We start from the raw sequence: 54,414 nt of genomic DNA, 5'->3' as shown, positions 1-54,414 counted from the left end.
TAAAAGCGATGCGCCCGGCCTGCAGGCCGTTTTGTTTCAGCTGCCGTGCGGGTGGCGTTCTCAAGGAGATGGCGAGTTGGCTTTCGTCATACTGTCCGCCCGAACCCTGGCAAAATCAAAAACCAGAACTCTCAGTGTCCGTTTTTTCCTCGGGCTGGCGACGTCCGCGCTGTTGCTGGCGCTTGGTCTGGGTATGTTGATCGGCTGGTTGTGGCGTCCGACGTTGCTGGAGCCTATCGAATCTGTTGCCGAACAGGCTGTATCGGATCAGGATGCGCCGGAAGTCGTTGCAGCACAGGATGGCCGTTTGCTGGTCGAGCGGGTGGGCGAATTGTCGGGCCGGCTGGTTCAACTGGAGCTTGAGGCGCAAAGCCTGGCAGCCCGGCTGGGTGCCGCCCGAGAGTTTCAGGAGCGTATGCAGGGGAGCGAGCAGGTCGAGGGTGGCCGTGTTGCCAAGACTCAGCCAGGATCTCCTTCTGGCGGCCCTATGCTGGAGCCGTTGCCTGAAGCCGGCCAGTCGGACGCTGAGGTCATACCATCCGATCCCATGCAGGACGAGTCCACCCAGGGCGGCGTCGCGGTGCCAATAGACCCAGGTGCGGGTGCCGTGCCCGATGTCGCTGCTACGCTGCTGCGTATTCAGGATGATGCAGATCGGCTGTCCACATTGCTGGCGGGCCTCGATGCTGCTACGACTTCGCTGAGCCTGGCGCATATGTCGTTTCCGGGGCGTACACCGGTATCCGGCTTTCGGATGACATCGACGTTCGGCAATCGTACCGATCCGTTCCGGGGCAGGCTGGCTTTCCACAGTGGCGTCGATTTTCCTGCGCCCAGTGGTACGCCTATTCATGCCAGCGCCGGCGGGCGGGTGATCTACGCGGGCTATCGCCGAGAGTATGGACATACCGTCGAGATCGATCATGGTGCCGGTCTGGTGACACGCTATGCGCACGCATCGCGGCTGCTGGTCAGTCGCGGCATGGCCGTGATGCCGGGCCAGGAAATTGCACGTGTCGGCAATTCAGGGCGCTCTACCGGGCCACATTTGCATTTTGAAATCCTCAGGGATGGGCGATTTGTGGATCCGGCGGTTTATCTGGCACGTTTCTAGGCAGGTGTAGATGATGTTTGGTTCAGGTCAACCTGATAGTCGTGCTCTGAGTACGGGACATATTGATCTTGCGGTCAGGCGTTCCGGCAGGGGGCGGGCCATCTTGGGCTGGCTTGTGCTCTGCCTGGCACTGGCTGCGGGCGGCTTTGCGTGGTGGGCTCAGGGGCGCACGGATTTGCCCTGGCTTACAACCGATGACGCATTGCAAGCTGCAGAAACGCCCGAGCAATCGCTGTCGCGGTTGCAGCAGGCGCTGGAGCAGGCAAGCCTGAATCACGATATCGAAGTCGCAACGCGACAGGAACTGGAGCGCCAGATTGCGACCTTGAGCGAGCAACTCAAGGAAGCGCAGGCCGAACTGGCTTTTCTCAAATCGGTCGGCAGCAGCCCGCCGAAGACAAATTGAATGACAACCCGCGCGGTGGGACCGCGCACGACGGACGGTCGAGAATGGCCGGGAGGCAGCATGTTCAACAAAAAACGCAAGCGGATGCTGGAAACGACCAAGCTGTCCAGCCTGATTGCCGACAATCTTGTGGTCAATGGTGATATTTCATTCAGTGGCGGACTGCGCGTGGATGGGCGCATCGATGGCAACGTCAGCGGCATCGATGGTGAGAAGAACTTGATCGTGATCAGTGACAAGGGCAGCATTACCGGGCGCGTCAGTGTCCATGACGCAGTGGTCAATGGCACGATTACGGGTGATCTGGTGGTCGAGCATTTCCTCGAGTTGCAGGCCAACGCCAGGATTACCGGCAATATCGTCTATCGGCAACTGCAGATGGAGTGCGGTGCCGTGGTCGAAGGGCGTCTGGAAAGGGCCGAGGCTGCGCAGGACGCCAAGGTGATCGATCTGATGGCGGCTGGTTCGGCTGCCGGGTGATGCGTGAGTTGTCATGGCGGCATTGAAGCACAGGAGTGTATTTTGCCAGACAGCCCGATTCAGTCCAGTGGCGTCAGCAGGTGCGGGATGAAGCGCTCATTGCGCAGGTCGAGCACCGGCTGGTCGAACTCCCGAAAGCACAGTGTCGAGACGTCGCCCAGCAGGCTGTTGGGGCGGGATGTCATCCAGGCACCCAGGATGAAATTGTTGCGCCCGGCGACCTGCCCTGGCGGGCAGTAGGCCTGATAGATCATGGGGGTGTCCTGATAACTGCCGCCGCTGGCAGCGGTCAGTGTGCCCTGTTCGATGATCCTGATATTGGATGATAGCCGGCCCAGGGCCGGCTTGGCGACATGGGTCGGGCCGATGGTTTCGGCCTCGAAAGCTGCGCGCAGGTGCGGCAACCCGGCGTGCCGGGTGGCAAAGGCCTGGTCGCTGTCGTACAGGTCGCTGATGAAAACCAGTATCCCCTTGTGGCTGAGGAACCAGCGCCAGGCCGGTTCCATGAACGAGACCTGGCCGAACCACTTGCGGTGGCTGCGAAAGGCCTCGGGAAAAGTCATGACCATTTCTTCCCAGGGCGTCAGCATGAAGATCAGATCGGGGCGCAGGCCGGCCTGGTTCATGATGAAGGGCTGTTCCGGCATCAGGTAGTCGTAATCCAGTTCACGGATATCTACTAGGTAAGGGTCGCAGCCGGCCGCTTCGAAAAGCTGTACCAGTGTTTCGCAGGTGGTGATGTCTTCGATGAACGAGGTGTCGCAGACCACGGCGACCCGCTTGCCGCCTGTCATTCGTGTCTGCAACATGGCAATGGTGGTATGCCACCATTCGTTGAATTGGCGTTGCGGATGGCCCAGTCCCGTTGCCAGGATGTTCTCGAGGTTGACCGATTCGAACAGCATGACGGGGGTGTTGCCGTTGAACTCGTAGATCCCCGTGATGCGACCGGATGCCGGATCCACGGCGGCATCGAAGCGGCCATAGAGTGTCTGTGCTGCCAGGCCCGGACTATGCAGGGTGGCCCTGGCGTAGTCGATGAACATGTCGCCGTGAGCCTGCATCATGTCGCAATCGAAATAGCGCCGAATGCGCGCATTCGGGCTGCTCAGCAGGATGCGCACGGCATCGACCATCATGGCGTAATAAAGCGTGAGGGTGGATGCCATCTCGTCGGCAGTGGGTTCGGGCAGCAGATAGAAGGGCATGGCTGCCTGGTGGGCGATGGGAAATGAAAACAGATCGGCCAGCTCGCTGTTGAGCTGGCCGTGATCGGTATAAAACAGATGCGTGAGCGGCAGTTCCTGCGAGAGCAGGGCGGCCGCGTCGAAGTCGATACTGTATGTCCGTGCCGTGATGGCAGCGGTCATGCGCCGCCTCCGTAGCTGTTGCTGCGCGAGGAGGATGAATTGAACGCACCGCTGGCGCGGGTTTGCTGGGAGGCGCGTGACGCAGCCGAGCCGAATGAGGACATGCGCTTCTTTTCGGTGACGGCTGACTGGTAGGTGCGGGTGCCCTGCTGCTTGGCCTGGTCATATTGGGCAGGTGAACCGTAGCTCTGGGTCCGGCCCATGCGGTTCATGAACATGCTGCCCAGCATATAGCCCATCAGGGCACCGGTCATGCCCGAGACAAAGCTGCTGCCGCCGCTGCCTGCATTGTCGGCATATTCGGGCACCTTCTCGGCCAGCGCGTCGGATTGCCAGGTCGTGATGCTGCCGTCGGGGTTCTGGCGAGCCACGTTGATGACCTTGTTGCCATTGGCATCTACGCCGAAATAGACATCCTGGATCGTCGGATCGTTCTTGCGCAACTCGGTCAGCAACTCGCGAGCCTGGGCCTGGTCGGCGTTGAGTTCACTCAGGATGCTGGCCTGCAGCTGTTCGGGGCTGATACCGGCTTCGGGGGGCGTATTCTGTTCGCAGCCGGCCAACAGGATCACGCTGGCGCCGGTCAGGGTGGCGGCAATCGTGTGGCGTTTCATGCGTTTCTCCGCAGAGTCGTACTTGAAGCCGCTAACTGTAACGCATCCATTGCGCCCCTGTCCAAGCGGAAAGGGTGATTGAAACGGGTCTGCATGAGGCATGCACAAACAAGTCCGTCCGGAATTGAGAAATGTGAAGATTGCGTGAAGATTCTGCTTGCGAATCGTTCGTATTAGGATTACTATAATTCATTGTCCAGGAGCTGCGATAGGCTCCGTCTTGCCCGCTTTGCTGGTTGTCTTTTCACGGCTGATTCATGCCCCTGTTTACCCCGCCCCATAGAGAGCAGAGCTCATCCCTTCCCCTGAAGGTGGGCGCCGGTTTCGCCGTACTTGCACTGCATGCAGCGGTCATCGGCGCATTGCTGTATCAGTCGAGCACACATCTGATTCTGGAAGAACCAGAAGCCGTGACGGTTCGTTTCGTCGAGCTCGGTCCCGACCCACAGGATGTGCTGGGCCCGCAGAACGAAAACCCGCCCGCACTGGCTGCCCCCGTCCAGGAAGAGCAGCCCGAGGTCACTCCCGAGCCGGAGCCCGAGCCCGAAGAGGTCGAGCCGGAACCCGAACCTGAGCCCGAGCCCGAGCCCGAAATTATTCCCGAGCCGGAGCCTGAACCCGAGCCGGCACCGGTCATCCCCAAGCCAAAACCCAGGCCCAGACCGCAGCCTCGGCCCCAGCCGGTGGTGCAGCCACAGCCGGATCCGGTACCGCCGGAGTTGGTGACCCAGGATGCCCCGGCTTCGGCCACGCCACCCAGCGGTACGCCCGATGGTACCAGTGCACCGCAGGGACCGCAGGGCGAACCCAACGACGAACCCCGTCTCATCGGCCGGGTGGATTACATGGGCCGCCGGCCCGAGCCCGTCTACCCGCGCGCCTCACTGCAGCGGCGAGAACAGGGTGAAGTCATTGTCCGTGTGCTGATCAATGTCGAGGGCTATGTCGACAGGGCGACTGTGCAGCGCTCGTCAGGTCATGACCGGCTTGATCGTTCGGCCCTTGATGCTTCCTACAAGGCGCGTTTCCGGCCCTATACCGAAAACGGCATCCCCTACCCGGCGCTGGCCGATATCCCATTCAATTTCGTTTTAAGGAACTGAGAGCATGTCTCTATTTTTGCAACTGACCACCGTGCTGTCGCAAGTGGCGCCTGCCGTGAGCGGTGCCGCAACCGACACCGCCGCCGCAGCGCCCGGGGCGGCAGCCGCAAGCCAGACGGCTCCGCAGACTTCGGCAGAGGGAACCACGCAACTGGCCCAGAGTGCGATCGATGCAGCCGCTGCGCCGGCCGCTGATGCGGCCAACGCCGCGGCGGCGTCGATGACGGGCGTGACGGACCTGGCCGTGGCTGCTGCTACCCAGGCGGGCGATCAGGCCGCTGTCTCGTCGATGGGTTTCATGCACTTCGTCGGCCAGAGCGACATGGTGGGCAAGTTCCTGTTCATCGTGCTGATCCTGATGTCGCTGGTGACCTGGTATCTTATTGTCGTCAAGGCGATCACCAATTGGCGCACGTCGCGTCGCGCCAAGGAATTCCTGAACACCTTCTGGAATGCCAGTTCGCTGGAGCAGGTCGAAAACGAAATCGTTACCCATGGTGCCAACGATCCGTTCTCGCATCTGGCCAGCCATGCCATCCACGCTGGCGAGCATCACGTCAAATACGGTGCCAAGAAGCTGGAAGAGGCCGGATCCAAGCGTGAGTTCGTGACCCGCACCATGCGCAAGGTCATCGATGAAGAGACAGCCAAGCTCGAAAACGGTCTGACGGTACTGGCGTCAGTCGGTTCGACTGCGCCGTTCGTCGGGCTGTTCGGTACGGTCTGGGGCGTGTACCACGCACTGGTTGGCATCGGCCTGTCCGATGGCGTTACCATCAACCGTATTGCCGGCCCCGTGGGCGAGGCGCTGATCATGACCGGCCTGGGCCTGGCGGTCGCCATTCCGGCGGTGCTGGCCTACAACACGTTCGTGCGTGGCAACCGGGTGCTGCTGGCCAACCTCGATACGTTCGCCTACGACCTGTTTACTTTCATCACGACCGGCCATCAGCAGCAGACGGCCGGCAACGGTAACGGCAAGGTATCCAAGCAGGCACGCCGTGATGCTGAAACCAAGGGCGCAGCCGCCCTGGCAGCGGCACCCTCGGTGTCGCAAGGGGAGCAATAATGGCTTTCGGCGGCTTCGACAACAAGGGCCAGGGAGGCGGTGGCCACACCATGTCGGAAATCAACATGGTGCCGCTGATCGACGTCATGCTGGTGCTGCTGGTCATCTTCATCATCACGGCACCGCTGCTGGCGCACTCCATCAAGATCAACCTGCCGCAGGCCAGTGCCGAGCAGATCGAGGAGGATCCGGTCACGCTCGACCTGGCCATCGATGCCTCCGGCCAGATATTCTGGAACGAGGAGCCCATCGAGATGCCGGCGCTGTTCAACCGGTTCGCCGCGATTACCGGCGAAAAGCCACAGCCCGAGATCCGAATCCGTGCCGACCTCAATACCCGTTACGAAATCCTGGCCGACGTGATGTCTTCGGCCAAGCGGGCCGGCATGAAGCGGATCGGTTTCATTACCCAGCCGCGCCCTTCGGAGCCTGCTCCCGAGGCGGCGGCACCCTGATCCCGCAATCATCCTGCGACGCTTGAAGTATCTGCGGCCCCCTGCCATCGACATGATGGAGGGGGCCGTTTCAATGAGGTTGTATCGTGTCGTCATGCCTGCCGTGGACGTCTTTCTATTGTCTTGCCGCAATCGCTGAACAGTGGCGACTCCTGCGCTAGAATGCGCTTTATGAGAGTGCTCCTGATTGAAGACGATGCTGTGCTGGGCCGGGCCCTGGACGAGTTCCTGAAAGGGCAGGGCTATGCCGTGGACTGGCTGACCGAAGGGCGGCAGGTGATCGAAACCCTGACGCTGCAAGCTTACGACCTGGTATTGCTGGATCTCAACCTGCCGGATACCGATGGTCTGGTGCTGCTGTCCCAGATGCGCAGCCAGGCCATCATGGTGCCGGTATTGATCCTGACGGCACGCGACGGTGTAAACGAGCGGGTGGCAGGGCTGGATTGTGGTGCCGATGATTACCTGGTCAAGCCGTTCGAGCTGCCCGAACTGGCGGCCCGTGTCCGGGTTTTTGCGCGACGGCAGAGTCAGCAGGCCCTGTCACGCGTCCAGGCGGGCCCACTCTGGCTTGACAGCGTCAATCGTGAGATCACTGCCGAAGGCGAACGGCTTGCCCTGTCGGCACGCGAATTCTCGGTGCTGGAGATGCTGATGATGCGCAGCGGGCGTGTGGTGACCAAGCAGCAGATCGTCAATTCCCTGTCTGCCTGGGATACCGATTTCAGCGAAAATGCGGTGGAGGTCTACATCTACCGCCTGCGCAAGCGTCTGGATACGCTGCCTGTATCGATCCAGACCATACGTGGCTTCGGCTACATGCTCAATGTGGCGGATGATGGGGCCGCAGCAGGCTGAACCGGCATGGCGTGCCCGCATGGGACGGCGCACGCTGGTGCGACACCTCAGCGTACGCCTGCTGCCGGCGGTGTTGCTGCTGACGGCACTCGATCTGGGTGCCACCTGGTTGATTACGCATCAGGTCGACCTCGAAACCTGGCAACTAGACGAGATATTCTGGGTCATGGTGGCAGGCCAGGTCGCGCTGATGCTGCTGTTCTTCTTGCTGGTGATCTCTGGCATCCGCTCCGGGTTGCGTGGCGTCTATCGACTGTCCGATGAGTTGCGCAGTCGCTCCATCGAAGATCTTCAGGCGCTTGATGTGGATCAGGTGCCCCGTGAGATCGGTCCGCTGGTCGTGCATACCAACGACCTGCTGGGACGCCTGGAAGCCTCCGTGCAAGCGCAGCGCCGCTTCGTCGGCCATGCTGCCCATCAGTTGCGCACGCCCCTGACAGGTTTGAAGCTGGAGTCCGAGCTGCTGCTTGAACAGCCTCTGAGCGACGATATTCAGGCCCGCGTGATGCGAATCAAGCAATCAACCGATCGGATGATCCGGCTGGGACAGCAATTGCTGGTGCTGGCACGGGCCGATCCCGGGACGCGTCCGCAGGATGCCTTCGTCCGACTGGATTTGGCAGAAGAGGTCCGCAATGTGGGTATGGAATGGGTGCCGCGTGCTTATGCGCAATCGGTTGCGCTGGAGCTGGATGCGCCAGCCGCGCCAGTCTGGATCGATGGCGATGCGGTATTGCTGGCCGAACTGATCGGCAATGTCCTGGACAACGCACTGCGCTATGGTGCCCGGCCAGGCCTGATCCGCCTGGGGGTAGGGCATGCCCCGCCTTCACTGATCATTGAGGATGATGGGCCTGGCATGGGCGAGCAGGACCAGAAAAGGGCTTTCGAGGCATTCTATCGTGCGCCTGCCAACACATCCGGCGGAGCAGGGCTCGGTCTCGCCATCGTGCGTGAGATCGCTCAGGCGCATGGTGGTTGGTGCCGCCTGGAGAGCGGCAGCGGCGGGCGTGGGCTGCGGGTGGTAATCGTCTTTCCCGGGCCACGCATCGGTGCCCGGCTGACACGCGGCGCTGTATCCAGCGCCGTTTGAGGCATACAGCCAGCCATTTTGGCGTGGCACGGTCACTGCAAAACGCATGCAGGTAATTGCAGGTATGACTCGGGCCTGCGTCTTTGCCAGGACTGAATGCGATCGCCTCAGTGTGAGGCACCCATGGCCGCAGCCTGCAGGGCGAGATGGCGCGCATAGGTGGCTTCGCCCATGGACTCGATCTGTTGCTCGATCATGGCATCGAAAAGATGCAGTACTGGCTGAAAGTTCACATCGGGTTCGAAAATCTCGAGCGTTCGCACGATGGCTTCCAGCGTGCTGACCGCACCCGGTTGAACTGCACGTCGCAGTCGGTAGCGCGATGGCATGCCTTCCGGCAGTACCAGGCGTGGCAGGCTTGCCAGCAATGCGTGAGAACGGACCAGACGGCCAGCCTGACGCCAGGTGCCGTCCGGCACGATCAGCAGGTCCGGCCAGGCGAATGAGGGGGTGGGATCAACCCCGGAGGTCGGCAGCGTCATGGCTTGCGGACCTGGGAACAGCAGGCAGGGGGCGCGTGCCTGTGCCAGTCTCTGTGGCAGGTCTTCGAAGCTGTGGCCAGTCCATATCTCGGCCTGCTTCAGGCTCAGTGCTGCCAGGCGAGCGGTATTCAGTGGATGACGCTGCTCGTCGGGATGCTGCAGGATCAGGATGGCCGTCTGGTGCGATACAGAATGGATATGCCGACAGAGGCAGTGTGAGGCAGGCCGCTGGCAGCGTACACAGCGTGGACGGACCGCTGCTGTCATTGTGGCGTGTGCTGGGCAGCCTTGATCAGCGAGGCATAGGCTGCCAGGGGATCGGGCCAGTGCAATTCGAATCCGCTGGCAAGCAACCGGGCATTTGACAGGCGCTTGCCACAGGTATGTGGTAGAGCCTCTTCGGCAGGTGCAGGTGCGCCGAGCATGGTCGCCAGTGCCTCATAGAAGGTCCGCATGGATTGCGGGTGTCCATCACTGCCGATATAGCAGGACGCTGCTTCGGGCAGCGCCAGGAGATGTACGCAGGCGCGCGCGGCATCGTCGATATGAATCCGGTTGATCCAGCGTGGCTGAGCCATGGGAGGGATGTGTGCATGGCCTGCCAGCAGTCGGCGCAGCAAGTACGTGCGTCCGGGGCCATACAGGCCGGCACAGCGCAGTGTGACGGTACGGGCAGGGAGGTGCTGCTGGAAGCGTTGTTCGGCTTCCAGCAGGATCTGTCCATTGAAACTGTCGGGCGTTGTCGGTGTCTGTTCGTCGGTCCAGGCGGGCGCTGCAGTGGCATCCATGCAGTCATCTGCATAGACCGCGGTGGAGGATACGAAGAGCAGGCGTTCGAGCGCTGTGGTATCGAGCCCTGCCAGCAGTATGTCAGGGGCCGTGATGAAGATGCGCCGGTAGGCATCGGCATGACGGGCATCCGGTGTGGCAGCGTAGATAATATGGGTGATGCCGCGAGGTAATGCGGCAATACAGGCCGGGTCGGTCAGGTCGCCTGCCAGCCATTCGATATGGCTGGCTGTGGGGGGCGGCTGGCGGCGTACGCCGATGATCCTGGCATCGGGAAAACGCGCCAGGAAATGGCCGGTAGCCCGCTGTGCCAGATCACCGGCACCTGCCAGCAGCAGCGTCTTGCGGGCCACCATATGCCTTTACTTGTCGTCGTGCTTGAGTTGCGGCAGCGGGGCATTGCCGCTGGCCGACAGCAGACCCGTTTCGACATAAGTGAACAGCTTGGCGCGGGTGTCGGTGATGTCGAGATTGCGCATGGTGAGCTGGCCGATACGATCCAGCGGCGAGAAGCTGGACTCGCCCTTTTCCATGGTCAGGCGTTCTGGCATGTAGGTCAGGTTGGGCGACTCGGTGTTGAGGATCGAGTAGTCGTTGCCGCGACGCAATTCGAGCGTGACTTCGCCGGTGATGGCGCGGGCCACCCAGCGCTGTGCGGTTTCGCGCAGCATGATGGCCTGGGGGTCGAACCAGCGGCCCTGATACAGCAGACGACCCAGGCGCAGACCGTTGATGCGGTATTGCTCGATGGTGTCTTCGTTGTGGATGCCGGTCACCAGGCGTTCGTAGGCAATGTGCAGCAGCGCCATGCCCGGGGCTTCGTAGATGCCGCGGCTCTTGGCCTCGATGATGCGGTTTTCGATCTGGTCGCTCATGCCCAGGCCGTGGCGGCCACCGATGCGGTTGGCTTCCAGGAACAGCTCGACCGCGTTGGCGAAGCTCTGGCCATTGAGCGCGACCGGTTGGCCTTCCTCGAAGCGGATGGTCACGGTTTCGGGCTTGACCTCGACATCGTCACGCCAGAAGGCCACGCCCATGATCGGCTGGACGATTTTCACACCGGCATTCAGGTATTCGAGATCCTTGGCTTCATGGGTGGCCCCCAGCATGTTGGAATCGGTCGAATAGGCCTTTTCTGCCGACATCTTGTAGTCGAAGCCATGCTGCTGCATGTATGCCGACATTTCCGAACGGCCACCGAGTTCGTCGATGAAGGCCTGATCCAGCCAGGGCTTGTAGATGCGCAACTGGGGGTTGGTGAGCAGGCCGTAGCGGTAAAAACGCTCGATGTCGTTGCCCTTGAAGGTGCTGCCGTCGCCCCAGATGTGCACATCGTCCTGCTGCATGGCGGCGACCAGCATGGTGCCGGTCACGGCGCGACCCAGCGGCGTGGTGTTGAAATAGGTGATGCCACCTGTGGAAATGTGGAAAGCACCGCATTGCAGGGCGGCAATTCCTTCGGCTGCCAGTTGGCTGCGGCAGTCGATCAGGCGGGCATCTTCAGCGCCATAGGCTTTGGCACGCTGCGGGATCGAATCGTAGTCGGATTCATCGGGCTGCCCCAGGTTGGCCGTGTAGGCGTAGGGGATGGCTCCGTTGTTGCGCATCCAGAGAATGGCGGCGCTGGTGTCGAGACCGCCGGAAAAAGCGATACCGACCTTCTGGCCGGCGGGAAGATGCGGAAGAATGGTGCTCATAATGCTCTTAGCCTGATGAAATTCGAAAAAATGAATGTGGGCAGGGTGACCTGTCGGTGCGGCTGTCCTTGTGAATCGTGACAAGCCCGGCGTCAACCCGTGATTTTAGCGCGTTTGTGCCGTGCTGCCCGGGCGCGGGCGGCACGGCGGGCCGTGTCAGTCCTGCTGACCGAGCAGCAGGAATTCCATCAGCGCCTTCTGGACATGCAGGCGGTTTTCGGCCTCGTCCCAGACCACGCTCTGCGGGCCGTCGATCACATCGCCGGTGACTTCCTCGCCGCGATGGGCTGGCAGGCAATGCATGAAGATGGCATCGGCGGCGGCACCGGCCATCATCTCGGCGTCCACGCACCAGTCCTTGAAGGCGGCGCGGCGGATGTCATTTTCCTGCTCGTAGCCCATGCTGGTCCAGACATCGGTCGTGACCAGGTGTGCCCCCTGGCAGGCTTGCTCGGGGTTGTCGAACTCGCGCAGCACCTTGGGATCGGGGTGACCGATACGCTCATGGTCTAGGCGATAGCCCTCGGGGGTGGAAACATGCAGGGTGAAACCGAGGAGTTCAGCCGCCTGCAGCCAGGTGTACGACATGTTGTTGGCATCACCGATCCAGGCCACCGTCTTGCCGGCGATGTCGCCGCGATACTCGATGAAGGTCATGATGTCGGCCAGGATCTGGCAGGGATGGAACTCGTTGGTCAGGCCGTTGATGACCGGCACACGCGAGTGCGCTGCGAAGCGCTCGATCCGGGTCTGCTCGAAAGTACGGATCATGACGATATCGACCATGCGCGAGACGACGCGGGCGGTATCCTCGATGGGTTCCGAACGACCCAACTGGGAGTCGTTGGTAGTCAGGTGAATGACCGAGCCGCCGAGCTGGTACATGCCGGCCTCGAACGACACGCGGGTGCGGGTGCTGGCCTTTTCGAATACCAGTGCCAGGGTGCGGTCATGCAGTGTATGGTGGGGCTGGTAGCGCTTGAACTTGTTCTTGATCAGTGCGGCACGGGCCAGCACGTAGCGGATCTCGTCGGCCGAAAAATCGCGCAACTGGAGAAAATGCCGCAGCGGTGCGGCTTGCGAGGGTGCGGGAGGTGTCATGGCAATGAATCCTTCGGTAGCGTGCCCACCCTGTTGCCAGGGCGAGACATCGGGCGTGCGGTTTTCAGGCGGCGAGAAAGTCCTTGATCAGCGGCACCAGGGTGGCAACGATGTGGTCGGCTTCCTCGCGCTTCAGGATGAGCGGAGGCAGCAGGCGCACGACCTTGTCGCGAGTGACGTTGATCAGCAGGCCGGCCTCGGCTGCCTTGGCGACCAGAATACCGCAGGGGCGATCCAGTTCGATGCCCAGCATCAGGCCACGCCCTCGGACCTCGACGACGCCGTCCATACCGGCCAGTGCCTGCTCCAGTGCTTCCTTGAGGTAGGAACCAACCTGGGCGGCGTTGTCGAGCAGTTGCTCTTCCTCCAGGGCTGATAGTACGGCCAGACCAGCGGCACAGACCAGCGGGTTGCCGCCGAAGGTACTGCCGTGGTTGCCCGGGCCGAATACGCCTGCGGCCTTGCCTGCCAGCACGACTGCACCGATGGGCACGCCACCGGCCAGGCCCTTGGCCAGCGTCATGACATCAGGGCGGATCTCGGCCCACTGGTGGGCAAACCACTTGCCGGTACGGCCGACACCGGACTGGACTTCGTCGATCATCAGCAGCCAGCCGCGCTCGTCGCAGAGCTTGCGCACGGCACGCAGGTAGTCGAGATGGCTTTCGCGGATACCGCCTTCGCCCTGCAGAACCTCAAGCAGGATGGCGTTGACGCGGGGCTCTGCTGCCGCCGCATCGACAATGGCCTGCAGGTCGTTCTGCGGTACGTGGATGAAGCCGGTGGGCAGGGGCGTGAAGCCCTTGCTGGCCTTGGTGCTGCTGGTAGCGGCCAGGGTCGCCAGCGTGCGGCCATGCCAGGCCGAGTCCAGCGTGATGATGTGGGCGTGCTCGTTGCCGTTCTGGTGACCGTAGAGACGGGCCAGCTTGATGGCGATCTCGTTGGCTTCGGAGCCGCTGTTGCAGAACGCGACCTCCTGCATGCCCGACAGCATGGCAATGCGTTCCGCCAGTGCCGTCTGTTGTGGCACCTCGTAGATGTTGGAGGTGTGGATCACGCGTGCGGCCTGTTCAGCGATGGCCGATACCAGGCGCGGGTGCGCATGCCCCAGGCAGGAAACCCCGATCCCAGCCAGGCCGTCGAGATATCGTCGGCCGTGCTCGTCCCAGAGCCAGACTCCTTCACCGTGGGTGAAGGAAATGGGAAGGCGGGCGTAGATATTGGCTAGGGGAGATGACATACCTCAATGCTCCAGGCAGGACGTTGAAAGAAAGCCTGATCGGGCTTTCAGGAAAACTCTAATCATATACAATTCGCTACGCGGACGACACAGGAACTGCGCATTCTTCGCGCAGCTATCGTTATTTCCGTCGCCCGACTGCAAAAGAGTGGCTATGACAGAACAAGCGCGGCAATTGATCATTCATGGTACGACACTGGCGGGGCATCGTTTCAGGCCCAGCGACTGGGCTGAACGACTGGCCGGTGTCATGTCCCAGTTCCGTCCGGCAGGATCCGCCGGCAGCCATCTGACCTATTCTCCCTATGCCGTGCCGCGTGTGATCAATGGCGTCAACTGTGTGGTGGTCGACCACCGCCTGCGCGCGCTGGAACCGCTGGCCTGGAAATTCGTGATCGAATTTGCTCGCGACAATGGCCTGACCATCGAAGGCGAGCTGGAATGAGAAAGGAGCCCGATCGGGCTCCTTTCTCATTGGGTTGACAGGACTCAGACGGGGGTCAGCACCTTGCCGGTCTCGAAGAATGCCTGGAGATTGTGCAGGACCAGTTCGGCCATGGCGGCACGGGTTTCGTGAGTGGCGCTGGCAATGTGCGGCAGCAGCACCACGTTGTCGAGCGATCGCAGCGCGGCAGGTACCTGGGGCTCATGTTCGAACACGTCAAGGCCGGCGGATCGCAATTTTCCCTGTTGCAGGGCCTGGATCAGGGCCGTTTCGTCGATGACGCTGCCGCGCGAGATATTGACCAGGATGCCGTCCGGGCCGAGCGCCTCAAGTACCGATGCATTGACCAGGTGATGTGTGCCGGCACCGCCGACGGTGGCAATCACCAGGAAGTCGGCCCAGGCTGCCAATGCAGTCAGGCTGTCGGCGTATGCCCAGGGCACGTCGTTGCGGGCATGGCGGTTGTGGTAGCGGATTTCCATGTCGAAACCCTGGCCTCGCCTGGCAATGGCTTCGCCGATGCGACCCAGCCCCAGGATGCCGAGTTTCTTGCCGCTGACGCGATTGCCCAGGGGAAAGCTGCCATGCACCTGACCCCAGTGTCCCTCGCGCACGAAGCGGTCACCTTGGGCAATACGGCGCGATGCGGCGATCATCAGCCCCCAGGCCGTGTCGGCCACGCAATCGGTCAGTACGTCGGGCGTGTTGCTGACCAGTACGCCATGCTCGCGTGCAGCGGCGATATCGATGGAGTCATAGCCGACGCCCCAGCTGCAGATAGCCTTGAGTGCCGGCATGGCTTCGATGATCTGGCGTGTGCAGCCGTAATTGGCTGTCGTGACGATGGCCGTGATGCTGCCGGCTTCGCGCCGGAGGGCTGCAATGGGATCAGCTTCTTCCCAGAGTCGGAAGGGCTCGAAATGGGCGTCGATCAGCGGTTGGGCGACGGGTGAGCCGCTGAGCGGCCCGATCTGGACGATGCGGGGTTTTGATGCGGGTGCCATGATGATGCGGTCCGGGTTGAAAACCCAAGTGTGGCACGATCAGGCAAATAGCAAAAGCCCCTCTGATGGAGAGGGGCTTCGTGCAGCATCCGTCAGAGACGGGCAGGGATCAGGCCAGTGCCTTGATCGCGGCTGCCAGGCGGCTCTTGTGGCGAGCGGCCTTGTTCTTGTGGATGATGTTCTTGTCGGCCACGCGATCGATCACGCTGCTGGCCTTTTGGTACACGGCGGCAGCCTGTGCCTGGTCGCCGGTCTCGATGGCTTGGCGCACGCGCTTGATGGAGGTGCGCAGCATCGAACGCAGGCTGGAGTTGTGCTTGTTGCGTGCAACGGATTGACGGGCGCGTTTACGTGCTTGTGCGGTGTTTGCCATGTGTGTGTACTTTGAGAACTTTAGAAAAACACGCTGAGCCAGCGGCGCAACGCATATTGTAATTAGCAAAGCTATAGATTATATCAGTCTGTGCCCGGTGCGCAACTGTCACTGTTGGAATCTCGCACGGGTGAGATCGCGTGGGCGCAGTCCGAACAGGGCCAGCACGCCGAAATAGACGGCTGCGGCGGCACCGATGACACAGCACAGCAGTCCTGCGCGCAGCCAGGGCTGGGGTTGCAGGCCGACCCAGTCGATATGTGCGTTCAGGAAATGGAGTACCGCGCCCATGGCCAGCAGGGCCGGCAGCAGGCGCAACATGAAGCCGAACCAGCCTGCGGCGGGCTGGTAGCTGCCATGACGGCGCAGCCCGATCAGCAGCAGGGTAGCGTTGAGACAGGCTCCCAGTCCGATGGCCAGTGCCAGGCCGGCATGGGCGAGGCGGGGCACCAGTACGATATTGAGCAACTGGGTGGCGATCAGGCAGATGATGGCGATCTTGACTGGGGTGCGGATATTCTGGCGGGCATAGAAACCGGGGGCCAGGATCTTGATGGACAGCAGACCGGCCAGTCCCGCGCCATAGGCCATGACGGCGTAACGTGTCTGGAGCACATCGGCAGCGCTGAAGGCTCCATAGTGGAACAGCGTGGCAACCAGGCCTTCCGACAGCAAGGCCAGTCCAAGCATTGCCGGCAGCCCCAGCAGCAGAACCAGCCGCAGGCCCCAGTCCAGCAGGTTGCTGTAGTCCCTGGTGTTGCCGGAGGCATGCGCCCGTGACAGGGCAGGCAGCAGCACGGTGCCCAAGGCAACGCCGAGCAGGGCACTGGGAAACTCCATGAGCCGATCGGCAAAGGAGAGCCAGGTCACGCTGCCTGGCGTCAGCCAGCTGGCGATATTGGTATTGATCAGCAATGAAATCTGGGCGACCGAGACACCCAGTATCGCGGGCAGCATCTGGCGCAGGATATGGCGCACCGTGGGGTCCTGCCATGCGGCGCGAGGCGTAGTGCGCAGCAGGCGTGGTGTCAGACCCAGCCGGGCCAGGGCCGCCCACTGGACAGCCAACTGAAGCACACCACCGACCATGACGCCGATGGCCAGCGCATAGACGGGTGGATTTATGTGTGCCGACAGCAGCAGGCTGGCGGCGATCATGGACAGATTGAGCAGTACTGGCGTGAAGGCCGGTACGGCAAATTTCTTCCAGGTATTGAGTACCCCCGAGGCAAAGGCCACCAGAGACATGCAGAGGATGTAGGGGAACATGGCCCGAGTCATCCATACAGCCGCCTCGAAACCGTCTGTGTTGCCCGAGGCACGCAGACCGCTCGCCATGGCAGATACGACCCAGGGTGCGGCCAGGATGCCGAGCAGGGTGACGGTCATCAGTGCCAGCGTCAGGATCAGGGCGACGCGATCCAGCAGCGTGCGAACTGCCTCATCGCTGTGCTGGGTGCGCGCAGCTCCCAGAATCGGCACGAATGCCTGTGCAAAGGCACCTTCCGCAAACAGGCGGCGCAGCAGGTTGGGGATGCGGAATGCGATCCAGAATGCATCCGTGAGCGGGCCCGCACCGAAAGCACGGGCTATCAGAATATCGCGGACCAGGCCCGTGATGCGCGAAACCATGGTCAGGCTGCTGACGGTGGCAGCGGAACGAAACAGACCCATCGAGTTATCTGGCTGGTGTTAGTTTGGGGGCATCCTGATGGCACCATCGAGACGGATGGTTTCGCCATTCAGCATGTCATTGACAATGATCTGATGCACCAGCCGGGCATAGTCTTCGGGACGGCCCAGGCGGGGCGGAAAAGGAATGGAGGCGGCCAGACTGTCCTGGACCTCCGGTGGCATGCCTGCCATCATGGGGGTGGCAAAAATGCCGGGGGCGATGGTCATGCAACGGATGCCGTCACGGGCCAGGTCACGGGCAACCGGCAGGGTCAGCCCCACGATGCCGGCCTTGGAGGCGGCATAGGCAGCCTGGCCGATCTGGCCATCGTAGGCCGCCACGGAAGCGGTATTGATCAGTACACCGCGCTCCCCGGTGGTTTCCGGGGTGTTGAGTGCCATGGCAGCTGCAGCCAGCCGGATCATGTTGAAGGTGCCGATCAGATTGACGGCGATCACTTTCTGGAACATGTCCAGCGTGTGCGGGCCGTTGCGGCCAACGGTGCGGGCTGCGGGTGCGATGCCGGCACAATTGATCAGGCCGGCAAGCGGACCCAGTTCGAGCGCGGCGGCAATGGCAGCCTGTGCATCGTCTTCGCGTGTCACATCGCAATGTACGTAATGTTGTCCCTGCTCCTGTGCCAGTGCGCGTCCGGCCTCGTCCTGCAGGTCGGCCAGCACGACGTGGGCACCGTGCTCGGACAGCATGCGCACGGCACCGGCACCCAAGCCAGATGCACCGCCGGTCACGACGAAAACCTTGTCAGCGATCTGCATGGGTGCACTCCTGTCGGGGGAACGGGACGGCTCCGTATGCCTGCTGGCAGGCGGAGCCGAGATGACTGGATTCAGTCCTTGAGGGCTGCAAAAATGCGCTCGCGGATTTCATCCACGCTGCCGACACCCTGGACGGTACGGTAGCGAGGGGCGCGTGCCGGTTCGGCTGCGGCCCAGGTTGAATAGTAGTCTACCAGCGGACGGGTCTGGTTTTCATAGACATTCAGGCGGTTGCGCACCGTCTCTTCCTTGTCGTCGTCGCGCTGGATCAGCGGCTCGCCGGTTTCGTCGTCCAGCCCTTCGGACTTGGGCGGGTTGAAACGGATGTGGTAGCTGCGGCCGCTGGGCTGGTGGACGCGGCGACCGCTGATGCGGTCGATGATGTCTTCGCCCGGCACCTGAATTTCGACAACGTAATCCAGACCGACGTTGGCATCCTTGAGCGCATCGGCCTGCGGGATGGTGCGGGGGAAACCGTCGAACAGGTAGCCCTGGGCACAGTCCGGCTGTTGCAGGCGATCCTTGACCAGGCCGATGATGATGTCGTCGGACACCAGGCCACCTGCATCCATGATCTTCTTGGCTTCGATGCCCAGGGGCGTGCCGGCCTTGACGGCAGCGCGCAGCATGTCGCCCGTGGAAATCTGGGGAATGCCATAGTGCTGGGTGATGAAGGCGGCCTGGGTGCCTTTACCGGCACCGGGGGGGCCAAGCAGAATAAGACGCATGATGACTCCTGATTGGATTGAGACAAAGTATGAATTTTGGTCTGCTGCATTATGCCGCAATGCAGCAAATGATGCGGCGATCCTGACTGCGCGTTTACCCTAGGTCGGCTTGGCGAAATGACCCCGGATCCGTTCCAGATCTGCCGGGGTGTCGATGCCGGGCAGGGCCGGCTGCGCCGTCTGGTGGACAGCGATGCGGAAACCGTGTTCGAGTACGCGCAGTTGTTCGAGGGATTCGATCTGTTCGAGATGGCCGCGTGCGAGCATGGGGTAGCGGCGCAGAAAGCCGGCCCGATAGGCATACAGGCCGATGTGCTGCCAGCCTGCCAGCGATCCAGGCAATGTCATTCCGGTCTGATGAGAGGCCAGGGCATCGCGTGCCCAGGGCATCGGCGCACGCGAGAAATACAGTGCATGGCCGCTGTTGTCGCAGACCACCTTGACGATATTGGGGTCGAACAGATCCTCGGCGCGGCGGATCGGACTGGCGCAGGTCGACATGACGGCATCGGGGCTGTCGGCGAGCAGTTGGGCTGCCTGGCGCACCAGTTCGGGTTCGATCTGGGGTTCGTCGCCTTGCACATTGACGATGATCTGCTGGTCGTCCAGAGCCAGCAGGTCGCAGGCCTGTGCCAGCCGGTCGGTGCCGCTGGGATGGTCGTTGCGCGTCATCAGGGCCTGGCCACCGTGGCGCTGCACCGTATCGAAAATTCGCGCATCGTCGGTCGCGACCCATACGCCGAGCGCGCCGGCCTTTTCGGCCTGGCGAATCACGCGCACGATCATGGGCAGGCCGGCAATGTCGGCCAGCGGTTTGTCAGGCAGCCTGCTGGAGGCGGCCCGGGCCGGGATGATGATGTGAAAGTTCATTCATCGGCCGCCAGCGGGCGGGCCTCGCTTTCGAGCAGGACAGGGATGCCGTCCCGGATCGGGTAGGCCAGTCGGGCCGCCCGCGAAACCAGTTCCTGCTTCTGGCGGTCATACTCGAGCCTGCCTTTGCAGACAGGACAGACCAGGATATCGAGCAGACGAGCTTCCATAATTTGAATTGCCTTGAAAATGCAGTCGGCGCAACAGGCGCGGCGACGGTTGCATTAGTGTATGACAATTTTTTGGAGGAGGTCTTGAGGAAACGCAGGATCCGAGAACCGAGCGTCGACATCCAGATACCATAGGCGTGGATCCTCGATGTGGCGGCATTTGACCGCATCCTTGGCCGTGATAAGAATGAGATCCGCGTCGATATCCAGGAAAGGGGATTCGCTGTAGGGATAATGATCGGGCAGGGCGACAGTCTGTGCCAGCCGGATGTCGTGACGGCTGAGCGTGTCGAAAAATCGGGATGGCTGGCCGATGCCTGCGACTGCTGCCACCCGGGCGCTGGCGGACTGGGTGGCCAGATCTGCCAGCGTACGGCGTGCGGCACCCTGGACATGAATGAAGTCGCCAGGTTGCAGGTGCATGACGATGCGATGCGGGGCGCTGCCCGCATGACGGGAATGGGCCGGCTGCTGGCCGGGTGGCAGGTTGTCGATCACGACATCAACCTGCGCCAGCCTGCTGGCCGGTTCGCGCAAGGGGCCGGCCGGCAGGAGCCAGCCATTGCCCGAGCCGCGTTCATCCTGCACGACAATCTCCAGGTCGCGTTGCAGGGCCAGGTGTTGCAGCCCATCGTCCGAGACGATGATGTCCGTATCGGGAAAAGCCTGCAGCAAGGTGCGTGCTGCCAGTACCCGCAGCGGATGTACCGAGACCGGCGCATGGGTTTTCTGGCTGATGAGAGCGGGCTCATCGCCGAAATCTGCAGGGGCAAGCGCGCCTCGGCCAGTCCTGGGCAGTGCCCCAGGTTCCACGCCATAGCCGCGGCTGATGACCCCTGGATGATAGCCCTGAGCCTGCAGTGCCTGGACCAGCGCGATTACGACCGGTGTTTTGCCGGTGCCGCCCACATATAGATTGCCCACGATGATCACTGGCACTGGTGCGCGCCAGCTGAAGCGCCAGCCATGCCGATAGGCCTGCCGTTTGCCGGCGACTGCCAGTGCGGTGAGCAGTGAAAGGGGGTAAAGCAGGCAGGCCAGCCAGTCGCGACGCAGCCAGTGCCGATGTACAAAGGCGTGCAGCTTCATTGTTGCTGGGTGGCAAAGGCAATGCGACTGAGGCCAGCCTGGCGGGCTGCTTCCATGACGGTCACCACGGATTGGTGCGGTGCCTGGGCATCGGCATGGATAATCAACATGGCATCGCTGTGGCCGTTTGCACGTGCTTGCAACGCCGCAACCAGTTCGGCAGGGCCACTTGCAGAGAGCAGTTCGCCATCCAGGGCATACAGACCATCGCTGCTGATGGCGAAGACCAGGGCGTTACGGGTGCTGTCGGCGCTGGCCTGGGCCGAGGGCAGTGCAACGTCGAGTTGGCTGAAGCGCGCGAAGGTGGTGCTCGTGGCCAGGAAAATCAGCATGACGAGCAGAACGTCGATCAATGGAATGACATTGATTTCAGGCGTCTCATCCCTGGAGGAAGTACGGCGAAAATTCATTGGATGGTGTTGGCGCGGGTCAGTGTGCTCAGTCGGGCGGCCTGGCGTTCCATCTCGTCGAGATAAATATCCGTGCGTGAGCGGAAAAAGCGGTGAGCGACCAGCGCCGGAATGGCAATGAGAATACCGAAAGCCGTATTGTAGAGCGCAACCGAGATGCCGCGCGCCATCTGGGTCGGATCGCTGCCGGTCGGGGTCCAGGCACCGAAGATCTCGATCATGCCGATGACGGTGCCGAACAGGCCCATCAACGGTGCGGCGACGGCAATCGTTGCCAGGGCGGGCAGGTAGCGTGAAAGCTGAAAGGCAACCGCGTGGCCGGCATCTTCAACATACTGGCGCTGCCGCTCCGGGGTATCGGTGCGATGCTCCAGCACGGCTGCCAGCACCACGCCCAGGGGGGAGGTGTCGTGCAGGCGGGAAAGTGCTTCCGGATGCGTCTGGCGACGCTGCAGCATGTCGGCGGCCTGTTCGGCTAGGCCGGCAGGCAGAATGCGTGTACGTCGCAGCGACAGGCTGCGCTCGATGATCAGCGCAAGCGTGAGAATGGAGGTGGCAAGCAAGGGCCATACCGGCCAGCCGGCGGCGACGATCAGTGAGAACAACGGGCGCTCCGGTAATGTGGGCGAGGAATAATCGTGACTGTAATGGTGCGCCGGCCAACAGGCAAGTCCGACCGACGGAAAACTATCCACAAAAATTGTGGATAAGTCTGTGTGAAACTTCGTGAAATTGCATGGGGGCGGCGTGTGAGGCTAGCGTGCTGAAAAAATGAGCAAAATCTTGTTTTTAAGTAATTCTTTTTAAATTCAATTGGTTATGGTGTTTTGTTCAGGTTCGGGCTGATGTTTTGATGGTTTTCGAATGCGTTGTATCATGCGCCTGCGTTCGCGCTTTTCTGTGGATAGCCAAGTCTGTCGATGTGGGTTTGCTTTGAAATCAAGGGGTTGTTTTGACGTCCGCCATCCTGAGTGTTTCTCAACTGAACCGTCTGGTCGCCGGGCAGTTCGATGCCATGCCGGCGGTCCAGGTGGCCGGGGAAATATCCAATTTCACCTGCGCAGCATCGGGGCATTGGTACTTTACGCTCAAGGATGAGCGTGCTTCCGTGCGTGTGGTGATGTTCCGCGGCCGAGCATCTGCTGTAGGCTTTACTCCCAAGGCCGGCGATCGTGTCGAGATTCGTGCGCGCGTCACACTTTACGAGCCGCGAGGCGACTATCAGCTGCAGGCCGAAGGCATGCGCCGGGCAGGCCTGGGTGATCTCTACGAAGCATTTCTGCTGCTGAAGGGGCGTCTCGAAGCAGAGGGCTTGCTGGACGCTGCGCGCAAGCGCGAGATGCCGGTCTGGCCGCGCGCCATCGGAATCGTGACCTCGCTTCAGGCGGCTGCGCTGCAGGATGTGCTGACCGCTTTGCGGCGGCGTGTGCCCCATATTCCCGTTTATATCTATCCTGCGCCTGTCCAGGGGGCTGATGCTGCCGCACGCCTGGTGCAGGCGCTGGGTCAGGCGCAGCGTCATGCAGAGGCCGATGTTTTGCTGTTGGTGCGTGGCGGTGGCAGCATCGAAGATCTCTGGTCGTTCAATGATGAAGGATTGGCGCGCGCCATCGCAGCCTGCGATATTCCCGTGGTGAGCGGGGTAGGGCATGAAACGGATTTCACGATTGCCGATTTTGTTGCCGATCTTCGTGCCCCCACGCCGACGGCAGCTGCCGAGCTGTGCTGCGAGCCTCGCCAATATTGGCTGGATCGGGTCGGCAGTGCCGCGGTGCGCATTGCCCAGGCGCAGCGGCGTCAGCATGAGAGGGCGGCACAACGGCTTGATCGGGCTGTGGCGTCCTTGCTTTCACCGGCACAGCAACTGGCATTGCAGCGCCAGCGTCTGCGCATGGCCTGCCATCGCCTGCAGCGTGCCTGGCGAGGCGGGATGTCGGTCTGGGCCGGACGGCTGGAAGCGCAGCGTGCCCGTTTTGGGGCGCTCGATCCCCGGCTGGCATTGCAACGTGGCTATGCCATTGTGCGGGATGGCGAAGGCCATGTCCTGGATTGCGGTGAGGGGTTGGCGGCTGGTGATATTATCCGTATCGAGTTTGCCGCCGATACGGCCACCATCAGCATTGCTGCTGTCGAGCACGAGACCAAGCCTTAGATTGCGTCTATTGCCTTCTTTGGGGGGCTTTATCGCGGCAGCCCGCTCAGTTGTGCGTTAACAGACAGGTGGCGGGCTGCGAACCAGCCCTGTTCCATTTCAAGTGCGTAGCGAACGGGCTCGGCGGAGCAATGGGGGGTCTCGGTGTAGGGGGCCATGTCGGCGATATTGGCAATCGTGCCGTCGTCGCGGATGAAGGCGATGCTCAAGGGCAGGGGAGTGTTGCGCATCCAGAAACACAACGTGTCGGGTGTCGAGTAGACAAACAGCATGCCGTGATTCGGTGCCAGCGCTTGCCTGAACATCAGCCCGCGTTGTCGGGTGGCATCGTTGTCGGCGACCTCGGCATGGATCAGATGAATGCCCGCATTCATCCTTATAATGGACAGTGCTGGATTGCCCGCTGGCGCGGCGTGGCTGTAGGGGAGTCCAAAGCCGGCCAGTAGAATGAGAAAGAAGACTCTGCGTACAGCACATCGTAGATGTGCCATGCGCAAAAGTCTTCCGCAGATCATTGGATCTGAATTGAGGTGCACGCGATTCAGGCCGAGGTGATATTCAGGGCTTGCTTGCCTTTCGGCCCCTGGATAATCTCGAATGCAACGCGTTGACCTTCCTTGAGGGTCTTGAAGCCATTCATCTGGATCGACGAAAAATGTGCGAACAAGTCCTCTCCGCCATCTTCGGGTGTAATAAAGCCGAAACCCTTGGCATCATTAAACCATTTGACGATGCCCAGGGACTTGGGGGAAGAGTCTCCGAGCGTGGGGGTGGTGTCTAACATGGGAACTGCCTCTGAAAGCGAATTGATACTAAAGATCTTTGCAACGGGGGGATGTTGCGCCGGTCTTTATTCCTGATGTACCAACTCCTGGATCAAGAAAATCAGGAATACTGAATCATCTGACGATTTAAGGGTAAACGTCAAGTATGGAAACCACGAATATCATAAAATAATGTGGATGTGATTATTCATATATATAAATATGGCTGCTGATTTGCAATTGAGCCCTGTGGTGGAAAGCCATCAGGCACAGGTGGGACCACCCCCCATGTATCAGGTTGTCCTGCTCAATGACGACTATACGCCGATGGACTTCGTCATCATGATTTTGCAGAAGTTTTTTGCCAAGACCGACGAAGAAGCGACGCATATCATGCTGCGCGTGCATCATGAAGGGCGGGGTACCTGTGGTGTCTTCAGTCGCGACATTGCCTCGACCAAGGTGTCCCAGGTCGTGCGCTGTGCCCGCGCCAGTCAGCACCCTTTGCAATGTATTATGGAAACTGTCTGAAACTTGCCTGTCTGTGTCGATGGCGTCAGCCTGGTTTGAGCATAGAATACAGGCTGGCATGTCGCTTCAGAGAATGACGGAGGAAGCGTGATTTCCCAGGAACTAGAAGTCAGTCTGCATCTGGCCTTTGTCGAGGCACGTTCGGCACGGCACGAATTCATCACGGTCGAGCACCTCCTGTTGTCGCTGCTCGACAATGGCGCTGCGGTCGATGCGCTGCGTGCCTGCGCGGCCAATGTCGACGAGCTCAGGCGACACCTCCGGCAGTTCGTGGCCGAGAATACGCCTGTCGTACCCGAAGGGCATGAGGTCGATACTCAACCCACGCTCGGCTTTCAGCGTGTCATCCAGCGCGCGATCATGCATGTGTCCTCCAGCGGCACCTCCAAGAAAGCCGTCAATGGTGCCAATGTGCTGGTGGCGATTTTCGGTGAAAAGGATTCCCATGCCGTGTTCTTCCTGCAGCAGCAGGGCGTAACGCGGCTGGATGTGGTCAATTTCCTGTCGCATGGCATCACGCGTGTTGCGGCACCCGAGGAACCGGCGGCCAGTCCACGTCCTGCTTCGGCACCGGGGGGCGCGGCCGAAAGCGATGGCAAGCAGACCCCGCTTGAGCAATATGCCCAGAACCTCAACCAGCAGGCCGAGGATGGTCGTATCGATCCGCTGATCGGTCGTGATGAAGAGGTCGAGCGCGTCATTCAGGTGCTGTGCCGCCGCCGCAAGAACAATCCGCTGCTGGTGGGCGAAGCTGGCGTTGGCAAGACTGCCATCGCCGAAGGATTGGCCTGGCGGATTACCCAGGGTGATGTGCCTTCCGTGCTGGCCGATGCGCGTATCTATGCGCTCGATATGGGTGCGTTGTTGGCAGGTACAAAATATCGCGGGGATTTCGAACAGCGCCTCAAGGCCGTGCTCAAGCAGATCCGAGATACGGCCCAGGCGGTGTTGTTCATCGACGAGATTCATACACTGATCGGGGCCGGCTCGGCCTCGGGCGGTACGCTCGATGCTTCCAACCTGCTCAAGCCGGCCCTGTCGTCCGGGCAGCTCAAGTGCATCGGTGCGACAACATATACCGAGTATCGCGGGATTTTCGAAAAAGATCAGGCGTTGTCGCGTCGATTCCAGAAAATCGACGTGCCCGAGCCCAGTGTCGAACAGACCATTCAGATCCTCAAGGGGCTGAAAACCCGTTTCGAAGAACATCACGGCGTACGCTATTCGGCTGCTGCCCTGGTGGCTGCGGCGGAACTGTCGTCCCGCCATCTGAACGACCGGCACCTGCCCGACAAGGCTATCGATGTCATCGACGAGGCGGGTGCCGCTCAGCGTTTGTTGCCCAAATCGCGCCAGAAAAAAGTGATCGGCAAGGGTGAAATCGAAGCCATTGTCTCGCGTATGGCTCGCATTCCGCCGCAATCGGTGTCGACAGATGACCGCCACCGTCTGGCAACGCTCGAACGTGACCTCAAGGCAGTGGTGTTTGGCCAGGATACGGCTATTGAAGCTCTGGCAGCCGCCATCAAGATGGCGCGCTCGGGGCTGGGCAAGCCGGACAAGCCGATTGGGGCTTTTCTGTTCTCGGGGCCGACAGGCGTGGGCAAAACCGAAGTGGCCCGCCAGCTTGCCTTCACACTGGGCATCGAGCTGCTGCGCTTCGATATGTCTGAATATATGGAGCGGCATGCTGTGTCGCGCCTGATCGGGGCCCCTCCCGGCTATGTCGGTTTCGATCAGGGAGGCTTGCTGACCGAGGCTGTCACCAAGCAGCCTCATTGCGTCCTGCTGCTCGATGAGATCGAGAAAGCGCATCCGGATGTATTCAATATCCTGCTGCAGGTGATGGATCATGGCACGTTGACCGATAATAACGGGCGCAAGGCCGATTTCCGCAATGTCATCCTGATCATGACAACCAATGCCGGTGCCGATGCCATGAATCGTCGCGCCATCGGTTTTTCCGGGGCGCACAAGCAGGGCAACGAAATGGCGGATATTCAGCGTGCTTTCACGCCCGAGTTCCGTAATCGGCTGGATTCGATCATTCCATTCGCGCCGCTTGATCGCCAGATCATCCTGCGCGTGGTCGACAAGTTCCTGATGCAGCTTGAAGATCAGTTGCACGAAAAGCGGGTTGATGCCGTGTTTTCCGAGCGTCTGCGCGGCTATCTGGCCAAACATGGCTTTGATCCGCAGATGGGCGCGCGTCCCATGCAGCGTCTGATCCAGGATACGATCCGGCGTGTGCTGGCCGATGAGCTACTGTTCGGCAGGCTGGCGTCGGGCGGTAATGTCACGGTGGATCTCGATGAGCACGACAAGGTGTTCCTGTCGTTTCCCGATGCGCCGCAGGCCGTGGCCGAGCAGGAGGCTGCGCTGACCGATTGATGTGAGGTGCAACCCTAGGGTAAACACCGATCAGGTCGGGTTGCACCTCGCCTTATACTCTGTTATCTGATTGATTCAATACTAAAATTCAGGTGCAGAGACATGGCCAGTACGACGCTGGGTATCAAGGTGGACAGTGCCTTGCGTGAACGGTTGAAGGCAGCGGCGGAGCAACTGGGCCGCACGCCTCACTGGTTTCTCAAACAGGCCGTGATCGCCTATCTTGAGCAGGTCGAGGCAGGTCGACTGCCGCCGGAGCTGGTCCACCTGTTGGGGCAGGATGGGGTGCAACTCGAGGCCGGTGCCGGTGCTACTGCCCTGGCACTGCCCGCAGGTCAGGCCATTCAGCAACCTTTTTTCGAATTTGCCCAGGGGGTGGCGGCGCAATCCGTGCTGCGCGCCGCCATCACTGCGGCCTATCGTCGTCCCGAACCCGAGTGCGTGCCATTGCTGATCGAGCAGGCACGCGATCTGGTGACGCCCCGGGTGACTGCGCTGGCCGAGACGCTGGTGGTGGCCTTGCGCGGCAAGCGGCGCAGCGGCGGCGTGGAAGGGCTGGTCCAGGAGTTTTCCCTGTCGAGCCAGGAGGGCGTGGCCCTGATGTGCCTGGCCGAGGCATTGCTGCGAATTCCCGACCGCGCCACGCGCGACGCCTTGATCCGCGACAAGATCAGCGGCGGAGATTGGCAGGCGCATGTCGGGCATTCCGCATCTTTGTTTGTCAATGCGGCGACCTGGGGGCTGGTGTTGACTGGTAAGCTGGTCAGTACCAACAGCGAGCAGAGTCTGTCCAGGGCGCTGACGAAGCTGATCGGCAAAGGCGGCGAGCCCTTGATCCGCAAGGGTGTGGATATGGCCATGCGGATGATGGGCGAGCAGTTCGTGACCGGAGAGCGTATCTCCGAAGCGCTCGCCAACAGCCGCAAGTTCGAAGCCATGGGGTTTCGCTATTCCTATGACATGCTGGGCGAGGCGGCCACCACATCGGAGGATGCTCAGCGATACTACGGTGCCTACGAGCAGGCGATCCATGCCATCGGTATGGCATCGAACGGGCGTGGCATCTACGATGGGCCGGGCATTTCCATCAAGCTCTCGGCATTGCATCCGCGCTATGTCCGCGCCCAGCAGGAGCGGGTCATGGCCGAGTTGCTGCCCCGTGTGCTGGCATTGGCGCAATTGGCCCGTCACTACGATATCGGCATGAATATCGATGCAGAGGAGTCGGACCGGCTGGAGATCTCACTCGATCTGCTTGAAGCGCTGTGCTTTGATGACACCCTGCAGGGCTGGAATGGTATCGGTTTCGTGGTGCAGGCGTACCAGAAACGGGCGCCGTACGTAATTGATCATGTAATCGACCTGGCACGTCGCAGCCGGCACCGTGTCATGGTGCGGCTCGTCAAGGGGGCCTACTGGGACAGCGAGATCAAGCGTGCCCAGATCGATGGTCTGGAGGGTTATCCGGTCTATACGCGCAAGGTCTACACCGACCTGTCCTATCTGGCCTGCGCGCGCAAGCTGCTGGCTGCGCCCGAGGCAGTCTTTCCCCAGTTCGCCACGCATAATGCCCAGACGGTGGCGACCATTTATCATATGGCCGGACAGAATTATTATGCCGGTCAGTACGAATTCCAGTGCCTGCACGGCATGGGCGAGCCGCTCTACGAAGAGATCGTGGGGCCGGTGGCGCAGGGTGGACTCAACAGGCCCTGTCGTATCTATGCACCGGTCGGCACGCATGAAACCTTGTTGGCCTACCTGGTGCGACGGCTGCTCGAAAATGGTGCCAACACCTCTTTCGTCAACCTGATCGGCAATGCCAATATCGATATTGCCACGCTGGTGGCCGACCCAGTGGGGCAGGCGCTCAAGCTGTCGCCTCCCGGTCTGCCACATGAGCGGATTCCCTTGCCCAGGGATCTGTTCAGGATCAACGGTCAGGGGCGGCTCAATGCGGCTGGCATCGATCTCGACAACGAGCAGCGCCTGGCTTCGCTGGCACCGGCCTTGCTGGGCAGTGGCACGCAGAGTTGGCGTGCAGCGCCGGTGCTGGGAGATACTGAAACGGCCTGGGACGATAGTCGCAGCCGTGCCGTGCCGAATCCTGCCGATCACCGGGACATCGTGGGTCATGTCATGGATACCGGCCCTGACGAGCTTGAGCGGGCCTTGCGCATGGCGACGCACAGCGCGCCGATCTGGCAATCCACACCTGTGTCGGAGCGGGCCCAGTGCCTGATGCGCGCCGCTGACTTGCTGGAGGCACGCATGCCGCATCTGCTGGGGCTGATCGTGCGTGAAGCGGGAAAAACCTTGCCCAACGCAGTGGCCGAGGTCCGGGAAGCGGTTGATTTCCTGCGCTACTACGCGGATCGTATCCAGCAATCCTTTTCCAACGATACACACCGGCCGCTTGGTGTGGTGCTGTGCATCAGTCCCTGGAATTTTCCGCTGGCGATCTTCACGGGGCAGGTGGCGGCGGCACTGGCAGCCGGTAATACGGTGCTTGCAAAGCCAGCAGAGCAGACTTGCCTGGTGGCGGCGCAGATGATCGGCATCCTGCACGAGGCCGGCATCCTGCGGGGGGCCGTGCAGATGGTGCCGGGCGATGGAGAACGTGTCGGTGCCACACTGGTGGCCGACCGGCGAGTCCATGGCGTGATGTTTACCGGCTCGACTGAAGTGGCGCAGGGCATTGCCTGCGCCCTGGCGCAACGACTCGATGATCGCGGCCGTACGATTCCTCTGATCGCGGAAACCGGCGGGCAGAATGCCCTCATTGTGGATTCATCGGCCCTGGCCGAGCAGGTCGTGGCCGATGTGCTGGCATCTGCCTTCGATTCGGCGGGACAGCGCTGCTCGGCGCTGCGGCTGCTCTGCCTGCAGGAAGAAATTGCCGATCGCACACTGACCATGTTGCGCGGAGCGATGCGGGAACTGATCATCGGCAATCCAGACAGGCTGCAGACGGATGTCGGGCCGGTGATCGATCAGGCAGCACAGGAGGCCATTCTTGACTATATCGAATCCTGCCGTGCGCAGGGCTGTGTCGTGGATCAGGCCGTACTGCCCGAGCAGGGATTGCCAGGGACATTCGTCGTCCCGACCCTGATCGAGATCGATACCGTATCGCGTCTGGGGCGTGAGGTGTTCGGTCCGGTGCTGCATGTGCTGCGCTACCGGCGCGAGGCGCTGGGTACGCTGATCGACGATATCAATGCCACTGGCTACGGGCTGACTTTCGGTGTGCATACGCGCATCGACGAGATGATCGAGTTCGCCACGCAGCGAATACGGGCCGGCAATATCTACGTGAATCGCAACGTCATCGGTGCCGTGGTCGGTGTGCAGCCGTTCGGTGGGGAAGGGCTGTCCGGCACGGGGCCGAAGGCGGGTGGGCCGCTGTACCTGTACCGCCTGCTGTCGGTGCGACCATCCTCGGCGCTGCAATCGATCGTGCCGGATGCGCAGGCATTGCCTTGCGTGCAGGCGTTGCCTGGGCCCACAGGTGAGCGCAATGCCTGGATACTGCGGCCACGCGGTACCGTGCTGTGTGTTGCTGCTACTGCCGAAGGGGCGCAGGTGCAGTGGGATGCGGCCAAGTCCTGCGGCAACCGGGCGATGTTGGCAGGGAATGGTGTCGTGCAGCAATGGTGGACCGCCCTGCCGGAAGCCGAGCGTGCGCAGATCGGCATGGTGGGCGACGGTGATATCGACACGCTTGACGGTATTCATGCCGTGCTGTTCGAGGGCGACAGCGATGCGCTGTTGTGCCTGAATCAGCGCATCGCAGCCCGGCCCGGTCCGATCCTGTCGGTGCAGGGGCTGACTACCGGCGAGATACAGTCGGGAGCGCGCTATGCCTGTGACCGGCTGGTCAGCGAGTGTGCTCTCAGCGTCAATACGGCTGCGGCAGGCGGTAATGCCAGCCTGATGAGCATAGGTTGAGCCGACAGGGTCCAAGACTTACAGTTGCGAAAGAACGTTATGAGGCAAAATATGGCATTGGACTTTTAATGGGTATGGGAATGATCAATCTGAAACGCCGCGCGCTCGGATGTGGCCTGCTTGCTGGAGCAATGACCCTGGGTATGCCGCTTGCCCGTGCGGCCGATGAACCTGTCACGGTAGGGGTGGTGCTGTCGAGCACGGGGCCGGCCGCCGCTATCGGCATCCAGTCGCAGAATGCCATTCGCCTGTGGCCGCAGACCCTGGGGGGGCGGCCTGCTCGCTATATCGTGCTGGATGACGGTACCGATGTCAGTCGAGCCGTACGCAATTTCCGTAAGCTGACTTCGGAAGAAAAAGTCGATGCCATTGTCGGTCCCAATACCACGGCCGCAGCCTTGGCTGGCCTGGATGTGCTGCAGGAAACCGGTACGCCGATGGTGGCGCTGGCAGCTTCTGCGGTGATCGTGGAGCCACAGAGTGATCCCAAGCGACAGTGGGCATTCAAAATGCCCCAGAATGATTCCCTGATGGCGACCGCCCTGATTGAGCACATGCGCGAGCAGGGTATCGAGACCGTTGGCTTCATTGGCTTTGCCGACTCATATGGTGATAGCTGGTGGGACGAATTCAGCAAGGCAGCCGCCGAAGGCGGGCCGCGCATCGTGGCACAGGAACGCTATCAGCGAACCGATGCCTCGGTGACCGGGCAGGTGCTCAAGCTGATGGCGGCCAAGCCCGATGCCATTCTCATCGCTGGCGCGGGTACGCCTACGGTCTTGCCGCAGAAAACGCTGCTGGAGCGTGGCTATGCAGGGCCGATCTATCAGACGCACGGGATCGGTACGCTGGAGTTCCTGCAGATCGGTGGCAAGGATGTTGAAAATACCCTGTTCCCGACCGGTCCCGGCGTGGTGGCCAGGGATTTGCCTGACGACAATCCGGTCAAGCCGGTTGCGCTGGATTTCACCGAGCGCTTTGAGACGGAATATGGCCCTCACACCATGACCCAGTTTGCCGGTGATGCCTGGGGAGCCTGGATGCTGCTGAATTCTGCCGCTACGCGTGCACTGGCGGCAGGCGATGCCGAGCCTGGCACGCCGGCATTCCGCCAGGCGTTGCGCGATGCGCTGGAAAACACCCGAGATTTGACCGTACCGAATGGTGTGTTGAATATCGACAGGGATAATCACCAGGGATTTGACGCACGAGCCAGAGTCATGGGGACCATTAAAGAGGGACGGTTTACATATTCCGGAGAGTGAGTTTTTAATAATAAGGGACAGTTCATTGTCGGCAAGGCATAAATAACAATAAAAAAGGGGCGTATCATCTCGCGATCCGCTGCCCTAAGGCAGCGGCTTGTGATTCTTTTCGAGGATGTCGAGATGACTACGTCGGTTGCAATGGCGGAAACCCGCATCGAGCGGGATTTCCTGGGTGAAAAAGCAGTGCCTGCAAACGCCTATTGGGGCGTGCATACGGCGCGTGCCATCGAGAATTTTCCGATCAGCAGGCAACAGATCGGCAGCTATCCCGATTTCATCCGGGCACTGGCCTGGGTCAAGAAGGCAGCCGCTCGCGCCAATGCTGCCTGCGGTGCCCTGGATGCTCGCCTGGCAGAGGCTATCGAGCAGGCCTGCGACGACATCATCGCTGGGCAGTTGCATGACCAGTTCGTGGTTGATGTGATCCAGGGAGGTGCCGGCACCTCGACCAACATGAATGCCAACGAAGTCATCGCCAACCGTGCGCTCGAGCACCTGGGCGAAAGCCGGGGCCAGTATGGTGTGCTGCATCCCAACGATCATGTCAATGCATCGCAGAGTACCAACGATGTCTATCCTACGGCATTGCACATGGCTGCCTGGATGGGCGCGGGCCGGGTGATCGAGGCCGTGGCCGCACTGCGCGGGGCAATCGAGGCCAAGGCGGCCGAGTTTCATGCCGTTGTCAAGATCGGCCGCACACAGTTGCAGGATGCCGTGCCCATGACGTTGGGCCAGGAGTTCCAGGCATTCGCCAGCATGCTGGCCGCTGAAGAGGCCCGTCTGCAGGAGTCCCGCGAGCTGATGCTGGAGATCAACCTGGGGGCCACCGCGATCGGCACCAGCATTAATGCACCCCAGGCCTACGTGGATCGGGTTGCGCCCGAACTGGCTGCAGTCAGTGGCGTACCGGTGCGGGCAGCTGGTAACCTGATCGCTGCCACGCAGGATACGGGAGCCTTCGTGCAGATGTCGGGGGTGCTCAAGCAGATTGCCTGCAAACTGAGCAAAATTTCCAATGACCTGCGGCTGCTGTCGTCCGGTCCCCAGACTGGTATTGGCGATATCCTGTTGCCAGCCCGCCAGGCAGGTTCTTCCATCATGCCCGGCAAGGTCAATCCGGTGATTCCGGAGGTGGTGAATCAGGTGGCTTTCGAGGTGATCGGCAACGATGTCACGATCGCCATGGCCAGCGAGGCCGGTCAACTGCAGCTCAACGCCTTCGAGCCGGTCATGGGCTGGGCACTGTTCCGCAGTCTGGAACATCTGGCAGCAGCCTGCAGCACCCTGCAGGTCAACTGCATCGAAGGGATCGCCATCAACGAAGAGGCGCTGGCCCGGCGCGTGTCCGAGTCGGTTACGCTGGCAACGGCGCTGAATCCTGTCATCGGCTACGAAAAGGCCGCTCAGATCGTCAAGCTGGCGCTGCGCGAGAAAATCTCCGTGGGCGCAGCCGCCGAGCAACTGGGTGTGATGTCGCAGGGCGAATTGTCGCGCCTGGTATCGGCCCAGCTCCTGGCCAACGCCTGAATCCGGGCAGGCCAGTCATGGCACGGCCCTGCTGTGTTGCAGGGCGTGTCGTTCAGGACCAGGCGGTCCACACGGGTGTCAGCATGGGAGGCAGGGGCGGCAACTGCCCCAGGTCCACTCGGCTTTCCGTTGGGCTGTGGAAGTCAGAACCCGTCGAGGCCAGAAAACCGTAGTATCGGGCAATGTGGGCATATTCCACATACTGTTCGGGAGTATGGCCGCCGGCAATCACCTCGATCGCGCTGCCGCCCAGGTCACGGAAGACTCCGTACAGTGCGTCGAATTCCAGTTCGCTGTATTTGTAGCGACCCGGATGGGCCAGCACGGCCACTCCACCGGCAGCCAGTATCCACGTCACGCAATCTTCCAGGCTGGCCCAGCGTATCGGTACATCGGCCGGCATGCCGTCTGCCAGGTAGCGGTTGAATACGCTCCTGAGATCCGGGCACAGGCCGCTGTCGACCATATAGCGGGCAAAGTGGGTGCGGCTGACCAGTTCAGGGTTGTCGGCATAGGGCAGGGCACCCTCATAGCAGCCCGGCAGGCCGAGTTCCGCCAGTCGCTGGCCCATGCGTTGCGCGCGTTCCGCCCGGCAGGCCCGTGTGGAGGCCAAGCCGGCATTGAGTTCGACATGGCCGGGGTCGATGTTCAGGCCGACCACATGCACTGTGCGGCCAGCCCAGGTCACCGATATTTCCACCCCTGGTACAAAGTCCATGCCCAGCACCGAGGCTGCTTCAGCCGCTTCGGCCAGGCCACCCGTTTCGTCATGATCGGTCAGTGCCCAGACCTGCACTCCGTTGCGATGTGCGCGTGCAGCCACGTCGGCCGGTCGCAGTACCCCATCGGAAACGGTCGAGTGGCTGTGCAGGTCATACACGGGTCCTGCGGCTGGGGCGCTCATGATTGGGATTCCTGGTTGGCTTCGGGATGGCGCGCCTGCCATTGGCGCAGCGTTTCCCGGTACTGTTGGAGTTCTTCGGCGTAGAGATCCAGGACACAGGGATCACAGCCGCTCTGGCAGCATTCATTCGGGCCGGGGGGCTCGGGGCGCTGCGGCGGCGGATCGGCGAGAATGTCTGCGGGCAAGGGCTCGGTCATGAGGGAGGCGGATGGCACTGTCTGGACTGGTATTTTGCCCTAGAATGGCTGGGTTGGATTCGAAAGTATCGCAGGAGTGGATGTGATCTGGCTGGCGGTAGTGGGTGGTGCATTGTTGGCAGGGTTCGTGCAGGGCCTTTCTGGGTTCGGGTTCGGGCTGACGGCCATGTCGATCTGGGCCTGGATGTTGGATCCGGCTCTGGCCGCCACACTGGCGGTATCTGGAGCGTTGACCGGGCAGATACTGGCGGCTGTGTTTGTGCGGCGGAGTTGGGACCTGCAGGCGCTATGGCCGTTTCTGCTGGGCGGTTTGTGCGGGGTGCCGGTCGGTGTGTGGGTCGTCCCTTATCTGGATATGCATCTGTTCAAGCTGGTTCTCGGTACTTTCCTGGTGCTGTGGTGCCCGACCATGCTGTTGATCTCACGCTTTCCGCGTATCACGTCTGGAGGGCGACTGGCCGATGCTGTGGTTGGCTGGGCGGGGGGGGTGATGGGTGGACTGGGCGGCTTTACCGGTACCTTGCCGACACTGTGGTGCACGTTGCGCGGCCTGTCCAAGGATCATCAGCGCGGCATTATCCAGAACTTCAATCTGGCCATGTTGAGCGTGGCGATGCTGATGTATGTCACGCAAGGCATCGTCACGACCGACATGCTGCCTTACATGGCAGCCGTGTCGGCGGTGGTGGTTATTCCTGTGCTGATGGGTACGCGGGTATATGTCGGGATCAGCGACCTGCGCTTTCGGCAGATCGTGCTGGGTATGCTGACCCTGTCCGGTGCAGTGATGCTGCTGTCGATCAGTTGAGGCTGGTGGCTGACTGGCGGTGCAGTTGCTGAACCTGCAGCAGCAGGGCTTCCAGTTCCGGTGACGTGCGCAGCGCCAATATAGGGGTGCCTTGTTCGTCGCTTTGCGCCGGTTCGATTTGCAGCACGATACTCTGGCCTTCGAATGCCTTGGGGTTGGCCTGGATCATCACATATTGCTTGAGCAGTCGATCCACGGCTTCCTGCGCTTCGTGCAACTGCTGCCCCATGCCGGCCTCGGCGTGGTGGCGGAATTGCTCTTCGATGGTGCGCGCCAGATCCCAACTGAAAAACAGCAGGGCATTCTGTCCATGGCATTCGGGATGAAGAAAGCCCCAGGACTCATCCGGAGTGGCGTTTGGCTTTGAGGTATCGCTCACTGTGACCCCGCGCTGTCTGTGGCTGCCTGGTCAGAGGGTGTGGAATCGCTGTCCGGTGCATTGATATCCGTGGCTGGCTGTTCAGGCGAAGGCTGTGCTGTCGCCAGCGGGGCCTCGATGACAGCCGTTTCGATCGTGGTCGTTTCCGCGGTTGATTTGGTCTCGCTACCTGGGGCAACAGTCTCGTCCGTATTCTTGCCGGGCTGACGCGCACCCTTGGCGGCCTGGATGGCACTGCGGCGACGGCGTGCCGACAGTTGCTTGGCGCGTACGGCCTCCGGTGCCGTGACCTGTCCTTCGGCTTCCCCTTGCAGATTGATGCGCACGGCACCTTCGATCATGCAGGACCAATAACGGCTACCCTCGCACCAGGTTTTGATCGCTGCACGGATTTCTTCTTCGGTCAGCTTGATGCTGTCGGCCTGTGCAAGCAGATCCTGGAGGATGCCGATCTTGAGCGCGACCTTGGGTTCAGGCTTTTTGGGAAAGGTCTTGGGGTAGAGGCGCTGTAGCTTGGAGATCGTCAGTACGACCGGATCGACATCCGGCTGCTCGCGTCGCTGTGCAGGCCGCTGCGGACGTGCCGCAGCCTTGCCGTCACGGGTCGGCCGCTCGCTGCGCGGTTTGCCGGCGGGGGCAGCCTTGCGCGACTGCTGCCGCTTTTCGGCTGCCTGGGCGGCCAGTTGTTCTTTGAGTGCGGCAAGTTGTTCAAAACCCATGACGCGAAGCTACCAGTAAGTTGCAAATCGCGAGATTGTACCAGCGCAGCCAGTACGGCGGGTTCAGACTTCAGTCTGGTCAGGCAGTCAGTAGGCCTGGGTGCCGGTTGCCGATGGCAACAGAATGGGTTGCAGCGTGCCGTAGCCCTCTTCACCATAGACCACGGCAGGGAGCGGAGAATGCTGGCTGGCCCAGTTGTGCCACAGGTTGCTTACCCAGTGCATGGCGGTGTCGACAATTGTGTTCTGTACGTCGAACTCGGTGTCATCCGGGTCGAACAAGGGCACGGCCGGCTCGACGCCGGTGCTGGTATAGCGCACGTCAAACAGATAGCGATGTGGATCGATAGCCTTGTTCAACACGTACAGATCCGGGCCGTCCAGACTGGCGACTACGGAAAACGTGCCGCAGCCATCCTGATCCGGATGGATTGCAAAATGAATGGCTTGTGCCTTGGGGGGCAATACCGCTACGAGCGACCGAATGGTCTGGCCGGCAGCGCCTGCATGTGCCTGCAGAATGCCTGTGAGCGTCTGGATGTATTCGTTTTGATTCATACCAAAAGTATAGGATGGCAGAGGAGTACAATAATATTTCAGTTTGTTTCTTTGACTGTTTCTCCCAACAGGTTTACCCATATGAATAGCATTTCAGCGATTGGCGCATCCAGCTATGGTGCCGTGAATACAGCGTCGGATTCACAGACTGTCCAGAAGGATAATGTTCAGGTTGAGGATGTTGCGGCATCCGAAGATACGGCAGGCGTGACCTCGTCTACCGAGGTGCGTATTTCGGAGGAAGGTCGTGCACTGTCTGCCGGCAGCCAGCAAGCTGGCGCGGGTGTTCAAGGCGGTGGGCAGGCTGCTGGGGCTCAGCAAAGTGGTAACAGTGGAAGTTCTACGGCTGCCGAGGATCAAAAGGAACTATTGAAGAAACAGATCAAGGAGCTGGAAGATCGACTCAAGGAAAAGCAGCTTGAGCAGGCGAGGTTGCAGCAGTCTGCCTCTACCGATGAGAACGGTGAGGTTGATGAGAGTACGCAGGCTCAGATTGATGCCGTGATGACTGAGATCAGTACCATCAGTGCGTCATTGAGTACGGCGCAGGCTTTGCTGCTGAAGTTGGAGCAGGATGAGCTGTCGCAGCAAGGGTAAGGAACGAACTGCGGTCGGCAGTCTGGTTGCCTGGAAAAATTTCATTCGACTTGAACACGAAAAGTTTTTTATGCTAAGATAGCGATCTTCGTTGGTCGAGATTTTATTTCTCTGGTCAGCATGGCGCATTAGCTCAGCCGGTTAGAGCGACGGAATCATAATCCGCAGGTCCCCTGTTCGAATCAGGGATGCGCCACCAGAATTTCCCCTGTTAAATCAGGACATTGAGGCCACCCGATGCGGTGGCTTTTTTGTTGCCTGCGGCTTGAGTGTCAACCAAGTGTCAACGCAGGATTGAAGGCGACGGTTGCGGGTGCTGACATCTTTTTGTCTTCTCCCACTTGCATACGCGTTTTGGCTTCATGTGTGGGCACGCTGAAATTGTCTTGGCGATACATCATTGACCTGGCCAAGTGTTGTTTGTCACCATTGGCATCTTGAGACAGTGCTTGCCATGTCAAGGGCGGGCACGGAAGCCGCAGCCCGGCCTGCCGGGACCGGGTGAGTACCCGGCGAAGCGAATCCTTGACACACCACGGATCACAGACGCTATTGGTTGGGTTGCAGGGTGCTTTTTGCCCTGCAAGCCTGCCAAGCGGCGAGCGTGGGGGTTTGGGCCTCATTTACGGTGTAAGTAGCGCCCACTGCAAAAAATTCTTACAATGACAGCTATCGGCCAGAAGCGGAAGTTCAGCAAACGCAGTTAACTGTCTGTTTCGCAGAGGCAACGACTGCACACAATGCGGGTACCAGTCGACGCTTTTCGCTGATGTGGGTACCCCACCACTCATATGTCATCTATGCAATCCACACCAATCTGGCAGCTGGGTAAGTCCGAATCTGGAATCACTGACTCTGAGCGCTACCTTGGAGTTCTTGCCCGCAAGGCATTTCTGAGCTTTTGGAGCTTCCAAAATCCTTTCACTGACGAGAGTGGGGGCCGTGAACTGTGCGATCTACTAGTGGTGTTCGGTAATGATGTCATCATCTTTTCCGACAAGTATTGCAATTTCCCCAATGCTCACACAGTTAAAGTAGCCTGGCCGAGGTGGTTTAAGAGCGCAATCGAAAAATCCGCTAAACAGTTGGCTGGAGCGCGGTCCTTTATAGAGCAATATCCCAGCCGCGTTTTTCTTGACCCTGCGTGCAAGCATCCATTGCCGGTTCCCCTGCCGTCCAAGGAGAATCTACGACTGCATTTGGTGGCCGTAACCCGGGGAAGCGTATCTGCAGGCGAACGATATTGGGGTAACGGCAGCTCTGGTAGTTTGATTATTAACACTATGTTGCATGCGGAAGACCATAAAACGAACCCATTCATGGTTGGATGGCCCTTAAAGAAGCGCCTGTTCATCCACGTGTTAGACGAACTTACCCTGGATGTTCTGCTCGGAGAACTCGATACTGCGCCAGACCTGATCGAATATCTTCGCAAAAAAGAGGACTACCTGTGCAGGCCTGGTGTTGATTTCTTAGTCTGCGGAGAAGAAGAGCTGCTGGCCACCTATCTGCTAAATAAAAATAATGATGCCCTCACTGGTTTTTCCTTTCCGGTTGCTCCCGATGACAAAAAGCTGCTCATGTTTGAAGAGGGCAGATGGTCACGCTTTCGAGCGAGCGACGCCTATTCCGAATGGAAAAAACGAATTGCAAACAGTTATCTGTGGGATGAGCTCATTGAACATCAGACACGTCATATCCAGAACTCGACAGCACAGGTGTTCAAATGGTCTAAAAACACATCCTGTGATGTGCATGCACACGAAGAGGTTCTTCGAGCAATGGCCCAGGAAGGCCGAATCGGAAGAATGAAGCTGTCCGAGCAACTCAAAGACGTCCTGACCCGCAGTTTCGCAGAGGACAGATTCAGCAAAATAGTTGTTCTGCCGAGCCGGCCGGGGCGCGCGTATGTGCTAATGGTGTTGCGGCGTGATCGCTCAGCTAACGAAGCTGACTACCGTGAACTTCGCAAGGCTTCACTGGTCGGCTATTGCCGGGCAGCTCGCTTGAGAGTCTCGGGGGTTCACGAGGTGGTAGGCATCGCTACCGAGCAGCTTGACTTCCACCAGACCACGCAAGACTTCACGCTAATGCAGTTCACCAGCCCATTGAGTAAAGAGGGAAAGCGAGAAGAGTTGGCAGTTCTGCGCCGACTCGGAATATGGAAAGATCACTGGACATGCGCTTGCTAGGCGTGCCCAGTACATCCCAAAGCAGGTAGCAACTGCGATCTCTCCTGAAATTGTCAGCAGCGTTTGCTTTACCTTGTATCCCAGAGATAGGGGCGGATGTAGTATTTAAGCTTGTTTGAGCACTGCCCGGGTTGTGTCGAACATGCTGCTAGACGCTTCAGAGAATGCTAGGGAAACGCAACCTCGCAGCGTCTGCTTGCTCTCCGAACTCGAACCTTGATGCCTGCCGCATTTAACGCCCTGAAGCAACTTTCATCTGATACTGAAATCATCTAATTGAACTTCCGCTTTGGGTCGAATACGGACACTCAGCCTTCTGTACAGGGTCAAAGTCAAAGTACTAGCGGGTTGAGCTGTCGAGCAGAGTCCAAATGATCCGGAGCAAGGTGCGCATAGCGCATAGTGGTTTTCAAATCCTGATGCCCCAGGATGCGCTGCAAAGTCAAAATATTGCCACCATTGATCATGAAATGACTGGCAAATGTATGACGCAACACATGGGTAAGCTGCCCCATCGGCAACTGAATACCAGCGCGTTCAATGGCCTCCTTGAACGCACCGGTACAGCCGGTGAACACTGCCCCCATGTTCCGATGCTCGGCATGATGGGTAAAAATCTCATCTTGCATGTCCTGGCTTATCGGAACCGCTCGCGCCTTGCCCGTCTTCGTGCGGGCGAACTGGATCAGTCGCTGCCTGACCTGCTGTGGTTGTAGTTGCTCCGCCTCACTCCAACGGGCACCCGTAGCAAGGCAAATCCGTGATACCAAATCCACATGCGGATTGGTCGATTTTTTCAGCTCGACCAGAAGCACCGCGATCTGCTCCTTGGTCAGATAGGACAGCTCATTTTCCTGTACCTTGAACTGGCGCAGGTCTTTCAGTGGGTTATCTCGCTTCCAGACACCAAGCCGGATCAGCTCATTGAACATGGCTCGCATGTATGCATGCTCGCGGTTCACAGTGTTCAGGGAGATACCAGCATCCAGGCGCTGGCTACGGAAAGCCGCGAAGACCTGCGCATTGAATTCACTGGCGATGGGGTTTTTCAGTGCGGCGATGGCGGCCTTGATCCGCTTGTAGGTATCTTCCGCTGCGCGAAGCTCTTTGCCGTGATGGTCAAACCAGATGGCGGCCAGCTCATCCAGTCGCCTTAGGTCTTTCTTCTCGGGCATCCAGTCGGCCTGATTGTTGGCGTTCGACTTGACCCACACTTCCCAATTCTTGGCTTCTGCCTGAGTGCGAAACGTCTTGCGTAGTCGTTTGGCTCCTCGTCCTCCTGGCTGTATATCGACCAGCCACCCTGCATCTGTCCTGCGAATCGTCATGGAGTCTGCTCGGACTTCAGCTTGTGACGTTCATCCACATCGACACCCATTGCTCGCGCAAGTTTGTCCTGCCATCGGTCATGAGGGCTTAGCTGGAAATACGTTTGCGCATGTCCGGTCATCATCCACAGCAAAAAGTAGGGGCGTGTTTTTGCCAACGCTTCGATCATTTCGATGGTTGGCTGCTGCACTCGTATGCAAAGCCGCTTCCACTTCGCCGCAGGAATTCCCGTCTCTGCTTCGGCATTTTTGTAGTTGTTGCCCCATACCGCCCTGAACACAGTGATGACGCGCTCGCGGCAGTCGTCAACGGGATTGGCATCCAGCACAGACGAATCAATTTCATTGTTCATGGTTGACCTCATAGATTCTATCGGTTTATATTATGAACCGATAAGAGTTCATATAAGTACCGAAGTGAGCGATGAAATAGACGAACCATACAGGAATTTCAGACTCCTGTTAAGGATTTCGGCCTATCCCATCCTCTCGCGGCATCACTCTCGGAGAGGTCATGACGATGGAAACTGTTGTGCAAAGCCTGTCTATTGCAATGGCAATGCCATTGATGACACCGACTGCATTTTCCCAGGCGATGGGGATCGAACACTCGGTCTTCCAGGCACAGTGCAACCGTGGCTACTGGCCCACGATTAAGGTAGGCAAACGCGTCTTCATCAACGTGGAAGCCATCCGCATCAAGGCCGCAGAACGGGCAACGGAGTTCGCACTGTGATGAGTCCCATTGCCCATCTGGTCGTCACTGATGCCGACCATCTGCGCACACTCGCCACGCTGCGCAACCAACTGACCGATGCCAACAGAATGCCAGAGGCCCATGCCATCTATGAAGGCATGTTCCTGTTAACCCAACAACTGCGCGACCGCGCCCGTCTGCTCATCAGCATGGGGAAATCGGCATGAAGCCCCGCACCGTCAAACCCAAGCGCACCCAGCTCGATTTCTGGCCAGAGCTGCTCAACAAAGGCATGGTGCAGTACGCCCGACTGGCTGGCAGCGGCTCCACATTGCACACGGCGGCTGCACGCTCCGAACCGCTGTCGCCCCGCGCCTGCCCGCAGCTCCGCGAGGACAGCCGCGGGGCGACAGCAGGCAGCGGCACCCCCCCGAGTAAAACGGGGAGAAACGGCGAAGCCGCAGGTATGGGGGTGAAGCAATGACGCACCGCCTGACCAAAGACGAAAAGCTGGTACTTGAAGGCCGTCGCGTCAAAATGACCTTGGCCCAGGCGCAGGCCACCAGCAAAGACCGCTGCTCGGTGGATTGGCTCTCGACCACGATCAAGGGAACCGATCTGTTCAATTCCCTGTTCTGGACGCTGAGCAATGAACACCATGAAGGTGAGTTCGTCACCGAAGTCCAGGTCATGGCGATCCTGGCCAAGAAAGTGGCCGCGATCACTGGCTTTCAGGTGGGCGACCTGCGCCCAGGCCGCAACTACTACGACAGCACCCTGCGCATCCTGAACGATGAGGGGGAGGAAGTCGGTAGCGTGTCTGGTGGCGGCGTATACCAGCGCGATACCTATCTAATCATGCTCAACGGCAGCGGCTGCACGTTCGCCAAAGCGGGCTGGCGTCAGGCCATGTATGACTTCCTGGTGCCGCTTAATGCCCGGTTGTCTCGCATCGACATTGCCTTGGACTTCTTCGAGGGTGGATGTGGTGGCGTCGAAGGTGTCCGCGAAGCCTGCATGAATGGTGGTTTCGATTACCACGGCAGACGGCCCCAGGGGCGCACTGATGGCTATTGGGATGCTGGTCACTCACGCAGTTACTACGTGGGCCGACGCGGCGCAAAGCTGGTCAATGCCTACGACAAGGGCCATGCCTACAAGGATATGGAATCGTCCTGGTGGCGTATTGAGCTGCGCTACTGGTCACAAGATCGCATCCTGCCGCTGGAATGCCTGATTGAACCGGACACCTACTTTGCGGGCGCGCATCCCTACATGCAGGAGCTGCTGGACGTGTCCGAGGCTATTCGCATCAAGACCAAGCCCAAGCTGGAAGACGTGACTACCGATGCCGTGGTCAAGCGCAAATTGCGCTGGCTTGAAACCACTGTCGCCCCATCCCTGGTGCATCTGACCCGCGCATTTGATGCGGGCCTGGAGGGCATGGCCTGGATTGGCGACCTGATCGAAAAGCATGCAGCCCGCGAGCTGCCGCGCAGCCTGCGCACCGTTCCCAACGCTCTGTTGAAACAGGGCATCCAACGCATATTGAAGCCCGCTGAACCGGCCAGCGTGGCGGCTTAACCGACGCCGGATAAGGAATCGACATCATGAAATTCAATACCCGTATCACCATCGCTGGCGTCAAAGGCTCCAAGGGCAAGCTGGAAAGCGGCCAGGAGTACGACAGCACCAAGATTTACGTCCAGACCGACCTGGACGACAGCAAAGGCATGGGCAAGGGCTTTGCCACCGTGGAATACAACTACGGCACCTCCGAGGAGTTCCACAAGCTCAAGCACCTGCCGTTCCCATTGGTGGCAGAAGCAGAACTGGAAATCGTCACCAACGGCAAGACGCAAAAGACTGTCATCACCAGCTTGCAGCCTGTCGAGCTGGCGAAGCCCACGAAGGCGGCCTGACCATGTGGTGCGTTCCTCGCTATCTGGTGCAGAGCACCGAAGACGGCTCATTTCTGGCCGCTGATGGCGAAGGTGGCGTCATCAACGTGATGGCCCTGACAGCAGCAGACCCGTTCCAGGAACCGGAAAGTGCCGTCGAGGCCGTGCAGGATCACTTGGATGGCCGGGGCGTGGTCATCCTGATCTATGTGCCGTGCATCCAGGCTTGAACCATGACACGCATCTATCTCCAGTACTGCGACATCAGCACCGAAGCCGGGACGGATTGCCCTGTGCAGCATCGCCAGCAGATCGCCATCGAACGCGAAACGCTGGAAGCCGCAGGCAACCCGATTCCGACGCTGAATGCCGCTGATGTAGCCCAGGTATTCAGCCTGGGGCTGTCGGTGGTGGTGCTGTTCTTTCTACTGGGGCGCGGCGTTGGAACCGTATTGAACCTGATCCGCAGGGGTTAGGTAAATCCGACAGGCAGGCGGTTTCCTGCCCAATTCTCAAGAAAAGGAACTTCACATGAAGAAGCTGAAATTCAACCTCAAGCCGGTGGCCGCTGCTGTGGGCGCTACCGCACTGACGCTGGCATCCGGTGCCGTCATGGCCCAGGAAGCAATCGACCTCACAGCAATCACGAGTGCTTTCAGTGCATCAGATGTGATCACGGCAGTGATGGCCGTGGCCGGTGTGCTGGCAGCGATCTACGCCACCATGACCGCTGCTCGTATGGCGCTTCGCTGGATTCGTGGCGGTTGATCTGGCCGCATGACTGACTCGGGCAGGACTGGCCATCCTGCCTGATGCCCTCTGCACTTTCTGAAAGACTCAATCTGTGATTACCGCTCTCTGGTATCTCGTCATCTTCGCCTGGGGCATTGTGTGCGCCTGGGCGTTGATTAAAGGACTCGAATAATGGCCTTCTCGCGTCTGCCTTTCTTTTTCCTGATTTGTTGCCTGTTCGCTATGCAATCCGCATGGGCGCAGGCACTCCCCAATCCTGAACCGCAGCCTGAAAGAGTCACGCGAGCGGTCTCCGGTGCCTTGCAGCAAGGCATGCAAAAGCGCGGCTTTGCTGCGAATGACCACAGATTCATGAACACGGTGGCGCGTGCATCTCCCGTCATGTCTGTGGCGGCAGGCAGTACCGCAGCGGCTGTCACAGTTGGCGTGGTCACTGCACCTGCCTGGGCCACTGTCGCTATTGCCGCAGGCATTGGAGCGGTGGTCACCTACGCTGTTGGTCTGGGCATTGATGCATTGGTGGACTGGTTATTTCGGGATGACGGCCTGATAGACCAGTCGAGTGCCGAGAATGCGGCCTATCCCTCGCGGGCATTTAATGCAGGTGATCAAGTTTGGCGCTATCGCGATTGGCTGGGTGAATGGCACTACGGAGCCAATGCCGACGCGCTGGCGCGTGAGTATCGCTATACGGACATGAAGCGCCAGGGTTATCCCAATATTTCAGAGCCGAGGTGCTTTGCTGATGGCACCACCAGCTATTGGTGCGGCAACTACAAAGTTACCTTGAACGGCACAGCTCCGATCAGTTGCGGCACGGGCATGCAAGCGATAGGCAACAGTTGTGCCTCGTTTTCATACCCTTTGCCGACTACATTTCCTGATGCCGATGGTCTGACGCCTCAGCAGGCCATCAATAACCTGACAGAAGAGGAACTGGACAAGCCATTGAATCCGGCCCTGGTAGCTGCCCTGGCAAACTTGGCATGGCAACAAGCAGCGCAGGAACCCGGCTACGATGGATTGCCATACCCTCAAGCTGATCCGCTGACGGCATCGGATGTTGCGCCTTGGGTTCAGGCCAATCCTGAATTGGCCCCGACAGTACGAGATTTCGTGTCGCCAAACCCTGCGCCCAATAGCAATAGCAATCCTTGGGCGCTGCCGTCGAACCCATCGGCTCCGAATCCGGCACCTGCTGCGCCGAACCAGAACACGACCAATCCAGGCGCAGAAAATCCTACAGCGAATCTTGGCCCTGATCCCGGCATCGGTGCTCCGACGCTGGAAGCCATTCCCACAGCGCAGCAAATCGCACAACCCATTCTGGACATGATGCCCGACCTGCGTGGCTACTCCCCATCGTCACACACAGGCGAATGCCCACGCCCGACCATTGAGCTGTACGGCACGCATGTACTCGATGCCCACTGCGCCCTGATCGACGACAACAAAGCCATCATCCAGGCCGCCATGCTGCTGGCCTGGGCGCTGATCGCGCTGCTCATTGTCCTATCCGCGTGAGGCCGCCATGTTCGGAATTCTGCTCTCTGCACTGAACAGTGTCCTGGCCTGGGTCTTCCGCTCCCTCCTGGTCAAGTTCGTACTGTTCTTCGCGCTGTACTTCATCACCTCGGAATTCGTCGGTTTCATCGTGGCGCTGCTGCCTGGAACCGGGGCTGTCGATGATGCACTGTCCGGCATCGGTGCCGCCACTTGGTACTTCCTGGACGTGTTCCAGATTCAGGCGGGCATCGCAATGGTGGTGTCGGCCTACGCCACGCGCTTCATCATCCGGCGCATGCCGATCATCGGATAAGTCATGCCCATCAATGCCTACACCGGCCTGATGGGATCAGGCAAAAGTTATGAATGCGTGTCTTCGGTCATCGTGCCAGCGGTCAAGGCTGGCCGTCGCGTGGTCACGAACGTGGATGGCATCGACAGTGACGCGATCCGCGCCTATTGCCAGGACAAGTACGGTATCGCACCGGAGCGCTTGGGATCGGTCGTGCATTGCAAGAACGAGGACGTGGGCAAAGCTGACTTCCTGCCCTATGGTGAGAACGTTGATACCTTCTGCCAACCTGGTGACATCATCTGCATTGATGAGGCATGGCGCTTCTGGGGTACGGATTGCAAGCTGCTGGCCGAACACAAGGTGTTCTTCCGTGAACATCGCCACTTCGTCCATCCCGATACCAAGGTGTGCTGCGACTTGGTGCTGATGGTGCAGGACATTTCCGATCTGCACCGCATCCTTAAGGTCGTGGTGGAAGTCACCTTCAAGACCACCAAGATCAAGACGTTGGGCCTGCACAAGACCTACCGCGTCGAAATGTGGGAAGGCTACAAGCTCACGCAAAAGGGCCGCGTGGCTGTCGAGAACAAGCGGTATGACCCGCAAATCTTCCCGCTCTACAGCAGCTACACCGGCGGTGCAGGCAAGGAGCTGCAAGTCGATGATCGCCAGAACGTCCTGAAAAGCCCCAAGCTCTGGATTCTGGCTGTCCTGGTCATCGGACTGTTCAGCATCAGCGTGTACACCTTGATGGGCTTCTTCGGCAGCAAGCCAAAAACAGACAATCCAGCGACATCAACGGGTTACGTCGATTCCAAGACAAATTCAGCGTTGCCCGAATCCGCACCAGCAACACGCGCCCAACCCCGCCAAGCCATGTCCACGTCTTGGCGGCTGGTCGGCACCATGCAGGCAGGCAAGACCGCCTATGCCGTCATCCAGTCTGCCGATGGCCGTATGCGGCTTGAACATCCTTCCAACTTCCAGAACAGCGGTGCCGTCATGATCGGTGAGGTCGATGGCGAACGCATCACCGCCTGGAGCGGCAGCAAACCCACCTCCAAAGGCCAATAAATGAAACTGCGTATCCTGGCATCCATTCTGTCTCTGGCCCTGGCTGGTACTGTTCAGGCCAAGGCGGTCAATCTCGACCTGCAAGGGGCAAGCATTTCCGAAGTCGTGCAGCTCATCTACCGTGAAGCCACGACCACGCCCTATGTCCTGGCCCCGGACGTGCTGGAAGACGAACGGCTGGTGTCGTTCCGCTACAAAGACAATCAGGGCAAGCTGTCATTGTTCATACAGTACTTCCTGGACAGCCTGGGCTACATGGTTGAGCGCAAATCCGGTGTGGACTTCGTGCGCAAGCGTGTCGAGGGTGAGCCGCCGATCCAGGCCGAGCATATCTACATCTACCAGCCCCAATATCGTGAAGTGTCCTACCTGTCGCGCACCCTGGCACCGCTGTTCAAGGGATCGTTCGTCACCAATCGCAGCGTCCGGGCCACGCCGGAAGCCAGCCCCAAGGGCGACGTGCCAATCTCGTCGGCGGCATCGCTGATCGACCAGTCTGCTGATGTCTTGGTGTTTGCAGGCGCAGAGGAAGAAATCGAACGCCTGCGTGAGCTGCTGCCGCAGGTGGACAGGCGCATTGGTGAAGTGGCCGTGCGTGGGTTGGTCTATGAGGTCAGCAACACTGACCGGCAGGGATCGACCTTTGGCCTGCTGGCAAACCTGCTTGGTGGTCATGTGGGCATCGGCATTGGCTCTACGGCCACGAACTTGGGCAATTTCATCCAGATCAAGAACACCAGCCTGGATGCCGTCTATTCCATGCTGTCCAGCGATAGCCGATTCAAGGTAGTGTCGTCGCCTGCGCTGCGCATTCAGTCAGGATCACAAGGTATCTTCTCAGTCGGCCAGGATGTGCCTGTGCTGGGCGCGTTGTCGTACCCACAAGGTGCAGGCCAAGCCGTACAATCAGTTGAGTATCGCAGCTCCGGTGTCATCTTCGATGTTCGTCCTGTCGTGAAGGAAGGCATCATCGACCTGGATATCACGCAACAGCTCTCCAACTTCGTGAAGACGACAACCGGCGTTAACAACTCGCCTACGCTGACCAAGCGGGAACTGAAAACAAAGGTCGGCATGCAGGATGGCGACGTGATCGTGCTGGGTGGCCTGACAGAAAGCAAGGACACCAATACGCGGGATGGGTTGAGCTTCTTGCCACGCTTCCTGCATACTACTGGCTATGAACAGTCCAGTAGTGAAATTTTGCTGGTTCTGCAAGTACAACGTGTGCCAGGGCAGGAGCCGTGAACCTTTGTCATGACAAAGGTTTTGGGGACGTCATTCCTAGCCACAGCGATTTGGTCATGACCAAATTTTGATAATAATAGTAATAATATTATTACTATTATTATCGCTGCCTAACTGGCACGTATGCGCAAACTGGGCTGGCTGGTAGCCTATTCGCGGGGATAGTATGAAGGGATGGACACAAGAAGAATCTATCGCCTATGAGTGCGCTCGTGATGCTATTGGTGCTGAAATAGCGTTGATCTCTGCCAAAATTCATGGTGCCTTGGAGCAAGGCGGGCTTGATGATACGGCGATGCAAACGCTGAGAGCAGAAAGAAGTCGTCTGGCTCAGGAGCGTGCCAGGTTGCGCGTTAAGGATCATGAGGAAATAGCCAGGATTCGGGCTGTGTATGGAAAAATTCAAACAGTCTCATAGCCACTTGGTTTGTGATTTCTGATTAAATTAGGCTTGGTTGATGCAATTTCTAGATCGAATTATTGTTGCTTGTGCACACGGAATTGGTCGTGTTTTTTTGTTTTTGTCCACTGCGTGGGTCTATCTAATCACGCTGATTGTGTTGGCTCTTATTGGCTCAGCATTATGGTGGATAGCTTCCTGGATCTTCGGGAAACTTTGAAGTAAGAATCCCAAGTTGGGCGAATACCCAAGAAGCACAAGTACGGCTAGAGTTCAGTTCGGAAAACAAAGGATTCCAATCATCCGATCCTATTAAACGGCCTTTAATATCTGCAAGTTCAACAGCGTAAACTTGCCACCATCGCGCCATCCCCCGGTGTCGATGAAAAACACGTTACCCAACTGCTCCATCTTGCTCACAGTCATGTGACCATGCACGATGGCGCGAACACTGCGGACAGGCTGCTTGTAACCGGTGCGGTAACGGTCGATAGACCAAAGGCAGGTATCTTCGTCCTCGGCGCTGAATTGGTGTTCGTATACGACTTGCCAATCGTCATATGGGAAGTCGGCATGGATGATGCCCACTGGCCCATCTGCCGTGTTCACTTCAATCGCCAAAGGAAGTTCACGTAGACTTTGTGCGATACGTTGCTGCATCAGTTCACCAAGGCTGTCGAGCCAGCGCCCGCCATGTGCTGCATGGTCAATATCTGGCAGAGGATCGCCCAACGCACGGCGCCAGGTCATCAGGTCGTGATTGCCACAGACGGAGTGAAACCAAGGGTGCGCAAGCCATTCAAGCACTTGGGCTGACTCTGGCCCTCGGTCTACCAGATCACCAACAGCGAACAGCCGATCACGCTCCGCTGAAAAACGCACCTTACGGAGCGCAGTATCCAGCTTGCTGAAACAGCCGTGAATGTCGCCCACGGCGAAGTCTCGTCCCTGTGTATTCAGGTTGAAGCGGCGCAGGCGTAACGGGTCATACATTGTTTGTCGTCGGAGAACACATAACAGAGCAACTTACCCAGACGACGTGTGCCATGTCAAGGACGGGTACGGAAGCCGCAGCCCGGTTTGCCGGGACCAGGTGAGTACCCAGCGCAGCGGATCCTTGACACTCCACTGATAGTACACACTGTTGGTTGGATTGCAGGATGCTTTCTGCCCTGCAACCCTGCAACCCTGCCAAGCGGCGAGCGTAGGCGTAAGCCACTTATTTTGAACTAGGTAGCTATATTTCGTATCTTTTGGTATCTTCTTAGATAAAGCTGAATACCTTTCTGTTAGTGCCGTTTTAATAGAATTAACTCAATGGATAAGCATATGACAAACAATAGAATCAAGTATGCACTGCATTTGAATAATTGGAGCTATGAGAAGGGAAGTCGGCATGACTTATTGGTTAATGGTCAGAAAATAACTCCTATTGAATTTGATGAGTCAATGTCTGGCAATATATTTTGCCCTGTTTGCTTTACAAACCTAACAAGATCCCCAAAAAACAAAAGCCGCTTTTCAAATTCCAGAAATGCCTGCTTTATGCATCTTAAATCATACTGCCATATCGAATGCAATTTAAGAACACCAAAATCAGAAGGGGTTAAATATGAAACGGAAGAGCTTGCCGCACAAGCAATTTCCAATGGTGAACTTGTTGTTATTAATTCCTTCATGGAAAGCCATCCATTAATACCGAATGATTCCGCTGCCCCTTACAAACAAAGTGCAATTGAAGATGAGCACGGCCCCATTTCATTGCTCCCAATTGCCAGGCATAAAGGAAAGTCTTTTAATTTACCCAGCAAAATCACTACCATTAGAGCCATTTGCACAAATTTTGATGATAATCTTTATCGGTACTACATCTTACCCAATCAGACCCATGCGCAACTTTTGATTTCATCCATCAATAACATTGAAGACATAACTGATGTTGTTGAAACCCCAAAATTATATTGGGGAATAATTGAGAAATCCTTCAATGCTGGGAAAAGCAAAAAACGAACGAATATGCGCATGACGAAATTGAAAAGCAATCCAAATATTGTGGATTTCTATTTAAAAGACAATGAAGCAAATCAAGCGGATAAAGGAATTAGTGATGAGTCTGTCGGTCGCATAGTAATTTTTTGGGGGAAGATAGGAGTGAATGGGGTTGGACTATGTGTGGAGCGCTTGAAATGGGGAGAGTATTCACTTCTAGCTAAAAAATATGAAAATTTGCTGATATAAGAGCCTATATAACATGTGTAAAGCATGGTTTTTGGCTGGTTATTACTCGATTGTATAGTTGTCATGTACGGCAAATTGCCGTAAAATTTCATTGGGAGAATATAACCATGCCTGCAACCATCTCTACCGCCCGTCTCGAAGCCCGAATCAGTACCGATCTGCATTCGATGCTCAAACGCGCCGCTGAGCTTCAGGGGCGTACCATGACCGACTTCGTGGTCACTGCTGTCCAGGACGCCGCACAACGCGCCATCGAACAGGCCGAGGTCATCCGTTTGTCGATGGCTGACCAGGAGTGCTTTGCTCAGGCGCTGCTATCGCCACCGAAACAAACACCGGCCCTGAAACGCGCTTTTACCCGCCGCAGCAAACTCCTGAACGCTGAATGAGCCGTGCGCCATTCAAACTTGCCTTGTTGGATGGCCAGCACGATCGTGCTGCGTTCAACAGCGATTCTGAACCGTTGAATCGCTACATACAAACGCAAGCCTCGCAAGATGTTCGTCGTCGTGTCGCGGCTTGCTATGTTGCTTTGGCTGATGAACAACGAATCGCGGGCTACTACACACTTGCTTCGTCAAGTGTCTTGCTGACAGATCTTCCCGCCAATATCGGCAAAAAGTTGCCGCGCTATCCGACTGTGCCAGCGGTTCGTATGGGCCGCTTGGCTGTGGATCAGGCTTTCAAGGGGCAAGGGCTGGGTGGTGCGCTCCTGGCCGATGCGCTTGATCGCGCTGCCCGCGCCGAGATTGCCGCTTTTGCCATGATGGTGGATGCCAAGGACGATGCGGCCTCAGCCTTCTATCGGCATCATGGCTTTATTGTGTTGCCTGACTCGCCGCTGACGCTGTTCCTACCACTGGCGACTGCCCGGCCTTCTTCAAAGTAGCATTTCAGTGTCAACAAAGCGTCAACCGCATAGCAAAACATAGCATATGCATAGCGGTTGATGAATGACCTAACCATATGATTGCAAAGACAAAGCACGATCAATGCCTTGCCATAAAACTGAATCATAATCCGCAGGTCCCCTGTTCGAATCAGGGATGCGCCACCAAGAATTTACCTGTTAGGTCAGGGCAAAAAAGCCACCCGATGCGGTGGCTTTTTTATTTTCTGCGGCCAGGAGACACCCTGTGTCAGCGCAGGATTGAATGACGACGGCTGCCGATGGTGGCGTCGCTTGCGGATGCGTGTCGGTTTGTGATGTCAGGATATACGCTGAAATTGTTCGGGTGACATATCATTGACCTGATCTATGCATTAATCTCTGTTGGAAGTCATCAAGAAAAAACTAGGGGAAGCAGGACTCATGAAAAAAGCATTGCTGGTTATGACCGTGATGGGCGCAGTGGGAATGGCGCAGGCGCAAGCCTCAGTAACGCTGTACGGCACGTTGGATACTGGTGTGGGATTCAAGTCCCTGAAAAACAAGGATACAGGCGTCAAAGCTAGCCGTAGTGGCCTCTTCAATGGCGTATGGTCTAGTAGCGTCTGGGGCATAAGGGGTAGCGAAGACCTGGGGGATGGCTTGTCTGTCACCTTTAAATTGGAAAGTGGCTTCGACGTGCAGACCGGTCAGTCCTCCGGCGGACGTCTCTTCAAAACCACCACGCTTGGGCTGAACAGCAGGGAATGGGGCAGCTTGACTTTTGGCCGTGTGGGTAATGCGGTGCAAAACTATGCCGGGTTTATTGCCGGGCCTGACGACGAAGAAGGCTTGTCCAACATCGAAAACACCTTCAGCGCGGCGGGTGCCAATAAGGCTGACAACACTATTGTTTATGCCTCACCGACTTTCAATGGCTTGAGTTTTGCCGTCGGTCATTCCTTTAACACGCATGGCCCGCAAAGTTGGGACAATAGTGACAACAGCAAACTGATTACCTCTGCCCTGGGCTACGCCAATGGTCCCTTGACTCTGGCATTGGGGTACGACCGCTTGAAAGCAGGCAATTGGGAAAAAGCCGTGCATTCCTGGATTGCAGCAGGTAGTTATGACTTCGATGTTCTGACACTTGCCATGGCGGTGGGGCAGGATATCAATGGTCGTCAGTCAGGGTTGGGTTCTTTTGCACCATCTCCTCCTTTTACGTTCTGGAATGCCGGCTATATTCCGGATTTCAAAACAACAGGTTTCACCATCAATGCGACGGTACCCATTAACCCGGCTTCCAGCGCGATCGTAGGCTGGAGTGTTTCGCGGGCCAGCAGTTCTTTCAATGAAGCCTATGGCCTGGGCAAGCGGCAACAGAGTGTCTATAGCGCAGGTTATAGCTATAACCTGTCCAAACGCACTTCGTTGTATGCACTTGGGGCTTATGTAACCGGCTTTTCCTTCCAGAATGTTCGGGGTCAGCAATTCATTGTGGGCTTGAATCACAATTTCTGATTGTCCTTGGAATCATGCCTTTCGGGGCGGATAGGAAAGTGAAATGACCTCAGGTCGAACGCAGGAACAAATTGTGTCAAGCGCAAAGCAGGGTAGTTTTACGCGTCGGGATTTCATCAAGCTGGGCACGGTGGGGGGTATTTCGCTGTGGCTGGGACGCTTGCCTGCGGCGCAGGCGGTCGAGGTTTATCCTGGGGCCAGTCCGACCAACTGGATCGGGCCGGATGGCA

The 54,414-nt window shown here is 58.9% G+C and carries 63 protein-coding genes and 1 tRNA gene; 37 read left to right on the top strand and 27 right to left on the bottom strand.

Features of this window, described 5'->3' with window-relative positions; all coding sequences use genetic code 11:
- Window positions 1-76 precede the first annotated feature (76 nt).
- The 3 genes from DD235_RS08175 to DD235_RS08165 all read left to right on the top strand — a co-directional run bounded on the left by DD235_RS08175 (window position 77) and on the right by DD235_RS08165 (window position 2,000).
- Window positions 77-1,114 (top strand): M23 family metallopeptidase, encoded by a 1,038-nt coding sequence (locus DD235_RS08175; protein WP_109061593.1) that lies wholly within the window; start codon window positions 77-79, stop codon window positions 1,112-1,114.
- Window positions 1,115-1,217: 103 nt separating this feature from the next.
- A complete protein-coding gene (locus DD235_RS08170; protein ID WP_109061592.1) occupies window positions 1,218-1,520 on the top strand; it encodes a hypothetical protein in 303 nt (100 codons plus the stop codon).
- A 60-nt stretch (window positions 1,521-1,580) separates the two neighbouring features.
- On the top strand, window positions 1,581-2,000 hold the full coding sequence (locus DD235_RS08165) for a bactofilin family protein (protein ID WP_109061937.1): 420 nt from the start codon (window positions 1,581-1,583) through the stop codon (window positions 1,998-2,000).
- Between the two features lie 59 nt (window positions 2,001-2,059).
- On the opposite strand, the gene DD235_RS08160 is transcribed toward DD235_RS08165, so the two are convergent.
- Entirely contained in the window at window positions 2,060-3,370 is a 1,311-nt protein-coding gene (locus tag DD235_RS08160; protein ID WP_109061591.1) for a glutathionylspermidine synthase family protein, read from the bottom strand.
- Window positions 3,367-3,984 carry a hypothetical protein gene (locus DD235_RS08155; protein WP_109061590.1) on the bottom strand — a complete coding sequence of 206 codons (618 nt, stop codon included), beginning with the start codon at window positions 3,982-3,984 and terminating at the stop codon, window positions 3,367-3,369. Before DD235_RS08155 ends, DD235_RS08160 begins: the two co-directional genes overlap by 4 nt.
- A gap of 257 nt (window positions 3,985-4,241) precedes the next feature.
- Here DD235_RS08155 and DD235_RS08150 point away from each other — a divergent pair, with 257 nt between their 5' ends.
- The 5 genes from DD235_RS08150 to DD235_RS08130 all read left to right on the top strand — a co-directional run bounded on the left by DD235_RS08150 (window position 4,242) and on the right by DD235_RS08130 (window position 8,562).
- Window positions 4,242-5,087: an energy transducer TonB gene (locus DD235_RS08150; protein WP_109061589.1), complete on the top strand. Its 846-nt coding sequence runs from the start codon at window positions 4,242-4,244 to the stop codon at window positions 5,085-5,087.
- Window positions 5,088-5,091: 4 nt separating this feature from the next.
- A complete protein-coding gene (locus DD235_RS08145; protein ID WP_109061588.1) occupies window positions 5,092-6,156 on the top strand; it encodes a MotA/TolQ/ExbB proton channel family protein in 1,065 nt (354 codons plus the stop codon).
- Entirely contained in the window at window positions 6,156-6,611 is a 456-nt protein-coding gene (locus DD235_RS08140) for an ExbD/TolR family protein (RefSeq protein WP_109061587.1), read from the top strand. Before DD235_RS08145 ends, DD235_RS08140 begins: the two co-directional genes overlap by 1 nt.
- A 171-nt stretch (window positions 6,612-6,782) precedes the next feature.
- On the top strand, window positions 6,783-7,469 hold the full coding sequence (locus DD235_RS08135) for a response regulator (protein ID WP_109061586.1): 687 nt from the start codon (window positions 6,783-6,785) through the stop codon (window positions 7,467-7,469).
- The gene (locus DD235_RS08130; protein WP_239990092.1) at window positions 7,447-8,562 is read left to right on the top strand and encodes a sensor histidine kinase; all 1,116 of its coding nucleotides are present in this window, start codon (window positions 7,447-7,449) and stop codon (window positions 8,560-8,562) included. Before DD235_RS08135 ends, DD235_RS08130 begins: the two co-directional genes overlap by 23 nt.
- 107 nt (window positions 8,563-8,669) lie before the next feature.
- On the opposite strand, the gene DD235_RS08125 is transcribed toward DD235_RS08130, so the two are convergent.
- The 5 genes from DD235_RS08125 to DD235_RS08105 form a co-directional block, all read right to left on the bottom strand.
- Window positions 8,670-9,311 carry a tRNA-uridine aminocarboxypropyltransferase gene (locus DD235_RS08125; protein ID WP_109061585.1) on the bottom strand — a complete coding sequence of 214 codons (642 nt, stop codon included), beginning with the start codon at window positions 9,309-9,311 and terminating at the stop codon, window positions 8,670-8,672.
- The gene (locus DD235_RS08120; RefSeq protein ID WP_109061584.1) at window positions 9,308-10,189 is read right to left on the bottom strand and encodes an NAD-dependent epimerase/dehydratase family protein; all 882 of its coding nucleotides are present in this window, start codon (window positions 10,187-10,189) and stop codon (window positions 9,308-9,310) included. Before DD235_RS08120 ends, DD235_RS08125 begins: the two co-directional genes overlap by 4 nt.
- A gap of 6 nt (window positions 10,190-10,195) precedes the next feature.
- A complete protein-coding gene (gene argG / locus DD235_RS08115) occupies window positions 10,196-11,530 on the bottom strand; it encodes an argininosuccinate synthase (protein ID WP_109061583.1) in 1,335 nt (444 codons plus the stop codon).
- A 156-nt stretch (window positions 11,531-11,686) separates the two neighbouring features.
- Complete coding sequence (gene argF, locus DD235_RS08110; protein ID WP_109061582.1) at window positions 11,687-12,631, bottom strand: ornithine carbamoyltransferase; 945 nt, start codon at window positions 12,629-12,631, stop codon at window positions 11,687-11,689.
- Between the two features lie 64 nt (window positions 12,632-12,695).
- Window positions 12,696-13,871, bottom strand: coding sequence for an aspartate aminotransferase family protein (locus DD235_RS08105; protein WP_109061581.1), 1,176 nt, complete (start codon window positions 13,869-13,871; stop codon window positions 12,696-12,698).
- Between the two features lie 154 nt (window positions 13,872-14,025).
- Here DD235_RS08105 and DD235_RS08100 point away from each other — a divergent pair, with 154 nt between their 5' ends.
- On the top strand, window positions 14,026-14,316 hold the full coding sequence (locus DD235_RS08100; protein ID WP_109061580.1) for a DUF3579 domain-containing protein: 291 nt from the start codon (window positions 14,026-14,028) through the stop codon (window positions 14,314-14,316).
- 44 nt (window positions 14,317-14,360) lie between these two features.
- On the opposite strand, the gene DD235_RS08095 is transcribed toward DD235_RS08100, so the two are convergent.
- The 10 genes from DD235_RS08095 to DD235_RS08050 form a co-directional block, all read right to left on the bottom strand.
- Window positions 14,361-15,320: a 2-hydroxyacid dehydrogenase gene (locus DD235_RS08095; RefSeq protein ID WP_109061579.1), complete on the bottom strand. Its 960-nt coding sequence runs from the start codon at window positions 15,318-15,320 to the stop codon at window positions 14,361-14,363.
- Window positions 15,321-15,429: 109 nt separating this feature from the next.
- The gene (gene rpsT / locus DD235_RS08090; RefSeq protein ID WP_109061578.1) at window positions 15,430-15,693 is read right to left on the bottom strand and encodes a 30S ribosomal protein S20; all 264 of its coding nucleotides are present in this window, start codon (window positions 15,691-15,693) and stop codon (window positions 15,430-15,432) included.
- Between the two features lie 108 nt (window positions 15,694-15,801).
- Complete coding sequence (gene murJ / locus DD235_RS08085) at window positions 15,802-17,367, bottom strand: murein biosynthesis integral membrane protein MurJ (protein ID WP_109061577.1); 1,566 nt, start codon at window positions 17,365-17,367, stop codon at window positions 15,802-15,804.
- Between the two features lie 18 nt (window positions 17,368-17,385).
- Window positions 17,386-18,144: an SDR family NAD(P)-dependent oxidoreductase gene (locus DD235_RS08080; RefSeq protein WP_109061576.1), complete on the bottom strand. Its 759-nt coding sequence runs from the start codon at window positions 18,142-18,144 to the stop codon at window positions 17,386-17,388.
- Window positions 18,145-18,215: 71 nt separating this feature from the next.
- Entirely contained in the window at window positions 18,216-18,872 is a 657-nt protein-coding gene (adk, locus tag DD235_RS08075) for an adenylate kinase (protein WP_109061575.1), read from the bottom strand.
- A 99-nt stretch (window positions 18,873-18,971) separates the two neighbouring features.
- Window positions 18,972-19,742, bottom strand: coding sequence for a 3-deoxy-manno-octulosonate cytidylyltransferase (kdsB, locus tag DD235_RS08070; protein ID WP_109061574.1), 771 nt, complete (start codon window positions 19,740-19,742; stop codon window positions 18,972-18,974).
- Window positions 19,739-19,912, bottom strand: coding sequence for a Trm112 family protein (locus DD235_RS08065; RefSeq protein WP_109061573.1), 174 nt, complete (start codon window positions 19,910-19,912; stop codon window positions 19,739-19,741). The genes kdsB and DD235_RS08065 overlap by 4 nt, the downstream gene beginning before the upstream one ends.
- A 54-nt stretch (window positions 19,913-19,966) precedes the next feature.
- Window positions 19,967-21,001, bottom strand: coding sequence for a tetraacyldisaccharide 4'-kinase (gene lpxK / locus DD235_RS08060; RefSeq protein WP_109061572.1), 1,035 nt, complete (start codon window positions 20,999-21,001; stop codon window positions 19,967-19,969).
- Window positions 20,998-21,411, bottom strand: a complete 414-nt coding sequence (locus DD235_RS08055; RefSeq protein WP_109061571.1) for an ExbD/TolR family protein — start codon at window positions 21,409-21,411, stop codon at window positions 20,998-21,000. The genes lpxK and DD235_RS08055 overlap by 4 nt, the downstream gene beginning before the upstream one ends.
- Window positions 21,408-22,016, bottom strand: coding sequence for a MotA/TolQ/ExbB proton channel family protein (locus DD235_RS08050; protein WP_109061570.1), 609 nt, complete (start codon window positions 22,014-22,016; stop codon window positions 21,408-21,410). Before DD235_RS08050 ends, DD235_RS08055 begins: the two co-directional genes overlap by 4 nt.
- 347 nt (window positions 22,017-22,363) lie before the next feature.
- Here DD235_RS08050 and xseA point away from each other — a divergent pair, with 347 nt between their 5' ends.
- Window positions 22,364-23,563: an exodeoxyribonuclease VII large subunit gene (gene xseA, locus DD235_RS08045; protein WP_275667546.1), complete on the top strand. Its 1,200-nt coding sequence runs from the start codon at window positions 22,364-22,366 to the stop codon at window positions 23,561-23,563.
- A 29-nt stretch (window positions 23,564-23,592) separates the two neighbouring features.
- Here the strand turns inward: xseA and DD235_RS08040 are convergent, their stop codons facing one another.
- Together DD235_RS08040 and DD235_RS08035 are read right to left on the bottom strand one after the other, a co-directional pair.
- Window positions 23,593-24,054, bottom strand: a complete 462-nt coding sequence (locus DD235_RS08040) for a DUF192 domain-containing protein (protein WP_162300446.1) — start codon at window positions 24,052-24,054, stop codon at window positions 23,593-23,595.
- Window positions 24,055-24,104: 50 nt separating this feature from the next.
- Window positions 24,105-24,347 (bottom strand): cold-shock protein, encoded by a 243-nt coding sequence (locus DD235_RS08035; protein ID WP_109061568.1) that lies wholly within the window; start codon window positions 24,345-24,347, stop codon window positions 24,105-24,107.
- Window positions 24,348-24,543: 196 nt separating this feature from the next.
- On the opposite strand from DD235_RS08035, the gene clpS reads away from it, so the two are divergent.
- From clpS to DD235_RS08010, 5 genes are all read left to right on the top strand, one after another.
- On the top strand, window positions 24,544-24,858 hold the full coding sequence (gene clpS / locus DD235_RS08030; RefSeq protein ID WP_420810458.1) for an ATP-dependent Clp protease adapter ClpS: 315 nt from the start codon (window positions 24,544-24,546) through the stop codon (window positions 24,856-24,858).
- An 87-nt stretch (window positions 24,859-24,945) separates the two neighbouring features.
- Window positions 24,946-27,249, top strand: coding sequence for an ATP-dependent Clp protease ATP-binding subunit ClpA (gene clpA, locus DD235_RS08025; protein ID WP_109061566.1), 2,304 nt, complete (start codon window positions 24,946-24,948; stop codon window positions 27,247-27,249).
- Between the two features lie 102 nt (window positions 27,250-27,351).
- A complete protein-coding gene (gene putA / locus DD235_RS08020; protein ID WP_109061565.1) occupies window positions 27,352-31,200 on the top strand; it encodes a trifunctional transcriptional regulator/proline dehydrogenase/L-glutamate gamma-semialdehyde dehydrogenase in 3,849 nt (1,282 codons plus the stop codon).
- A 131-nt stretch (window positions 31,201-31,331) separates the two neighbouring features.
- Window positions 31,332-32,465, top strand: coding sequence for an ABC transporter substrate-binding protein (locus DD235_RS08015; RefSeq protein ID WP_109061564.1), 1,134 nt, complete (start codon window positions 31,332-31,334; stop codon window positions 32,463-32,465).
- 123 nt (window positions 32,466-32,588) lie between these two features.
- Window positions 32,589-33,998 (top strand): aspartate ammonia-lyase, encoded by a 1,410-nt coding sequence (locus DD235_RS08010; protein WP_239990090.1) that lies wholly within the window; start codon window positions 32,589-32,591, stop codon window positions 33,996-33,998.
- Window positions 33,999-34,050: 52 nt separating this feature from the next.
- On the opposite strand, the gene DD235_RS08005 is transcribed toward DD235_RS08010, so the two are convergent.
- Window positions 34,051-34,902 carry a PHP domain-containing protein gene (locus tag DD235_RS08005; protein WP_109061563.1) on the bottom strand — a complete coding sequence of 284 codons (852 nt, stop codon included), beginning with the start codon at window positions 34,900-34,902 and terminating at the stop codon, window positions 34,051-34,053.
- Window positions 34,899-35,099, bottom strand: coding sequence for an oxidoreductase-like domain-containing protein (locus DD235_RS08000; RefSeq protein ID WP_109061562.1), 201 nt, complete (start codon window positions 35,097-35,099; stop codon window positions 34,899-34,901). Before DD235_RS08000 ends, DD235_RS08005 begins: the two co-directional genes overlap by 4 nt.
- Window positions 35,100-35,175: 76 nt before the next feature.
- Here DD235_RS08000 and DD235_RS07995 point away from each other — a divergent pair, with 76 nt between their 5' ends.
- Window positions 35,176-35,907: a sulfite exporter TauE/SafE family protein gene (locus DD235_RS07995; RefSeq protein WP_109061561.1), complete on the top strand. Its 732-nt coding sequence runs from the start codon at window positions 35,176-35,178 to the stop codon at window positions 35,905-35,907.
- Here DD235_RS07995 and DD235_RS07990 read toward each other — a convergent pair.
- From DD235_RS07990 to DD235_RS07980, 3 genes are all read right to left on the bottom strand, one after another.
- A complete protein-coding gene (locus DD235_RS07990) occupies window positions 35,900-36,286 on the bottom strand; it encodes a hypothetical protein (RefSeq protein WP_109061560.1) in 387 nt (128 codons plus the stop codon). The genes DD235_RS07995 and DD235_RS07990 overlap by 8 nt on opposite strands.
- The gene (locus DD235_RS07985; RefSeq protein ID WP_109061559.1) at window positions 36,283-37,005 is read right to left on the bottom strand and encodes a ProQ/FINO family protein; all 723 of its coding nucleotides are present in this window, start codon (window positions 37,003-37,005) and stop codon (window positions 36,283-36,285) included. The genes DD235_RS07990 and DD235_RS07985 overlap by 4 nt, the downstream gene beginning before the upstream one ends.
- A gap of 87 nt (window positions 37,006-37,092) precedes the next feature.
- The gene (locus DD235_RS07980) at window positions 37,093-37,563 is read right to left on the bottom strand and encodes a DUF6389 family protein (RefSeq protein ID WP_109061558.1); all 471 of its coding nucleotides are present in this window, start codon (window positions 37,561-37,563) and stop codon (window positions 37,093-37,095) included.
- 81 nt (window positions 37,564-37,644) lie between these two features.
- Between DD235_RS07980 and DD235_RS07975 the strand changes: the two genes are divergently transcribed.
- The 3 genes from DD235_RS07975 to DD235_RS16735 all read left to right on the top strand — a co-directional run bounded on the left by DD235_RS07975 (window position 37,645) and on the right by DD235_RS16735 (window position 40,352).
- Window positions 37,645-38,160, top strand: a complete 516-nt coding sequence (locus DD235_RS07975; protein ID WP_109061557.1) for a DUF5320 domain-containing protein — start codon at window positions 37,645-37,647, stop codon at window positions 38,158-38,160.
- 122 nt (window positions 38,161-38,282) lie between these two features.
- Window positions 38,283-38,359: transfer RNA gene (locus DD235_RS07970), tRNA-Met, on the top strand.
- 601 nt (window positions 38,360-38,960) lie between these two features.
- On the top strand, window positions 38,961-40,352 hold the full coding sequence (locus tag DD235_RS16735; RefSeq protein WP_162300444.1) for a hypothetical protein: 1,392 nt from the start codon (window positions 38,961-38,963) through the stop codon (window positions 40,350-40,352).
- A gap of 332 nt (window positions 40,353-40,684) precedes the next feature.
- Here DD235_RS16735 and DD235_RS07960 read toward each other — a convergent pair whose 3' ends face one another.
- Both DD235_RS07960 and DD235_RS07955 read right to left on the bottom strand, forming a co-directional pair.
- Entirely contained in the window at window positions 40,685-41,680 is a 996-nt protein-coding gene (locus DD235_RS07960) for a phage integrase (RefSeq protein WP_164497338.1), read from the bottom strand.
- Window positions 41,677-42,033 (bottom strand): hypothetical protein, encoded by a 357-nt coding sequence (locus DD235_RS07955; protein WP_109061554.1) that lies wholly within the window; start codon window positions 42,031-42,033, stop codon window positions 41,677-41,679. Before DD235_RS07955 ends, DD235_RS07960 begins: the two co-directional genes overlap by 4 nt.
- A gap of 161 nt (window positions 42,034-42,194) precedes the next feature.
- On the opposite strand from DD235_RS07955, the gene DD235_RS16730 reads away from it, so the two are divergent.
- The 13 genes from DD235_RS16730 to DD235_RS16720 all read left to right on the top strand — a co-directional run bounded on the left by DD235_RS16730 (window position 42,195) and on the right by DD235_RS16720 (window position 49,572).
- Window positions 42,195-42,416 carry a hypothetical protein gene (locus DD235_RS16730; protein ID WP_146193467.1) on the top strand — a complete coding sequence of 74 codons (222 nt, stop codon included), beginning with the start codon at window positions 42,195-42,197 and terminating at the stop codon, window positions 42,414-42,416.
- Window positions 42,416-42,604 (top strand): hypothetical protein, encoded by a 189-nt coding sequence (locus tag DD235_RS07950; protein ID WP_109061553.1) that lies wholly within the window; start codon window positions 42,416-42,418, stop codon window positions 42,602-42,604. Before DD235_RS16730 ends, DD235_RS07950 begins: the two co-directional genes overlap by 1 nt.
- A complete protein-coding gene (locus DD235_RS07945) occupies window positions 42,601-42,861 on the top strand; it encodes a hypothetical protein (protein WP_109061552.1) in 261 nt (86 codons plus the stop codon). The genes DD235_RS07950 and DD235_RS07945 overlap by 4 nt, the downstream gene beginning before the upstream one ends.
- A complete protein-coding gene (locus tag DD235_RS07940; RefSeq protein ID WP_052363000.1) occupies window positions 42,858-43,961 on the top strand; it encodes a replication initiation factor domain-containing protein in 1,104 nt (367 codons plus the stop codon). The genes DD235_RS07945 and DD235_RS07940 overlap by 4 nt, the downstream gene beginning before the upstream one ends.
- A 26-nt stretch (window positions 43,962-43,987) precedes the next feature.
- Complete coding sequence (locus DD235_RS07935; protein WP_042487380.1) at window positions 43,988-44,299, top strand: hypothetical protein; 312 nt, start codon at window positions 43,988-43,990, stop codon at window positions 44,297-44,299.
- Window positions 44,300-44,301: 2 nt separating this feature from the next.
- A complete protein-coding gene (locus DD235_RS07930) occupies window positions 44,302-44,508 on the top strand; it encodes a hypothetical protein (RefSeq protein ID WP_109061551.1) in 207 nt (68 codons plus the stop codon).
- A 3-nt stretch (window positions 44,509-44,511) separates the two neighbouring features.
- Window positions 44,512-44,754, top strand: coding sequence for a hypothetical protein (locus tag DD235_RS07925; RefSeq protein ID WP_109061550.1), 243 nt, complete (start codon window positions 44,512-44,514; stop codon window positions 44,752-44,754).
- 55 nt (window positions 44,755-44,809) lie between these two features.
- The gene (locus tag DD235_RS07920; RefSeq protein ID WP_109061549.1) at window positions 44,810-45,046 is read left to right on the top strand and encodes a hypothetical protein; all 237 of its coding nucleotides are present in this window, start codon (window positions 44,810-44,812) and stop codon (window positions 45,044-45,046) included.
- A gap of 207 nt (window positions 45,047-45,253) precedes the next feature.
- Entirely contained in the window at window positions 45,254-46,555 is a 1,302-nt protein-coding gene (locus DD235_RS07915; protein ID WP_146193465.1) for a hypothetical protein, read from the top strand.
- Window positions 46,556-46,562: 7 nt separating this feature from the next.
- Window positions 46,563-46,850, top strand: coding sequence for a DUF2523 family protein (locus DD235_RS07910; protein WP_109061933.1), 288 nt, complete (start codon window positions 46,563-46,565; stop codon window positions 46,848-46,850).
- Between the two features lie 3 nt (window positions 46,851-46,853).
- Window positions 46,854-47,906 carry a zonular occludens toxin domain-containing protein gene (locus DD235_RS07905; RefSeq protein WP_109061547.1) on the top strand — a complete coding sequence of 351 codons (1,053 nt, stop codon included), beginning with the start codon at window positions 46,854-46,856 and terminating at the stop codon, window positions 47,904-47,906.
- A complete protein-coding gene (locus DD235_RS16725) occupies window positions 47,907-49,154 on the top strand; it encodes a type II secretion system protein GspD (protein ID WP_146193463.1) in 1,248 nt (415 codons plus the stop codon). It abuts the gene before it with no gap.
- Between the two features lie 166 nt (window positions 49,155-49,320).
- Window positions 49,321-49,572, top strand: a complete 252-nt coding sequence (locus DD235_RS16720) for a hypothetical protein (RefSeq protein WP_146193461.1) — start codon at window positions 49,321-49,323, stop codon at window positions 49,570-49,572.
- Window positions 49,573-49,866: 294 nt separating this feature from the next.
- Here DD235_RS16720 and DD235_RS07895 read toward each other — a convergent pair whose 3' ends face one another.
- Window positions 49,867-50,547 carry a metallophosphoesterase gene (locus DD235_RS07895; protein WP_109061546.1) on the bottom strand — a complete coding sequence of 227 codons (681 nt, stop codon included), beginning with the start codon at window positions 50,545-50,547 and terminating at the stop codon, window positions 49,867-49,869.
- A gap of 336 nt (window positions 50,548-50,883) precedes the next feature.
- Between DD235_RS07895 and DD235_RS07890 the strand changes: the two genes are divergently transcribed.
- The 5 genes from DD235_RS07890 to DD235_RS17260 all read left to right on the top strand — a co-directional run.
- Window positions 50,884-51,792: a hypothetical protein gene (locus tag DD235_RS07890; RefSeq protein WP_109061545.1), complete on the top strand. Its 909-nt coding sequence runs from the start codon at window positions 50,884-50,886 to the stop codon at window positions 51,790-51,792.
- A 107-nt stretch (window positions 51,793-51,899) separates the two neighbouring features.
- Window positions 51,900-52,181 carry a type II toxin-antitoxin system TacA family antitoxin gene (locus tag DD235_RS07885; protein WP_109061544.1) on the top strand — a complete coding sequence of 94 codons (282 nt, stop codon included), beginning with the start codon at window positions 51,900-51,902 and terminating at the stop codon, window positions 52,179-52,181.
- Window positions 52,178-52,681, top strand: a complete 504-nt coding sequence (locus DD235_RS07880; protein WP_109061543.1) for a GNAT family N-acetyltransferase — start codon at window positions 52,178-52,180, stop codon at window positions 52,679-52,681. Before DD235_RS07885 ends, DD235_RS07880 begins: the two co-directional genes overlap by 4 nt.
- Before the next feature lie 423 nt (window positions 52,682-53,104).
- Window positions 53,105-54,184, top strand: coding sequence for a porin (locus tag DD235_RS07875; RefSeq protein ID WP_109061542.1), 1,080 nt, complete (start codon window positions 53,105-53,107; stop codon window positions 54,182-54,184).
- 43 nt (window positions 54,185-54,227) lie between these two features.
- The coding region (locus DD235_RS17260; RefSeq protein ID WP_146193459.1) for a twin-arginine translocation signal domain-containing protein at window positions 54,228-54,414 on the top strand (187 nt) is incomplete at its 3' end.

The organism is Corticimicrobacter populi (assembly GCF_003123725.1).
Classification (GTDB): domain Bacteria; phylum Pseudomonadota; class Gammaproteobacteria; order Burkholderiales; family Burkholderiaceae_B; genus Corticimicrobacter; species Corticimicrobacter populi.
This window is presented reverse-complemented; position numbering and strand designations above follow the sequence as displayed.

Excerpts from the sequence above, each read along its gene's own strand:
- DD235_RS16735 (WP_162300444.1), top strand. The coding sequence starts at position 38,961 with ATGCAATCCACACCAATCTGGCAGCTGGGTAAGTCCGAATCTGGAATC.
- DD235_RS08000 (WP_109061562.1), bottom strand. The coding sequence starts at position 35,099 with ATGACCGAGCCCTTGCCCGCAGACATTCTCGCCGATCCGCCGCCGCAG.
- DD235_RS07975 (WP_109061557.1), top strand. The coding sequence starts at position 37,645 with ATGAATAGCATTTCAGCGATTGGCGCATCCAGCTATGGTGCCGTGAAT.
- DD235_RS07945 (WP_109061552.1), top strand. The coding sequence starts at position 42,601 with ATGAAGCCCCGCACCGTCAAACCCAAGCGCACCCAGCTCGATTTCTGG.
- DD235_RS07950 (WP_109061553.1), top strand. The coding sequence starts at position 42,416 with ATGAGTCCCATTGCCCATCTGGTCGTCACTGATGCCGACCATCTGCGC.
- lpxK (WP_109061572.1), bottom strand. The coding sequence starts at position 21,001 with ATGAAGCTGCACGCCTTTGTACATCGGCACTGGCTGCGTCGCGACTGG.
- DD235_RS08035 (WP_109061568.1), bottom strand. The coding sequence starts at position 24,347 with ATGTTAGACACCACCCCCACGCTCGGAGACTCTTCCCCCAAGTCCCTG.
- DD235_RS08120 (WP_109061584.1), bottom strand. The coding sequence starts at position 10,189 with ATGGTGGCCCGCAAGACGCTGCTGCTGGCAGGTGCCGGTGATCTGGCA.
- DD235_RS07915 (WP_146193465.1), top strand. The coding sequence starts at position 45,254 with ATGCAATCCGCATGGGCGCAGGCACTCCCCAATCCTGAACCGCAGCCT.
- DD235_RS08130 (WP_239990092.1), top strand. The coding sequence starts at position 7,447 with ATGATGGGGCCGCAGCAGGCTGAACCGGCATGGCGTGCCCGCATGGGA.
- DD235_RS07920 (WP_109061549.1), top strand. The coding sequence starts at position 44,810 with ATGAAGAAGCTGAAATTCAACCTCAAGCCGGTGGCCGCTGCTGTGGGC.
- DD235_RS08125 (WP_109061585.1), bottom strand. The coding sequence starts at position 9,311 with ATGACAGCAGCGGTCCGTCCACGCTGTGTACGCTGCCAGCGGCCTGCC.
- DD235_RS08065 (WP_109061573.1), bottom strand. The coding sequence starts at position 19,912 with ATGGAAGCTCGTCTGCTCGATATCCTGGTCTGTCCTGTCTGCAAAGGC.
- DD235_RS08155 (WP_109061590.1), bottom strand. The coding sequence starts at position 3,984 with ATGAAACGCCACACGATTGCCGCCACCCTGACCGGCGCCAGCGTGATC.
- murJ (WP_109061577.1), bottom strand. The coding sequence starts at position 17,367 with ATGGGTCTGTTTCGTTCCGCTGCCACCGTCAGCAGCCTGACCATGGTT.
- DD235_RS07935 (WP_042487380.1), top strand. The coding sequence starts at position 43,988 with ATGAAATTCAATACCCGTATCACCATCGCTGGCGTCAAAGGCTCCAAG.
- DD235_RS07885 (WP_109061544.1), top strand. The coding sequence starts at position 51,900 with ATGCCTGCAACCATCTCTACCGCCCGTCTCGAAGCCCGAATCAGTACC.
- DD235_RS08165 (WP_109061937.1), top strand. The coding sequence starts at position 1,581 with ATGTTCAACAAAAAACGCAAGCGGATGCTGGAAACGACCAAGCTGTCC.
- DD235_RS07875 (WP_109061542.1), top strand. The coding sequence starts at position 53,105 with ATGAAAAAAGCATTGCTGGTTATGACCGTGATGGGCGCAGTGGGAATG.
- DD235_RS08140 (WP_109061587.1), top strand. The coding sequence starts at position 6,156 with ATGGCTTTCGGCGGCTTCGACAACAAGGGCCAGGGAGGCGGTGGCCAC.
- rpsT (WP_109061578.1), bottom strand. The coding sequence starts at position 15,693 with ATGGCAAACACCGCACAAGCACGTAAACGCGCCCGTCAATCCGTTGCA.
- DD235_RS08080 (WP_109061576.1), bottom strand. The coding sequence starts at position 18,144 with ATGCAGATCGCTGACAAGGTTTTCGTCGTGACCGGCGGTGCATCTGGC.
- argF (WP_109061582.1), bottom strand. The coding sequence starts at position 12,631 with ATGACACCTCCCGCACCCTCGCAAGCCGCACCGCTGCGGCATTTTCTC.
- DD235_RS07910 (WP_109061933.1), top strand. The coding sequence starts at position 46,563 with ATGTTCGGAATTCTGCTCTCTGCACTGAACAGTGTCCTGGCCTGGGTC.
- DD235_RS16725 (WP_146193463.1), top strand. The coding sequence starts at position 47,907 with ATGAAACTGCGTATCCTGGCATCCATTCTGTCTCTGGCCCTGGCTGGT.
- DD235_RS08150 (WP_109061589.1), top strand. The coding sequence starts at position 4,242 with ATGCCCCTGTTTACCCCGCCCCATAGAGAGCAGAGCTCATCCCTTCCC.
- DD235_RS07895 (WP_109061546.1), bottom strand. The coding sequence starts at position 50,547 with ATGTATGACCCGTTACGCCTGCGCCGCTTCAACCTGAATACACAGGGA.
- argG (WP_109061583.1), bottom strand. The coding sequence starts at position 11,530 with ATGAGCACCATTCTTCCGCATCTTCCCGCCGGCCAGAAGGTCGGTATC.
- DD235_RS16720 (WP_146193461.1), top strand. The coding sequence starts at position 49,321 with ATGAAGGGATGGACACAAGAAGAATCTATCGCCTATGAGTGCGCTCGT.
- DD235_RS07925 (WP_109061550.1), top strand. The coding sequence starts at position 44,512 with ATGACACGCATCTATCTCCAGTACTGCGACATCAGCACCGAAGCCGGG.
- DD235_RS08040 (WP_162300446.1), bottom strand. The coding sequence starts at position 24,054 with ATGGCACATCTACGATGTGCTGTACGCAGAGTCTTCTTTCTCATTCTA.
- DD235_RS07980 (WP_109061558.1), bottom strand. The coding sequence starts at position 37,563 with ATGAATCAAAACGAATACATCCAGACGCTCACAGGCATTCTGCAGGCA.
- DD235_RS08005 (WP_109061563.1), bottom strand. The coding sequence starts at position 34,902 with ATGAGCGCCCCAGCCGCAGGACCCGTGTATGACCTGCACAGCCACTCG.
- DD235_RS08145 (WP_109061588.1), top strand. The coding sequence starts at position 5,092 with ATGTCTCTATTTTTGCAACTGACCACCGTGCTGTCGCAAGTGGCGCCT.
- adk (WP_109061575.1), bottom strand. The coding sequence starts at position 18,872 with ATGCGTCTTATTCTGCTTGGCCCCCCCGGTGCCGGTAAAGGCACCCAG.
- DD235_RS07880 (WP_109061543.1), top strand. The coding sequence starts at position 52,178 with ATGAGCCGTGCGCCATTCAAACTTGCCTTGTTGGATGGCCAGCACGAT.
- DD235_RS07890 (WP_109061545.1), top strand. The coding sequence starts at position 50,884 with ATGACAAACAATAGAATCAAGTATGCACTGCATTTGAATAATTGGAGC.
- DD235_RS08095 (WP_109061579.1), bottom strand. The coding sequence starts at position 15,320 with ATGGCACCCGCATCAAAACCCCGCATCGTCCAGATCGGGCCGCTCAGC.
- DD235_RS08015 (WP_109061564.1), top strand. The coding sequence starts at position 31,332 with ATGACCCTGGGTATGCCGCTTGCCCGTGCGGCCGATGAACCTGTCACG.
- putA (WP_109061565.1), top strand. The coding sequence starts at position 27,352 with ATGGCCAGTACGACGCTGGGTATCAAGGTGGACAGTGCCTTGCGTGAA.
- DD235_RS08055 (WP_109061571.1), bottom strand. The coding sequence starts at position 21,411 with ATGAATTTTCGCCGTACTTCCTCCAGGGATGAGACGCCTGAAATCAAT.
- DD235_RS07960 (WP_164497338.1), bottom strand. The coding sequence starts at position 41,680 with ATGACGATTCGCAGGACAGATGCAGGGTGGCTGGTCGATATACAGCCA.
- DD235_RS08010 (WP_239990090.1), top strand. The coding sequence starts at position 32,589 with ATGACTACGTCGGTTGCAATGGCGGAAACCCGCATCGAGCGGGATTTC.
- DD235_RS08135 (WP_109061586.1), top strand. The coding sequence starts at position 6,783 with ATGAGAGTGCTCCTGATTGAAGACGATGCTGTGCTGGGCCGGGCCCTG.
- DD235_RS07905 (WP_109061547.1), top strand. The coding sequence starts at position 46,854 with ATGCCCATCAATGCCTACACCGGCCTGATGGGATCAGGCAAAAGTTAT.
- kdsB (WP_109061574.1), bottom strand. The coding sequence starts at position 19,742 with ATGAACTTTCACATCATCATCCCGGCCCGGGCCGCCTCCAGCAGGCTG.
- DD235_RS07940 (WP_052363000.1), top strand. The coding sequence starts at position 42,858 with ATGACGCACCGCCTGACCAAAGACGAAAAGCTGGTACTTGAAGGCCGT.
- DD235_RS08100 (WP_109061580.1), top strand. The coding sequence starts at position 14,026 with ATGACAGAACAAGCGCGGCAATTGATCATTCATGGTACGACACTGGCG.
- DD235_RS07955 (WP_109061554.1), bottom strand. The coding sequence starts at position 42,033 with ATGAACAATGAAATTGATTCGTCTGTGCTGGATGCCAATCCCGTTGAC.
- DD235_RS07985 (WP_109061559.1), bottom strand. The coding sequence starts at position 37,005 with ATGGGTTTTGAACAACTTGCCGCACTCAAAGAACAACTGGCCGCCCAG.
- DD235_RS08160 (WP_109061591.1), bottom strand. The coding sequence starts at position 3,370 with ATGACCGCTGCCATCACGGCACGGACATACAGTATCGACTTCGACGCG.
- DD235_RS08105 (WP_109061581.1), bottom strand. The coding sequence starts at position 13,871 with ATGTCATCTCCCCTAGCCAATATCTACGCCCGCCTTCCCATTTCCTTC.
- DD235_RS07930 (WP_109061551.1), top strand. The coding sequence starts at position 44,302 with ATGTGGTGCGTTCCTCGCTATCTGGTGCAGAGCACCGAAGACGGCTCA.
- DD235_RS16730 (WP_146193467.1), top strand. The coding sequence starts at position 42,195 with ATGACGATGGAAACTGTTGTGCAAAGCCTGTCTATTGCAATGGCAATG.